Genomic DNA, 55,786 nt, shown 5'->3' on the forward strand with positions numbered 1-55,786 from the left:
GCTGCAGGCGATGGCGCAGCGCCACACGGATGCGGGCAGCAAGCTCGTTAACGCCGAAAGGCTTGGTGACATAATCGTCGGCGCCACTTTCGAGCGCCTTGACGATGCCGGCTTCATCGGTCCGGCTTGACAGGATGACCACCGGGATCTGCACCCCATCCTCGCGCCAACCGAGCAACAGATCCTGGCCTGATTTATCCGGCAGACCGAGATCAAGCACGATCAGATCGGGCTGGTCTTCATCGATCGACGCCTGGGCTGACGCGGCGCTCTGTGCCTCATTGACGACGTAGCCCTGGGCACCGAGGCCCACGCGCAGCAATTTGCGGATCGGCGGCTCGTCATCGACAACGAGAATCTTGACGGCAGTGGTGTTCATTTCAGTTCATCCAGCTTCGGGACATCTGTTGGTTTCGGCAGGCGGATGGTGAAAACTGCCCCCTGCCGATCCGTTCTGTTGCCGGCGGCGATCGTGCCGCCCATCGCCTCGATGAAACCGCGGCAGATGGACAAGCCAAGCCCGGTTCCGGCGCGCACCTGATCGCCCTTGCGTACCCGATAGAAGGTATCGAAGACGCGTTCGAGGTCGGCGGGCGGAATGCCCGGTCCCTCGTCCATCACGCGGAAGACGATATTGTCTATATCGGCCCAGGCCTCCAGGCGAATGGCCGATCCTTCCGGCGCATATTTGGCGGCGTTGTCGAGCAGATTGAACAGCACCTGCTCGAACAGGACCGGATCGACTTTCACCATCGGCAGATCGACCGGCATCTGCACGTCGACGCGGTGATGTGCCAGGATTTTTTCCGCCCGCCGCAGCGCACTGCCGACGATATCGCCGCCATAATGCAGGGCATAATTCGGCTCCATCGCGCCGGACTCGATCTTGGTCATGTCAAGCAGATTGGCGATGAAGCGGTTGAGGCGTTCGGATTCGTCGATGACGGTCGACAGAAGATCGACGCGATCTTCGTGTGGCAAGGTTTCCAGATAGTCGCGTAGGGTGCCCGCCGCCCCAAGGATGGCAGCGAGCGGCGTCTTCAAATCATGCGAAATCGAGGTCAACAGAGCCGACCGCAGCCGGTCGGCCTCCACCGCCAGCTTTGCGCGGTCGACATCGGCTACCAGCTGCACGCGCTCGATGGCAAGAGCTGCCTGATCGGCGAGAGCATCGAGCAGCCGCTGTTGCTCCGGCGTCAGAAGCGGGCCGTCGCGGCGGTCGCTATCGAGGCCGATGACGCCGACGGCGGTTCGACCTGTACGGAGCGGAACGTAAAGGCGCTTGGCGCCCGGTAGCGTATCTGCACCACGGCCGGCGGCATGATTATGCTCCCAGGCCCACCGCGCCGCCGCGATATCGGCGTCGTCGAGCGTGTCGTCAGGCGGATAGCCGGCCTTGACGGCGATCGTGCCATGTTCGGGAAGAAGCAGCACTACCCGCAGTTTCAGCATCGACGCCAGCTGGAAAGCGGTTGCCCATAGAACGTCGTCCAGCGTGCCTGTGCCGGCGAGCTTCTTGGAGAAGAGATAGAGATCTTCCGTCGTTCGCGCCCGTTGCCGCGCCGCCGCCGCCTGGCGCTGCACCGTCGCCGTCAGGTTACTCGCAATGACCGCGACACCAAGGAAGAAGAAAAAGGCAAGCACGCTTTCGGGATCGCTGATCGTCAGCGTATAGCGCGGCGGCAGGAAGAAGAAGTTGAAGGCAAGAGCACCGAGAAAGCAGGAATAAAGTGCCGGACGCAGACCCTGGGTCACGGCGCTTACCAGCACCGCCATCAGGAAGACGAGCGCCAGATTGCGGACATCCAGCACCTGATCGAGGATGACGCAGAAGCCCAGCGCGATGGCAACATAGAGCGTTGCCAGAACATAGCCGCGGAGTTGGAAAGGCGGCGATGAGGGCGCCACTTTGACGCCACGCCTTGCAGCCTCGCCATCCGCTTCGCTGCCGGAAATGACATGGACGCTGATGTCCCCGGCCTTGCGAATGAGATCATAAGAAACTGAGCGGCGAGACCAATCACGCCAGGAACCGATTTTCGGTGAACCGATGACGATGTGCGTCACGTTGTTGCTGGCAGAATGGCGCAGCAGCTCCTCCGCCACCTCCCGCCCCGGAAGTGTGATTGCTTCACCACCAAGCTGCTCAGCGAGCCGCAGCGTTGCGGCGATCGTGTCGCGCTGCGCCTCGCTCAAACTGATCGAGCGGTTGGTCTCGACATAGACGGCTGCCCAGGGCGCCCGCAAGCGCGCGGCCATGCGCGCGGCATAGCGCACAAGCGCGGCCGAGCGCGGGTGGTGATCGATGGAAACGAGCACGCGCTCGCCGGCAGCCCAAGGTCCCTGGATCGCATGCGCCTGCATATGGGTTAGCAGCTGGTCGTCGACGCGCTGGGCGGTGCGACGCAGCGCGAGCTCCCGCAAGGCCGTCAGGTTGCCTGGCGTGAAATAGTTGGTCAGCGCGCGCTCGGCCGTTTTCGACACGTAGACTTTGCCGTCATGCAGCCGCTTGATGAGATCATCAGGAGTCAGATCGATGATCTCGACATCATCGGCCATGTCGATGATCGAATCCGGCACCGTCTCACGCACACGGATGCGGGTAATCTGCGAAACGACGTCATTCAGGCTTTCGACATGCTGGATATTCAACGTCGTGTAGACGTCGATGCCGCGTTCAAGCAACTCCTTGACATCGAGGTAGCGCTTGGGATGCCGGCTGCCATGCGCATTGGTATGGGCGAGTTCGTCGACCAGCACCAGGTCGGGGCGGCGTTTCAGGATGGCATCGAGATCCATCTCCTCGAGCGCCCTGCCCTTATAGTCGACATTGATGCGCGGAACGATCTCGAACCCTTCGAGCAGGGCCTGTGTCTCACGGCGGCCATGGGTCTCGACGACACCGACCACGACATCAACGCCATCAGCGATCTTCGCCCTGCCCGACATCAGCATCTCATAGGTCTTGCCGACGCCGGGTGCCGCCCCCAGGAATATCTTCAACCGACCGCGCGTCTCGGCCCGCGCCTTTTCGAGAAGCGCATCGGGAGAAGGCCTGCTCAACATATCGCGGCTGTCGTCTGCCATTCGCTGGTTGTCTTTCCTGATAAGGTTGAGACGACACGAACCGTCTCAACCCCTTCAACTTATTGAGTCATAGAAGCATCGAGCGCCCGGTTCAATGCCAGCACATTGACCACAGGTTCCCCGAGAACGCCGAGCTCTCGCGGCTCTATGGCTGCCTCGACGAGCGACTTGACCTTGGCCTCATCCATGCCGCGGGCCTTGGCGACGCGCGGCACCTGGAAATAGGCGGCTTCGGGCGAGATGTCCGGGTCGAGACCGCTGCCCGAAGTGGTGGCCAGATCGATCGGAACCGGCGTATTCGGGTTCTGCGCCTGCAATGTCGCGGCATCCCCCTTGATACGCGTGATCAGGCTCGAATTGGTCGGGCCAAGATTGGAACCACCGGAATTGGCGGCATTATAGGGTACGGAAACCGATTTGGTCGGATCGTTTGGGTCGGCGCCGGTCGTGGCTGACGGACGCCCGTGGAAATACTTATCCGCCGTGAAATTCTGGCCGATAAGACTGGAGCCGATCACCTTGCCATCCTTCTCCACCAGGCTGCCATTGGCCTGGTGGGGGAAGAGCGCCTGGGCGACACCGGTCATGGCAAGCGGATAGGCAAGGCCGGTCAGGACGGTCGTGGCGACGATCATGACGATCGCTGGTCTGATTTGTTTCAACACGAGAGAAACTCCTTAGGCGAGGCCGATGGCGGTGATCGCCATATCGATGGCCTTGATGCCGATGAAGGGAACGATGATGCCGCCGAGGCCGTAGATCAGCAGGTTGCGGCTGAGCAGCGCACCGGCGCCGATCGGGCGATAGCGGACACCCTTCAGCGACAGCGGGATCAGTGCGACGATGATGAGCGCGTTGAAGATGATGGCCGAGAGAATGGCGCTTTGCGGCGTTGCCAGTCCCATGACGTTCAGCATTTTCAGCTGCGGGTAGAAGGCGATGAACATGGCCGGGATGATGGCGAAATACTTGGCGATATCGTTGGCGATGGAGAAGGTCGTCAGCGCACCGCGCGTCATCAGCAGCTGCTTGCCGATCTCGACGATCTCGATCAGCTTCGTCGGGTCGCTGTCGAGGTCGACCATGTTGCCGGCTTCGCGAGCGGCCACCGTACCGGTGTTCATGGCAACGCCGACATCGGCCTGGGCGAGTGCCGGCGCATCGTTCGTGCCGTCGCCGCACATGGCGACCAGCTTGCCCTGTGCCTGCTCCTGACGCATCAGCGCCAGCTTCATCTCAGGCGTCGCCTGTGCGAGGAAGTCGTCGACGCCGGCTTCGGCGGCAATGGCGGCAGCCGTCAGCGGATTGTCGCCCGTGATCATCACGGTGCGGATGCCCATGCGGCGCAGCTCCGCAAAACGCTCACGGATGCCGCCCTTGACGATATCCTTGAGATGGATGACGCCGAGCAGACGGCCGTCACGAGCAACGGCAAGCGGCGTACCACCGGCTTTGGCGATCTCGTCGGCGATCACCTGCAGCTCACGCAGCGTTTCACTGGTCGTGCGGGACATAACGGCAGTACCTTCGTGACTGCCGTTAGCAGCACCTTCGACATAGGCGACGACGGCATCGACGGCACCCTTGCGGATCGAGGAGCCATCGAGATCAACGCCGCTCATACGGGTCTGGGCGGTAAAGGGAACGAAGGTCGCCTTCAGGCTCGTCATGTCGCGGCCACGGATCGCATATTTTTCCTTGGCAAGCACCACGATCGAGCGTCCCTCCGGCGTCTCGTCGGCAAGGGAGGCAAGCTGTGCGGCATCGGCGAGGTCTTGCTCGCTGATACCACGGACGGGGCGGAAGGCGGTCGCCTGACGGTTGCCGAGGGTGATCGTGCCAGTCTTGTCGAGAAGCAGCGTATCGACGTCGCCGGCGGCTTCGACGGCGCGACCGGACATGGCAAGCACGTTGAAACGCACCAGGCGGTCCATGCCGGCAATGCCGATCGCCGAAAGCAATGCGCCGATGGTGGTCGGGATCAGCGTCACGAAGAGCGCAACGAGCACGACCGTCTGGATCGAGCCGCCAGCATAGGCGGCGAAGCTCGGGATGGTGACGGTCGCGAGCACGAAGATCAGCGTCATGCCGGCCAGCAGGATGTTGAGCGCGATTTCGTTGGGCGTCTTCTGTCGTTCGGCACCTTCGACCAGCGCGATCATCCGGTCGATGAAGGTCGAGCCCGCAGCAGCGGTGATGCGCACGCGTATCTCATCCGACAGAACCTGCGTACCGCCAGTCACAGCCGAGCGGTCGCCGCCCGATTCACGGATGACCGGCGCGGATTCGCCGGTGATCGCGGCTTCGTTGACGGAGGCGACGCCTTCGATGACCTCACCGTCCGAAGGGATGATATCGCCCGCTTCGACCAGAACGACATCGCCAACCTTGAGGCTGGTGCCGGGCACCATCTTGTAATCAGTGCGGCTGTTGCCGACGAGCAGCTTCGCCTGAGTTTCGGTGCGCGACTTGCGCAGCGAATCCGCCTGCGCCTTGCCGCGGCCTTCGGCAACAGCTTCGGCGAAATTGGCGAACAGCACCGTGAACCAGAGCCAGATATTGATCTGCAGCGAGAAGGCGAGATTGCCACCGCCGGTAACGAGGTCGCGCAGGAAGAGGACGGTCGTCAGCATCGAAACGACGGCGACCACGAACATGACGGGGTTCTTGGCGAGGGTACGCGGGTTCAGTTTCTTGAACGAAGCGCCGATCGCCGGAACGAGGATGCGAGAATCCAGAATACTCGCTGATTTTAACTGGCTCATAAGAGGCTCCAGCGTGAAGAGGAAAACGTCAGATCGGAACGCCGCCGATCAGCCGATTAGAAATCCGAAGACGACAAGGCCGAGAAACAGGGCAACCATCGCCAGCAAAATGGCGTCGGACGCGCAGGTCATTCCGGCCGGGCCACGCCCCCTGTCGAAGGGGCGTGGATCGATGACTTTTCTAAGCTTGCCTAGAAGCGGTTGGCTCATGGCCGTCATTCCTTAGAAGGTCTGGCCTGCAATCATCGACAAATGTTCGACGATCGGTCCGAGCGCCAGCGCCGGGAAGAAGGTCAAACCGCCGACGATCAGGATCGTACCAACAAGCAGGCCCACGAAGAGCGGACCATCCGTTGGGAAGGTGCCGGCCGAGGCAGGAACCGTCTTCTTGCTGATCAGGGAACCGGCAATCGCAAGGGCCGGAACGATGACCAGGAAACGGCCGATCAGCATGACGATACCGAGCGTGATATTATACCAGGAGGTATTGCCCGTCAGGCCGCCGAAGGCCGAGCCGTTGTTTGCCGCTGCCGAGCTATAGGCATAAAGGATTTCCGAGAAGCCGTGCGGACCGGCATTGGCGATCGAGGCAACGGCAGAGGGCAATACAACGGAGATCGACGTGAAGATCAGCATGCCGAAGGGCAGGCAAAGCACGGCAAGCATTGCCATCTTCACTTCCTTGGCCTCGATCTTCTTGCCGAGATATTCCGGCGTGCGCCCGACCATCAGGCCCGCAACGAAGATGGCGATGACGACGAACATCAGGATGCCGTAGAAGCCGGCGCCGACGCCGCCGACGATGACTTCGCCAAGCTGCAGGTTGATGAGCGGGATCAGGCCGCCGATCGCCGTGAAGCTGTCGAGCATGCCATTAACCGCGCCGCAGGATGCGGCGGTGGTAATGACCGCGAAGAGCGAGGAGGCAGCAATCCCGAAGCGGACCTCCTTGCCTTCCATATTGCCACCCTGGATGCCGAGTGCATGAATAAGCGGATTGCCTGCCGCTTCAGCCCAATAGGTGACGATCACGCCGGCGATGAACAGCGTGCCCATCGCAGCCAGGATCGCCCAGCCCTGACGCTGGCTGCCGACCATACGACCGAAGACATTGGTCAGCGCCGCGCCGATGGCGAAGATCGCCAGCATCTGCAGGAGGTTGGAGATGGCGTCGGGGTTTTCGAACGGATGCGCCGAGTTGGCATTGAAGAAGCCGCCGCCATTCGTGCCGAGCATCTTGATGGCAAGCTGCGAGGCAACGGGACCGACGGCGATCGTCTGCTGCGCGCCTTCGAGCGTCGTGGCATTGACATAGGGGCCGAGCGTCTGCGGCACACCGAGATAGACGAAAGCAATCGTCAGCACGATGCAGATCGGCAAGAGGACGTAGAGCGTCGCACGGACCATATCGACCCAGAAGTTGCCGATCGCCTTGCCCGAGGCACGTGCGAAAGCACGGATTAGCGCAATGGCAATGGCAATGCCGGTTGCCGCAGACACGAAGTTCTGCACCGTCAGGCCGGCCATCTGCACGAGGTAAGACATCGTGCTCTCGCCGCCGTAATTCTGCCAATTGGTATTGGTGACGAAGCTCGTTGCCGTGTTGAAGGACAGTTCCGGGCCGACTGCGGTCATGCCGGCCGGATTATACGGCAGGCTGCCTTGCAGTCGCTGCAGGGCGTAAAGAACGAGGAAACCCGCGAGGCTGAACAGCAGCATGGAGACAGAATAGGTCGTCCAGTGCTGCTCTTCGCGTTCATCCGTGCCGGCCAAACGATAAAGCCCCCGTTCCACAGGACGGAGGACGAAAGAGAGGAAGGTGCGCTCGCCGGTAAAGACACGCGTCATGTAACCGCCGAGCGGTTTGACGAGCAGGAGAAGGATCCCGATATAAATGAGGATCTGAAGCCATCCGTTGAAGGTCATGGAGGTAACTTTCCCTATCCAGCGCTGTCAGAAGCGCTCGGGGCGAATGAGAGCATAGACCAGGTAGACGGTGAGAAAGATCGTCACGCCGCCACCGAGAATGTAATCGAGAAGCATTGCCGTCTCTCCGACTAGAGGCTGTCGCAAGCCTTGGTATAAGCGACACAGAGGAGGAAGAATAAAACGCCGATCCCGACAAGAATAATGTCCATCATTGATCGCGATTCCTTGATTGTTATTGTTGAATGCAGAAATGATGGAGAGCGCCCTTGCTCAGAGCGCCTCTTTTTCCTGCCGACCTGGAAGATCACTTGGGGAGCATCTTCCAGACGCAATATGCGACCGAACCGCATTAAGGTTCGAGACGGCGGAAAAGCGGAAGATATAAAAATCTTATAAATGCCGGGGCGGATGATGACGGTCTAAAACTATGTTCATACGCGAAGCGGATGCCCGCCCGCATTGCCAAACTCGCTCGAAGAACGAGGCATATTCCATGGGCATGGGGCCGCTATTTTATTGAATTTCCGGAATGATCCGCACAGGACATTTAAGATGCTTCATCGATCTCAGCCACCCTCCATGATTGCATAACATCATATGCGAAAAGACTAATATAGAAGGATTTGGCATAGCCAGATATTAAGACTGCATGGATGGCGCTTGATGCGGCATTCTGGCGGTGATTAAGTCCGAAGCGAGTTGGCCTGCACTCCGACAGTCTTGCTCCCGACCATTCGACCGCAAGCCAAAGAAACGCGCGCAAGTGACGACCAGCATCAGACATATCGCCAAACTTGCGGGAACGTCCGTCTCGTCGGTCTCGCGCGTGCTGAACAACAGTGGCTATGCCTCTCCGGAACTCCGAGAGCGCGTGGAAGCAGCCATTCGCACGCTCAATTACACGCCAAGCAAGGGCGCGAGGATGCTTCGCGGCGCGCCGAGCCGCATGATCGGCCTTATGCTGCCTTCCATCGACGTACCCTTCTTTGGCATCCTTGCCCACGCCATCGAGCAGGAATTGTTCCGGCGCGGCTATCAGACGTTGATCTGCAGCACCGCCGAAAACATGGATCACGAGGCGCGCTATATTTCCATGCTGCTGTCTCAGCGCGTCGACGGCGTCATCGTTGCAAGCGCCTTCGGCAGCACGGAGCATTTCGAGGCGTTGCGTGAGGCCCATATCCCGATCGTCGCCATCGACCGCGAGCTTCCCGGAATAGCCGGCGAGGCCGTCATGGCCGATCACGAGGAGGGCGGGCGATTGATGGCCCGTCACCTGATCGAACTCGGTCATCGCGCAATCGGCATTGTCGGCGCTCCGGCCCATAGCCAGCCTGTCCAGCTTCGCCTTCTCGGCATCACGGCTGAAATGGCTGGAAACGGCATGGCTCCCGCCGCAATAGCCATGGCCGAGGAGCACAGCTTCGCGGCGACCTATCCACTCGCAAGGGAGTTGCTGGCATCTCGGCCCGAACTGACTGCTATCATCGGCACGACGGATATTTCGGCGATTGCCGCAATCCACGCCGTTCAAGATCACGGCTTTTCCGTGCCTCGCGACTATTCGGTGATCGGTTTCGACGATTTGCCGGAGGCGGCCTATGTCTTTCCGCGGCTGACGACCATCGCCCAACCGATCCGCGGCGTCGGCGAGCAGGCGGTCCGGCGATTGGAGGCCCTGATCGATGAAGACCAGGTCGATGGCGAGCCGCGTATGGACAGCCTCATCAAAGTGCCTGTCACCTTGATCCGGCGCGACTCCACCGGCCTCGTTCGCACATGAATGCAAGCAGCGCTCAGGGCCGGACGATGACCTTGATTTCGCCAGCCAACGGAGCGCTGCCGACCACGCTTGCAACATCCTCAAGGCCAATCGTCTTCGTTACAAGCGAATCCAGCTCAAGAATCCCGCTTGCCACCATGGCAGCGGCGCGAGCGTGGGTGAATGGATTGAGATAGGCTGGCCTGATCTCGACTTCATTGACGAGCAGATCGAACGGCAGAACGGGCACTTGGAGGCCAGCAGGCGTCACGCCGAACAGCACGAAGGCACCGCCGCGCCGCACCATCCGGACGCCGGTCTGCAGCGTTTCGGGAACGCCGGCGCATTCTATGACGACATCGACGCCGCCGCCGGTCGCATCCCGCACGGCAGCAACAGCGTCGGTCGCCGTCGGATCGAGGGCCTGTGTTGCACCCAGGCGCAAAGCTGCTTCCCGCCGTGACAGCTGCCTCGTGATCAGGATGATCTGGTCAGCGCCTGCGAGGCGCGCCAGTTGGACCATGAGCAAGCCAATGACACTACCGCCCAATATGGCGACGCTGTCGCCCGGACGGATTTGTGCCTTGTCGATGGCATGGATGCAGCAGGCCAGCGGCTCGCAGAAGGCGCCGTGAACGGGATCGAGATCCGCAGGCAGTATGAACGCCTGTTCGCAGGGAACTACGACATATTCGGCAAAGCCGCCATCGCGCGTCACGCCGATAGCCGTGAGGTTGGCGCAGAGATTTGGCCGCCCGCGCCGACAGGCGGGGCATGTGCCACAAGCGATATTCGGGTCTATGGTTACGAGTTCACCGCCCACGAATGAGGTAACGCCCTCGCCCACCTCCTCGACGAGGCCGCAGAACTCGTGGCCCAAGGTCACGGGGATCGCCGTCGGATATTCGCCCTTGTACATGTGCCGGTCTGACCCGCAGATGCCGGCGGCCAGCACCCGCACGACAATCTCTCCCGGACCGGCGCTCGGCTTCTCGACCATATGCATGGCCATATCGCCGATTGCTTCCAAACGGACTGCCCTCATTCGCCTCCTCCAAGCGTAAAAATTTGATTCGCTCGCTATCGCGCCGCTCCCATCGGCACTATAGCACTCAATGATGCGCGTTGCCGCTCCTCAGCGGTGCGCTAGACATCGGCGAGCTGCATCTCCTTTATATCCTCCAGAAGTGCCGCCATGTGGGGAATGCCATCCGTCGCGGTTGCCCCTCTCAGGCAACGCGCAGCGGCAGCATGTGCAGCAGCGCAGATGCGCTCGACGGGCCAGTCCTCATGCAGACCGTAAAGTACAGCGGCGCAGAAAGCATCACCAGCGCCGACGGTACTGACGATTTCAGCCGGATCAACTGGCCGGGAACGTGAGACAATTGGCTTCACGCCCGGTGGAAACCAGAAACAGATTTCCGGAGCGTGAATGATTGCGCCCTTGGCGACACCTCGCGCCAACAGCTGCTCACCCGCCGTCAACAGTGCGGCCTCGTTCAACTCCCCTTTCGTGTCCCGCACGGTCACGCCGGTTGCCCGCCCTGCTTCGATTTCATTGATGACAAGATAATCGCAATAGGGCAGCGCCGCGCCAACCTTTGCCGCGAATTCCGGATCCTCACTGGAGACGAAATCGACGCAAGTGATCAGGCCGGCATTGCGTGCGGCCTCCAGCAGGCGCGATGCTCCGGATCGGCCATCCGCATCGAGCATGTCGAGACCAGGCAGGAGCATGAGATAGCCGAGATAGAACAGCCGGTAACCGGCGTTGGCAAAGGTCGCGGGCGAGAGGAGCGCGTCCGTCACCGCATCATTGGCACCGCCGTGATAGAAGAAAGTGCGGTTCTGCCCCGGCACGTTCATGACATGCGTATGGGCTGTTGCGCGGTCGGGAAGCTCCCGCAGACCGCTTGCATCGATACCGGCGCTCTGAAGCCGCGCCTTGACGATCCCGCCATCGATATCCGCGCCGATACAGCCGGCGGCGGCAAGCTTCCCGGGAAAGCCGAGGGAGGCGAGATCGGTGACGACATTGGCGGCCCCGCCGCCAACGCCCACATCCTGATGCTGAATATAAGCAAGATTACCCTGCTCGGGCCAGTAGGACAGCGTATGCACACGGTCGACGATGAAGTTTCCCGCGCAGACGATACCTCCCTTGTCCTTCTTTTCGCCGTCGCGAACCTCCTCCCCGGTCCGCATCAGCCACCTGCCTCATTCCATAGAGGCCTGAGCGGCGGCTCGTCCTCCTCGATCGCGGCGAAGCGCCCGATCGGTTTCAGAAAGTAATTGTCGCTATTGTCGTCATTGACCTGGCTGACTTCGCCGAGGAAGACCGGACCGCCGCCTTTGCGGCCGTAAAAGCGATGATAGAGCCCGGTGGGGATCGTCACGCTCCGGCCAGGAGAAAGAACCAACGGCTCCCATGCCGCAAGTTTTTTCGGCAAGCCGTCGACCGGGACGGTCACGTCATCCTGCAGCACATTGCCCTCGGCATCGGTCGCAGCGAATTCAATGACGAGATCGCCGCCGGCCCTGTTGATGATGTCTTCCATCTTCGCCTGGTGACGATGGGTCGGCGTGACCTGCCCTTCCTCAACGAAAAGCAGCTTTTCGGCATAGGTGCGTTCGCCTTCGACACCGACGATGCCGTTGCGCAGGCAGAAGAGCACGAGGCCGCATTCGGCAAAACGGCCCGAGCCGAAATCAGTGACATCCCACCCCAGCTGATGACTACGCAGATAGCGCGCCGCCTCCGGATTTGCAGCGAAGTCCGCCGCGGTCCAATAACCCCACTCTGGCAGCGACCAGCGCCAATGGTCTACGGTTTTGCTTGCGCGCCGCAGCGCTTCGTTGATTTCGGAGCGCTTCATCGTGTGGACACCCCTTCATAGTCGACCGGTACCACGATATTTTCACGGCCGGATTTCAACGCCGCCGTCAGCACCGCATGATGCGCCCGCGCTTCTTCCGGCGTCGCACAGGCAAAGCCATTGGCGTTTCCACCTGCCAATTCATCGACGAAGGCCGCCCACATCTGCTGGATGGCATCGGCGAAGCCGAATTCGAAGATCTTGCCGGTGATAGCCGGGAACAATGAGCCGTATCCGAGGTCCTCGGTACTCCAGGCCTGGGCACCGCCGGTATAATCCATCCATTGCCACTGCCGCGGCGCTTTGGTGGTGAAGAAGGCGCTCTTTTTCATGCCGAGGATGCGAATATACCAGGTATTGGCTTCGCCCGGCGCGATGCGCCAGGTCTTCAGCACCATCGGAAAATCCTGATCTTTTGTCTGCACACGGCTGCTGATCGTCGCATTGTCCCAGGTCGTACACGGCACCATGCCGCCCTTGCCGTCCGGGCGCTCGATGATCTTCTTGACCAGTTGCGCGTGCAGGGTCTGCGGACGCCAGCCGAGCCGCAGGGGCACATGCAGCACATGCATGCCGAGATCGCCCATGCAGCCATAGTCGCCGTTGATGTCGGCCATGCGCTTCCAGTTGATCGGCTTTTGCCTGTCGATGTCGGAAGAATGCAGGAAACCGGCTTCGACTTCGAGGATATCGCCCATCTCGCCGCTTTCGGCGAGCGCGATGACTTTCTGCGCTCCAGGGAAGAAAGGCATTTCCGACGAGCAGCGAACCAGAAGCTTCGGGTTCTCGGCAAGCACCGCCATGATCTCGCGGTTCTGTGCCGCATCCATACCGAACGGCTTTTCGCCCAGTAGATGCTTGCCGGCCTTCAGGATATCGACGTAAAACTGTTTATGCAGCACATGCGGCACGGCGCAATAGACCGCGTCAACATCAGGATTGGCGAGCAGCTCCTTATAGTCGCTAGTGAATTGCCGAACCGACGGCACATTGTCCTTGAACCAGTCGAGCAGCGCCGCATTGGTGTCGCAGACGGCAACGATTTCCGGCCGTGCCCTCGTGTCGGCAAGATGCAGCCAGCGTGCGGCGGCGCTTGCGAATTCACGCCCCATCAGGCCGCAGCCGATGACGCCGAAGCGGAATACCTTCTTCATGTTTCCTCCTCCCAGGATGCGTCAGGCGAGATGCCGCGAGGCATCTTCGACGGAAGCCTCCTCATGGACGATCGCCATCAGGGCGCGCGTCATGCCGGCGGGATTACTGTGCTGGATGACGTTGCGGCCATAGACGATGCCGCGGGCGCCCTGCTCCATCAGCTGTTTCGTACGTGAAAGGATTTCCTGATCCGAGACGCGGCCGCCGCCACGCACCAGTACGGGCAAGCCCTGAGCGATCTCGATGACGCGGTGATATTCCTGCACGTCGTCACAGGGATCGGCCTTGATGATGTCGGCGCCAAGTTCGGCAGCCTGACGTACCAGCGGCAGGATCTTGTCGATCGCCCCATCGACCATGTAGGCGCCCTTGGAATTATCCTGCATGACCAGCGGCTCGACCATCAGAGGCATGCCGTAAATCTCACATTCGCGCTTCAGGCTGTTCACGTTGCGCACGCAGGCGCGATAAACTTCCGGCTGGTCCGGCAGCATCAAAAGATTGACGACCACACAGGCGGCATCGAGTGCGACGGCCTGCTCCACGCCTCGGTCGATCATTTCGGAAAACAGCGCCGATGGCAGCGGATTGCCGTAGATATTGGCGATATCGGTCCGCAGCACCAAAGCCGGACGACTTTTGCCGGGAATAGCCTGCAGAATGGGTGCAGTGCCCGGCGGAAGCTGGATGGCATCGGGCGCGGCATCGGCAATGACCTTGATCGCCGTTCGCATATCCTCGATGCCGGCGAGAAAGGTCCGTTCATTGAACATGCCATGGTCTATGGCGACGTCGAAACAATTTCCAGACACGCCGAACAGGCGGTTGAACCGCGCGGATTTCATCTATTTCCTCCCGATGTGGTAACGTTTCCACATCGGCACATTAGAGGACAGATTTGGCGAGTCAAGGCGGATGCAGCGTCGTCTTCGACAGCCGCTTGACGTCTTCAAGTTTAAAGGATGAGAACAATCAGTTTATGGACATGGCCAGCCGCCCGCGATCCCTCGCGAGGCGGGGCTCTGCGGAAACTGCGCAGATCAGTGCAGCTCCGTTCCCTGGATCGCTGAAAGCGTCCAGTCCGAACCCGGCTTGCGCACGAAGGTCCAGAGTTCCGTCGTTTCCGAAGGGTTACGATCGTCGCCGTCGACGAGTTTCCCGGTCGCGCGATCGACCATCGCGTCGATGCTCGAATAGCGCATGGCAAGCGTCGCATATTCGGCATTGTCCTCGCGCCACGCTTCGGCGATATCGCCTTGCAGCAGCCGGACGTCGGAAACGCTGTTGCGCACGCCGCTGGTCGCGTTTTCCCCAAGTTCTTCGGCGAGGTAGGACATCGCCTCCGGCGTGGTCAGCCGGCGCAGCGTGGCATAGTCTTCCTTACCATAGGCCGACTGGATTTCTGTCAGAAGGTGCTCGAAGCGATCGAGATCGGCCTGCTGCAACCCGATCTCGTCATTGGCTTGGCGCGCCTTCGGCGCGGCCGCCGCTCCACCGCCGATAGACGGGATGGAGAAGGAAGGGCGCGGGGAAACACCTGCGTTGTTCATCGGATTCATATTGTAGGACGTGCCCGATCCCGGTGCTGCATATTGTGTCCGCTGGCGGTTTGCGAAGAAACGCATGGCAAAACTGATCAGCAGCACGATCAGACCGATCTGCAGTAGCATGCCGAGGAAGCCGATGCCGCCGCCGAAACCGTGACCGAGCATCATGCCCAGAAGACCGCCGGCAATCAGGCCCGCGATCATCGACCCACCGAAGCCGCCGAAAAGACCTGGACGCTGCGGCGCGCCGAGCGGCGGCTGCGTCGTCGTTTGTTGCTGCGGCCGCTGCGTCATCGACCGGTCGATCGGGGCAGCCTGCGTAGGCGCCGTCCGTGTTATGGCCGGGGTATCAAAGGTGCGCGTTCCGCGGCTTCCGAAGCCGCTGGATCCAGCTCGGCGTGCATCGGCAGCGTCAAAGGTCGCTAAAGACGACGCGGCGGCAAGGACGACGATGGCTGCGATCTTGGCGAAACGCGGTACTGCACTGAACATTGGCTCTCCTGTCATAGGGCAGAAAGACTAACCCGCCCCTATATGGGGATGCCTGTTCGTGATTGTAAGGCTGTGATTTTAAGTTGGTGCAAGTTTCAGATTTCAATCCAGAGCAAGCCAGCCGCGCGAGCATGCGGATGACTGGCCACACCCTTCGAAGACGATCCTAATCTTCATCCGCTCCTTCGATCAAACCGTCATAGACTTCCATCATCGCATTGGTGATGGCCTGGCCAAGTGCGTTACCGGCCGCGCGGACATCATCCTCCGTGCCGTCCCGTGCGGCTCTTGCCAATTCAAAGCCCTCATCACTGATGATCTGCTTTGCGACCTCGATGGCCCAAAGCCCGAAATCACCGCGGTTGTCTATCTTGATCTCGTGTTCCATTGTCCGTTCCATCTATTGATCACAGCCAAGCCTCTATAGACCTGCCGGGCAAAAGGCCAGTTTCAATGACTCCGTTACCGCTCGCATCCGTATGGTGAAGGGGTGCCGGATCTCTGATTCCGGTCCTTCCGCAGATTCGCAGGCGTCTGCGGATAGCGCTGACCGCTCTCCTCTCGGCCGGCCTAACCGAGGCCTTGCCTGGAAAATCGCTTGCGGAAAGCGTTCGAAATGGCCTCGATGCGTCGGAACCTGTGGAAATACGGGCATTCTAAGCCTTTCCGGCCCGGACTCCAGGTGACAATGGACATCGGCAATGGAAATGATTCCACCGTCATCAATGCGGGGGAAGCCTCATGACCACCACCAATGAAATTGCAGACAAGATTGCTGCAGACCACAAGCTTACCAAAGTCCAGAGCAAGGCGATTGTCGAAGCCGTCTTTGCAGCCATTACCGGAGCCGCAACATCCGGCGCCGAAACCTCGATCCCGGGCTTTGGCAAGTTCAAAGTCAAGGATACGCCGGCGCGCGAAGCACGCAATCCGGGAACGGGCGCAACCATCAAGGTTGCAGCATCGAAGAAGCTCGCCTTCACGCCGGCCAAGGCGCTGAAGGATGCGCTCAACAAGTAATCCGGATCGTTAGGATCCCACAGTTCAACGGCCGGCTCTATTTGTTAGAGCCGGCCGTTTGCGTTTTCAAACGAAGGCGACCGCGCTTGCTGATCGCATCGAAGGGCTGGTCAACGCGAATCGAGATAGATCCTCAGCGCCTCAGCCTCATCCGTCTGGATGGCAGAGACGCCGGCATCGACAAGTCTGCCCCAAATCGCAGCAGGATCCTGCAGGGCGGCAGTATCCGTGAAGCCCGCGCAGGAAACGGAATCGAGGGTATTGACCCACAGGCGCATACCCGCATCCACAAAAAGCGCCTTGCGCGCCGCGAGCTGGTCAAGACTGTCGAAGTAGATTTCACAGAGCAGCGGCTTGAGCTGACGGAGAAGATCAAGCTGGCTCTCGGCATCCACAGAACCGAGGCGTGTTTTCGCCATGAGGAGTACCATCTCCGGCGACACGCTGCTCTGGATCCAGGCGAGATCGTCCGAGGTTTTCAGATCGCTCCAGAAGTCGACCTGCCGATCGACGCCCATCGCCCGGGCGCAGGCGATCACGCCGGGGATCATGTCTCTGCGCTTGACATCGAGATGCAGGAAAATGCGACCGCGCGTGAGATCGAAGACGTCCTTCAGGCTCGGCAGCTTTTCATCGGTCATCCGGTTCGTCTCGCCGCCATCACGATCGCGCAGGTTCAGGTTCGACAATTGCTGCAGCGTCAACCCCTCCGCCTCTCGGGCGAGGCCAGCCGTTCGCTCGAGCGTATCGTCATGCAGAAGAAAGAACTCGCCATCGCTGCTGCATCGCACATCGATCTCGACCACATCGTAGCCGGCTGAAATCGCCCGCTCGATCGCAAGCAGGCTGTTTTCCGGCGCGGCGCGCCAGATCCCACGATGAACGACGATCGCACAATCGCGCGAGGGGTCGGCGATATAGTCGGCATAGTCCATGATAGGCCCTTATCTCGCGGAAATACGCGCAAATCGCCCAGAATCGCACGTCTTCAACGAGGCGTATCATGGGATTTTGACAGATCTGCAAAGCGCGATGCCGATCGCTGCCACCGACATCTTAGAACAGCAATCGCAGCCTAATAGCTGCGATCGGAAACGATGGATAAATTATCCAGGCGGCGGAAGATGCAATCTTAGAAATTCCAGTCTTCATCCTCGGTGGCGACGGCCTTGCCGATGACATAGGACGAGCCGGAGCCTGAGAAAAAGTCGTGGTTCTCATCCGCATTCGGAGATAGTGCCGAGAGGATGGCCGGATTGACCTTGCAGGCTTCGACCGGAAAGAGCGCCTCATAACCAAGATTCATCAGCGCCTTGTTAGCGTTGTAATGCAGGAACTTCTTGACGTCCTCAGTCAGGCCGACGCCATCATAGAGCGCCTCGGTGTACTTGGCTTCGTTGTCATAAAGCTCCAGCAGAAGATCGAAGGCGAAATCCTTGATCTCTTGCCTGCGCTCTTCCGAAAGCCGCTCGAGCCCGCGCTGGAACTTGTAACCGATGTAATAGCCATGCACGGCTTCATCACGGATGATGAGACGGATCATGTCGGCCGTATTGGTAAGCTTGGCGCGGCTCGACCAGAACATCGGCAGATAGAAGCCGGAATAAAACAGGAAGCTTTCAAGGAAGACGCTTGCAACCTTCTTCTTCAAGGGATCGCCGGAGGCATACTGCTCCATGATCAGCGTCGATTTCTTCTGCAGGAACTCGTTCTCCTCCGACCAGCGATAGGCGTCATCGACGTCAGGCGTCAGGCAAAGCGTCGAAAAGATCGACGAATAGGAGCGTGCGTGCACGGCTTCCATGAAGGAGATGTTCGACAGCACCGCTTCTTCATGCGGCGTGGCGGCATCAGCCATCAGCTTGACGGCGCCGACACCATTCTGGATCGTGTCGAGCAGCGTCAGGCCGGTGAAGACGCGGATGGTGAGCTGCTGCTCCTCAGGTTTCAGCGTCGCCCAGGATTGAATATCGTTCGACAAGGGCACCTTTTCCGGCAGCCAGAAATTGCCGGTCAGGCGGTTCCAGACCTCAAGATCCTTGTCGTCCTCGATGCGGTTCCAGTTGATGGCGCGAACCCGGCTTGACGGCTTGAATTGCATGTTCATTTTCATCGTCCCTCAAAGGTTCAGAGCGTGCAGGAAACGCAGCCCTGAACCTGCGTGCCTTCGAGCGCCATCTGGCGAAGCCGGATGTAGTAGATAGTCTTGATGCCCTTCTTCCAGGCATAGATCTGCGCCTTGTTGATATCGCGCGTAGTTGCGGTGTCGCGGAAGAACAGCGTCAGCGACAGGCCCTGGTCGACATGCTGAGTGGCCGCGGCATAGGTATCGATGATCTTTTCCGGCCCGATCTCGTAGGCGTCCTGGTAATAGTCGAGATTGTCGTTCGTCATGAAGGCGGCTGGATAATAGACGCGGCCGATCTTGCCTTCCTTGCGAATCTCGATCTTGGAGACGATCGGGTGGATCGAGGAGGTCGAGTGGTTGATGTAGGAGATCGAGCCGGTCGGCGGCACGGCCTGCAGGTTCTGGTTATAGAGCCCGCCTTCCATGACGGCTTTCTTCAATGCGAGCCAATCTTCCTGCGTTGGGACGGCGATGCTGGCAGTTTCGAAGATTTCTGCGACGCGCTTGGTCGCCGGCTTCCATTCCCGGTTCGTATATTTATCGAAATATTCGCCGGAAGCATATTTCGAATTCTCAAAGCCCTTGAAGCTCTGGCCGCGCTCGACAGCGAGCAGGTTCGAGGCGCGAATGGCGTGGTAGGTCACCGTGTAGAAATAGATGTTGGTGAAGTCGACGCCTTCTTCCGAACCGTAGAAAATGCGCTCGCGGGCGAGATAGCCGTGCAGGTTCATCTGGCCGAGACCGATCGCATGGCTTTCGTCATTACCCTTTTCAATCGAGGGTACGGAGGAGATATGGCTCATGTCGGAGACGGCGGTCAGCGCCCGGATTGACATCTCGATCGTCTTGCCCAAATCCGGGCTGTCCATTGCGGCAGCAATATTCAGAGAACCGAGATTGCAGGAGATGTCCTTGCCCATACGCTTGTAGGAGAGGTCGTCGTTATACTCACTGGCTTCGCTGACCTGCAGAATTTCCGAGCAGAGATTGCTCATAGTGATGCGGCCGGCAACCGGATTGGCGCGGTTCACCGTGTCTTCGAACATGATGTAGGGATAGCCGCTCTCGAACTGGATCTCGGCGATCACCTGGAAAAATTCGCGCGCCTTGATCTTCTTCTTGCGGATGCGGCTGTCGGCGACCATCTCGCGATACTTCTCCGTCACCGAAATCTCGGTAAACGGCACGCCATAGACGCGCTCCACGTCATAGGGTGAAAAGAGGTACATATCCTCGTTGTTCTTCGCGAGCTCGAAGGTAATGTCCGGAATGACCACGCCGAGCGACAGCGTCTTGATGCGGATCTTCTCGTCGGCATTTTCGCGCTTGGTATCGAGGAAGCGCATGATGTCGGGATGGTGAGCGTTGAGATAGACAGCGCCCGCGCCCTGCCGCGCCCCAAGCTGGTTGGCGTAGGAGAAGGAGTCTTCCAGTAGCTTCATGACAGGAATGATGCCGGACGACTGGTTCTCGATATGCTTGATCGGCGCACCGGCCTCGCGGATATTGGTGAGCGACAGAGCGACGCCGCCGCCGCGCTTCGACAGCTGCAGCGCGGAATTGATGGCGCGGCCAATCGATTCCATGTTGTCTTCGACACGCAGCAGGAAACACGAAACCAGTTCGCCACGCTGCTTCTTGCCGGCATTGAGGAAGGTCGGCGTCGCCGGCTGAAACCGGCCTGAGATGATCTCGTCGACCAGATCGCGCGCAATCTGCTCGCTGCCCTGCGCCAGCGTCAGCGCGACCATGCAGATGCGGTCTTCATAGCGCTCCAGATAGCGCTTTCCGTCAAAAGTCTTCAGCGTGTAGCTGGTGTAATATTTGAAGGCGCCGAGGAAGGTCGGAAAACGGAACTTCTTCGCATAGGCGTGGTCGAAGAGATCGCGCACGAAATTGAAGGAATACTGATCCAGCACCTCCTGCTCGTAATAGCCCTCTGTCACCAGATAATCGAGCTTTTCCCTCAGGTTATGGAAGAAGACCGTGTTCTGGTTGACGTGCTGGAGAAAGTACTGCTTGGCCGCCATGCGGTCCTTGTCGAGCTGAATTTTTCCGTGCTCGTCATAGAGGTTCAGCATGGCGTTCAGGGCGTGATAGTCCAAAGCGGTTTCCGCGGCCTTGGCTTGCCGGTCATTCCCGGGATGAGAAAAAGTGTTATGCGGCTTTTCGCCCGCGTCCCGCGACAAAGAAGAGCTTAGCGTATCCAAAATCGTTCCAATCCATGTCTGACATTGGTGACATCCTCATCCGTGCCCAGAAGTTCGAACCGATAGAGATACGGCACCTGGCATTTGGCAGAGATGATGTCGCCGGCGATCCCGTAGGTCGCACCGAAGTTGCTGTTGCCCGCGGCGATGACCCCGCGGATGTTCGAACGGTTGCCCGCATCGTTGAGGAAGCGGATCACCTGCTTGGGCACGGCCCCCTTGCCGCCTTCGCCGCAATAGGTCGGAACGATCAGGACGTAGGGCGAGGCCGCACGAAACTCGTCTCCCACGGCAAGCGGGATACGAGCAGCCGGCAATGCGAGCTTGACAACGAAGCGATGGGTATTTTCCGACCGGCTGGAGAAATAGACGATCCCGCCCACCGCCCGGATCCTTAAGCGAGAGCGCTGATCATGTCGGGACGGAAGCCGGCCCAATGCTGTTCACCGGCAACAACGACGGGAACCTGGCGATAGCCGAGACCCTGCACCAGTTCATAGGCGGCGGCATCGGTCGACACGTCGACGATGGTGTAGTCGATGCCTTGGCGATCAAGCGCGCGGGTCGTTGCTGTGCACTGGACGCAGGCGGGCTTGCTGTAGACGGTGATGCTCATGAGATATCCTCGTATGGATGGGCATGGAAAATCGCTCGGGCATCGGGTGATGCCCGCTCGTCGGGTGAAAAGTGGAGGCAAACCTAGCGGGCGGCCGGACGCTTTTAAGCGTCCGTCACTCGCGCCGGCGACTATGGATACTCAGGAACATGCACTTCACCCCGAAGTTCTTCAGCGAGGTATTCGAGGAAGCGACGGCGGCCATCATGCCGCATGGATCATCGCTCGCCAGCCGGACACCCCGCCCGTGGACGTCAATGCTCAAGGCAGGTCTCCTGGCTCGCGGGTCATAACATTCGTCTCGCCTTCCCAAGACACGGGGGTCTCAGTGACGTCATCGAACGAATGCTCACCGCTCACAGTTGCGGGGGCAGCTCCGGCTTAGCGATCATCATGTTCGCCGACCGGATTCCCGTCTTAGCCTCCAATCCTTGCGAATCAGAAGAACCTCGAACACTATATATAGTATCTTCAGTTAAAATTGCGTCAACTGCTTCGATGGCCTCAAGCCCATTTCGATGTTGATGAATTCCGACAATCTCGCCTGATGCGTGCACAGGGGGGGCTGGACAGATACAGCGTTATTTCATTACGCTGCACACGTAATGTTATTACATAAAGGATCCTTCATGCCTAACACGAGCTCTGGTATCCTCCTGGCGGCCTCATCCCTGGCTTGCGCCCTCCTGCTTGCCTTTCCATCGTTTGCCGACGACGAAAAAGAGATGGAAAGCTGGCGCCTATTCGTCGCCGATCACAGCCTGCCGATCGTCCGCGCGATCGATGCCTCGAGTGGGAAGGAAATCGGCCGATTCGATCTTGACGGCCATGCCTCCCTGTCTCTCAGTCAATCCGGCCGCACCATATTTGCCGTGCAAGGCGAAAAGAATGTGGTCCACGCGATTGCGACCGGCATATCCCTCTCCGACCACGGCGAACATCGCGATATCGAGCTTTCCGATCCGAAATTGCTTCCAGCATCGGTCAAAGGCGAAAAGCCCGGGCACGTGGTGACACACGGCAACGATGTCGCGATCTTCTATGATCGCGACGACAAGTTCGATCTCCTGTCCGAAAGTGGCCTTGCCGAAGGCAAAGCAGATATTCGTTCATTCCGGACGATCGCCGCCCACCATGGCGTTGCCGTTCCGATGGGCAACCATCTTCTCGTGTCGGCGCCGAACATGGAGGCACCTCTCAAGGAAGGCGAATTGCCGCCGCGCTTCGGCTTGCGCGTGTTGGACCGAAAGGGAGAGCAGGTCGGCGATATCAAGCGCTGCACAGGGCTTCATGGGGAAGCGACCTCCGCCCGGCTGGTTGCCTTCGGCTGCGAGGAAGGTGTCCTGATCGCGCGCCCTGGCGGCATCGACGGCCCAAAGGTTGAGATGCTTGCCTATGCCCCCTCCCTGCCAAAGGGCAAGGTCTCGACATTGCTCGGCGGCACGTCCATGCAATACTTCCTCGGCAATTATGGTGAGCAGAACGTCGTATTGATCGATCCGGACAATTCTGACCAACCATACAAGCTGATCGAACTGCCGACACGACGGGTCGATTTCGTACTCGATCCGGCAAAGCCGCAGATCGCCTACATTCTCACGGAGGACGGCATTCTGCACCTTCTTGACGTCGTGAAAGGCGCGATCGTGAAATCCGAAACCGTTACCGAGCCTTACAGCAAGGACGGCCACTGGCGCGACCCGCGGCCTCGCCTGGCGATGGCCGGCAACCTCGTCGCCATTACCGATCCCCGCCACAGCCTCGTGCGCATGGTCGATAATCAATCGCTGAAGGAAGTCCGCACCATTCCCGTCGAGGGGCAACCCTTTGCAATCGTTGCGGCCGGCGGATCGGGAGCGGTGCATTGAGAGCCTGAGATGTAGAGATTGCGATCCGTCTCAGATCATTGATTGTTGGCAGCCAGTCTCTGACTGCCGCCGCCTATTTGGAGCGCCATGTTTTAAGCGCGATGCCATCGATCGCGACCTGTAGATCATCGCAACGGGAGCCGGTTGCGCGGCCAGCTCCCGACAATTGACGATCGATAAGAATCCGATTTGCCAAGCCCGCCCGTGATATCAGGCAGCGTGCGGGCGAAACATTGCGTTCGCGGCACTCTCCAAACGAAGCTTCAGTTCGTAAGCCACAGCGCAGATTGCCAAAGTCGCAACGGAAATCGGGATAAACGACACGGCGGACAAGAGCCCCATACGATCCAACCCATAGGCGATCAGCAGCATAACGGTCTGGTGGAGAACGTAGTAGGTGAGAACTGCCCTGTTGAGATAGCGGATCACGGCGTTTTCCGATCGGCACCAAATCCTCGCATAGCCGAGAACGGCGACGATCGCGCACCACTGGAACGTACCACCAAGCACCCTCCCTACAGACAGCCGCCACATTTCTGGATCACTGGAAGGCAGGCTGGGAAACAGGCATACCAAAGCCACCGCGCAAGCGACCGTCAGAATGAATGCCGGCCTCCGCATGTTGACAATAGCATCCCAGCAATTGTCACGCGTTGCCATCACAGCTCCCATAAGGAACGCGGCCATATAAACGGCATGACTGTACCAATCGGTCAAAAACTCCAGTGATGGGGGAAAAATTGGTCTCAAGACAAGCCGCAGTAAGATAAATAGCAAGGCGGGCGCTACCAGTACCCATTTGCCCGTAAGCTAGGGCGCAAGCTTCCATGAAGCTCGGCCGAGCAGGCCAGAGCGCCCTGAGGCGAACGCCCATATCGATAAACGGCACCTCTCCAAAGCACGGCAGCCTCTCCGCCAAAAGCATGGGCAGAGGCGATGACGACGCTTGACACTCAGCCTGCGAACTTTTATTGATACGTATAACTAATACGTATAAGCAAAGTGAGTGATGAAAAACGGACGAGCAACGCAAAAGGATGTCGCAAGGGCTGCGGGGGTTTCGCAGGCTACCGTTTCCATGGTGCTGAGCGGCGGCGGAGCATCCATCCCGGCGGAGACATGGGAGCGTATCACCAAGGCGGCAAAGGACCTTGGCTACGTGCCAAACCGTTTTGCACAAGCGCTCAAGACGAGCCGCACGATGACCATCGCCTGCATCGTGCCTGACATCACCAATCCGTTCTATCCGTCTTTGATCCGCGGCATTCAGTCGGTCGCTGACGGCCAGAACTACGATGTGATCACGGTCAACACCGACGGGACGCCCGAGCGGGAACGTCATTTTCTCGATTGGGCCCGACAGGGCCGTGTCGATGGCGTGGTCGGCGTCTTCTTCACGCTGAAGGCCAAGGATTTCAATCCATTGGTCGAAGCCGGCGTTCCCATAGTAAGAATTGAATCATCCAAGAAACGCGGCGGCGAAATCCCGATCGACGACATCTATGTCGACAGCAGGGCGGCGGCGCAGACGGTGACGGAATATCTGCTGGGCCTCGGTCATAAGCGCATCGCGCTCGTCGCCGGGCGCGGCGGTCCGCAGGCACACCGTATCGAGGGTTATCGTAAGGCGCTCGCAGAGTTCGGCCATCCCGACCATGTTGTCATCGATGACGAATTTTCCGAGATGGGCGGCGTCCGCGCGGCCGAGAGCATCCTCAACGGCGATTTCAGACCGACCGCTATCTTCGCCGCAAACGACCTGATGGCGATCGGGGTGATGCAGTCGCTGCGCGAGCGCGGCATCCGCATCCCCGAGGATATCGCTGTCGTCGGTTTCGACGATATTTCCGCCGCCAAGCTCGTCACCCCAACGCTGACGACGGTCGCGCAGTTTCAATGGAAAATGGGAGAACGTGCCGCGCAGACACTGATGGATCGCCTGCGCGGAGAGAAGACCGGTGCTGGAACCGCTGTTGAAATGCCTTTCGATCTCATCGTCAGGGGTTCGACGCGCAACGAATAAAATCAAATCGGGAGGAGAAAACCGATGCACAGACGTACAGTTTTGAAAGCCGGCTTCGGCCTGGCTGCCCTGCCGCTTATGTCCCGCTTCGCATTCGCGGCGGATCAAAAGCCCATATCCTTCTGGTACGAATCCGCTTCGCCGGAGAACCAAGATAACCTCAAGAACATTCTGATCGACCCGTTCAATGCGGCACATCCTGAAGACCTCCTGAGCATCGACTTCCGCGGCTCGGATCTCGACAAGCAGTTGCGCGTCGCGATGCTGGCCGGCACCGGCCCCGATATCGTCTTCACGGCCGGCCCGAGTTATGTCGCGGCAATGGCACAGGCCGGTCAGCTTATGCCGCTTGACGACTACGCCAAGAAATACGGATGGGACGAGCGTCTGCTGCCGCTCTTCCTCGATCTCGGCCGCTACAACGGCAAGCTCTACGCGCTCGCGAAGACATACGAAACGCTCGGCCTCTTCTACAACAAGACCTTGTTCGAACAGAACAAATGGAAGGTCCCAACGACGATATCAGATTTCGAGGCGCTTGCCGACGAGATGAAGGCCAAGGGCCTGACCCCATTCGGTGCCGGCAATGCCGACTGGCGCCCGGCCAACGAGCATTATGTCTCGATCGCCATCAATTCGATTGCCGGACCCGAGAATGTCTACAAGGCGCTGACAGGCGCCATTCCGTGGACCGATCCCGCCTTTGTCCACTCGATCGACAAGCTCGCGGAGTGGTGGGACAAGGGATATTTCGGCGACAACTATTTCTCGCTGACGCTTGAGCAAGCCTTTGCGCAGATCGCCAGCGGCCAGGCCGGCATGGCGCCGACCGGCACCTGGAACTTCACCAACGTCCAGACCTATTTCCCGCAGAACAACGCGGAACCCGGTTTCGTCGGCTTCCCGAGCGAGAAAGGCGATCCGATCTTCGCACTCGGCATCGGCTCGACGCTGTCGATCAACGCCAAGTCGGGCAATGCCGATGGCGCCGCAGCCGTTCTCGACTACATGTTCACGGACGACTACTACAGCAAGATGAACTCCGTCTGGCAGGGCGAATGGAACCTGCCGCTGGCCGATCTCTCCAAAGTCAAGCTTTCCGATAAGGTCTTGCCCCTCTACGAGGACGCCATGAAGGAGCTGGCAGGCGCAGTCGCCGCCGGCAAATACGGCTACACGACCTGGACCTTCCTGCCGCCGGCCACAGACACATACCTGGTCAGCGGCATGGAAGAGGTCTGGCTCAAGAAAACGAAGTCGGCCGACTTCCTGAAGAAGCTTGACGAGACCTTCAAGCAGGAACGTGACGCCGGCAAGGCGCCGGCGGTCCCGCCCCGCACCTGACAAGCCGCCGCAGGACGGCGCTGAAAGCGCCGTCCTCGTCCGGAGGATATTATGCACCGACTCTATCTCGTTCCGACGATGATCATTAATATCATCATCGTCCTCATCCCTGCTTTGCTGACGGTGGCACTTGCCTTTTGCAACTGGGACGGCATTTCCCCGCCCACCTTCGCGGGCCTCGACAATTTCCGCGCGCTTGCCGGCGACCGCGTCTTCTGGCTGGCGCTCGGCAACAACATCATCTGGACCATCGTCTTCCTGACGGTGCCAATCCTCATGGGGCTGCTTGCCGCCTCAATGCTGCTGATCGTGCGCCGCGGCAGCAATTTCTTTCAGGTCGTCTATTTCCTACCCGTCGTCATCGCGACCGCGATCACGTCCCGCATCTGGCAGGGGATGATCTATAGCCCCGTGACCGGCGTCTTCGGCCTCCTCAAGAAATACGGATTGCCGATCCCCAATCCGCTAACCCAGCCGTCGATCGCACTCTTCGGCGTCGCAACCGTCGACCTGTGGCACTGGTGGGGCTTTCTCTGCGTCATCTTCTTCGCCGCATTGCGGCAGGTGCCGCAGGAGCAGATCGAGGCGGCCCGCATCGAAGGCGCCACCTATTTCCAGATGATGCGCTATGTGCTGCTTCCCGGCATCCGGCCTACGATTACGCTGATGATGATCATGACCGTCATCTGGTCGTTCCTCGCCTTCGATTTCGTCTACATCCTCACCCAAGGCGGCCCCGCCTTCTCTAGCGAACTGTTGTCGACACTCGCCTATCGCAAGGCTTTCTATGATCTGAACGTCGGACAGGCGGCCGCGGCAGCCCTCATCATCAGCCTGTTCGGGCTGGTCGGCACCTTCTTCTACGTGCGCATCCAGACCAGGGAGGGCGAACAATGAGGCTCGTGGAAAGCCGCTTGACCCTCTGGGTCTGCTATATCCTTCTCGGCATATTCGCCTTCATTGCCCTCTTCCCGATCGCGCTTCTGGTGCTGAACTCGCTGAAGTCGGCGGCTCAGATCGTGCAGAATCCACTCGGCCTGCCGCAACTGATCCGTTGGCAGAATTTTGCCAATGCCTGGAATCACGCGAAATTCTCGAAGACTTTCGTCAATTCGCTGATCGTCTCCGGCACGACGATCGCGCTCGTCTGCACCACATCGTCGCTGACGGCCTATGTCATCGCGCGCCGCAAGATCAAAAGCTGGAAGATCTTCACCTTCTATCTGCTGGCGACCACGACCGCACCGATCCAGCTCTATATCTTCCCGCTCTATTTCGGCTTCGCCAAGCTCGGGCTCATCAACAACATCTTCGGCGTGGCGCTGATCTACACCGCGCTCTACAGCCCCTTTGCCGTGATGCTGCTCAGAACCTATTTCCTGGCGGTTCCAAAGGAGCTTGAGGAAGCAGCGATCGTCGACGGCGCTACGCATTGGCAGGTCTTCTGGCGGGTGATGCTGCCGATCGTCTCGCCGGGCATCCTCACCGTGGCGCTGATTATCGGATTGAACTCCTGGAACGAGTTCCTGGTCGCCACGACCTTCCTGCAGAAGCAGGAGAACATGACCGCCGTCATCGCCTTCTTCCTGCTGTCCGGCCAGTACAGCTCCGATTGGGGTGAGATCATGGCCGCAGCGCTCATTATCGTCGTGCCCGTCGTCGCGCTTTTTGTCTTCATGCAGAAGCGCTTCATCGAGGGCATGGCTGGCGGCTCCGTCAAGGGCTGAACGAATTTATCGATAAATGGAGTAAGCAATGCAGCTTCCGAACGACTATCTCGAACGTGTCTATGCTGGCGTGCTGGGCAAGCTCATCGGCGTCTATCTCGGCCGTCCTTTCGAGGGATGGACCTACCAGAAGATCATGGAAGAACTCGGCCCTATCGAATATTACGTGCATGAACGCCTGAACCAGCCGCTCGTCGTCACCGACGACGATGTCGCTGGCACCTTCACCTTCATCCGCGCGCTGGAAGATTACGGCATCAAATCGAACCTCTCGGCCGAGGAAATCGGCAAGGCCTGGCTCAACTACATCGTCGAGGAACGCGCGATCCTCTGGTGGGGCGGCAATGGCAACTCCACCGAACACACCGCCTGGCTCAATCTCAAGAAGGGCGTGCCGGCCCCGCAGTCCGGTTCGATCACGACCAATGGCCGGGGCGTTGCCGAGCAGATCGGCGCCCAGATCTTCATCGATGGATGGGCGATGGTCGCCCCTGGCCAGCCGGAACTCGCGGCCAAGCTTGCGGAACAGGCCGGCAAGGTCAGCCATGATGGCGAATCCGTTTATGCCGCCATGCTGTGGGCGGCGATGGAGGCCGAAGCTTTCATCGCCTCAGACATCGACCATCTGATCGACACGGGGCTGAAGCAGATCCCGAGCGACAGCCAGATCGCCAAGCTGATTGCCGACATCAGGGCCTGGCACAAGGCTCATCCCGATTGGCGCGACACGCGCCAGAAGATCCAGGACAATTACGGCTACGACAAATATCCCGGCAACTGCCATATCATGCCCAATCACGCGCTGATGATCATGACGGTGCTCTATGCGCCGCACGATTTCCAAAAGGCGCAGATGATCGTCAACACATCGGGCTGGGATACTGACTGCAACGCCGGCAATGTCGGCTGCCTGCTCGGCATCATGAACGGCCTCAATGGACTTGCCGAAGGGCCGGACTTCCGCGGCCCTATCGCCGATCGCATGCTGATCTCGTCTGCCGACGGCGGCAATTCCATCAACGATGCCGTGCGTCAGGCCTATTTCTTGACCAATCTCGGTCTCCAGCTTGCCGGGCAACAATCGCTCAAGGCCCCGAAAAACGGTGCGCAATTTCACTTCTCGCTTCCCGGCAGCCAGCAGGGCTTCCGCCCACTGACAGGTCTCGACGCGACAGGCGGCGTGCGTGTCGGCAATGCCGAATTCGAAAGCGGCCGCGCGCTGACGATCGATTACGAAGCCCTCGGACCGGCGCAAAGCGCCGTCGTGACGACGCCGACCTTCTCGCCACGCGAAATGCTCGACATGCGCACCTACGACCTGATGGCGACACCACTCGTCTATCCGGGCCAGACGGTGAAGGCCCGCGTCAAGGCCAACGGCCAGAACCGCGGCATAATCGAAGCGCGTTTGCGCATCCGGGTCTATGATGGACGCGATCAGTTGAGCGACATCGACTCGGCGCCGGTCGTCATAGAACCGGGCTCGGAAGCCATTCTCGAATGGACCCTTCCTGAGATCGACGGCCAGCCGATCGCCGAGATCGGCATCGTCGTAACCGGCACCGGCAGGCGCGCCGATGGCCGCCTGTTCGTCGATTATCTCCGCTGGGACGGCGTGCCCAAACTGACATTGAAGCGCCCGGCAGGCGATGGCGATTTCTGGCGCATGGCTTGGGTGAACGGCGCAAGCTTCTTCTCCAAGCGCTTCCCAGCCGCCTTCCGCATCGCGCAGAACCGAGGCGAAGGCATCATCATTCACGGCACGCGCCAATGGGCCGACTACCAGGCCTCGGGCCAGGTTATGATCCATCTCGGCAATTACGGTGGCCTTGCCATCCGCGCTCAGGGCCTACGCCGATACTACGGCGCCCGCGTGACACGCGACGGCAAGATGCAGATCGTCAAAGTGCGCGACGAGGAAACCAAGGTTCTTGCCGAAACCGCCTTCAAGACCGAGTTCGACAAGCTTATCGCCATGAAGGTCTCGGCGCAGGGTGCGCGCATCACCTTCGAAGCCGACGGTGTTTCGGTGACGGCGGAAGATACCGCCGCCGATGCCTTCCGTGACGGCGGCGTCGGCCTTCTCATCCATGAAGGCGCCTTGTCATCGAACGAGATCCGGATCGGAGGGGTATGATGGCAACGGTCACCATCGATAAGGCACGCAAGGCCTATGGCGCCGTGGAAGTTCTCCACGGCGTCTCCGCCGACATTGCCGACGGCGAATTCGTCGTGCTTGTGGGCCCCTCGGGCTGCGGCAAGTCAACCCTCCTCAGAATGATCGCCGGCCTTGAAGATATTACCGGCGGCACGATCAGCATCGGAGGGCGCGTCGTCAACAACCTGCCGCCCAAGGAGCGCGACATATCCATGGTCTTCCAGAATTATGCGCTCTACCCGCATATGACGGTTGCCGAAAACATGGCCTTCTCGCTGACACTTGCCGGAGCCGCGAAGGAAGAAAAGCAAAAGCGCGTGGCACATGCTGCGCAGATTCTCGGCCTCACCGATCTCCTCGGGCGCTATCCCCGCCAGCTCTCCGGCGGCCAGCGCCAGCGCGTCGCCATGGGCCGTTCGATCGTCCGCAATCCGCAAGTCTTTCTGTTCGACGAACCTCTGTCCAATCTGGACGCGAAGCTTCGCGTCGCCATGCGCGCCGAGATCAAGAGCCTGCACCGGCGCCTGGCAACGACGACCATCTACGTCACCCACGACCAGGTCGAAGCCATGACCATGGCCGACCGCATCGTCGTCATGAACGGCGGCCATATCGAGCAGATCGGCAAGCCGCTCGAGCTTTACGACAACCCGCAAAGCACCTTCGTTGCCGCGTTCATCGGCTCGCCGGCCATGAACCTCCTGAATGGACGCTTCGACACTGATGGCGGAAAGCCTGTCTTCAAGACCAATGAAGGCGTCCTGTTGCCCCTGCCCGACAACACTCCCAGGGTTTCCGGCGTGAAAGGCGTCTACGGCATCCGACCGGAATATCTCATCCTCGCGCCCGCAAATATCGGCATTCCCGCGCGCGTGGTGGTGGTAGAGCCGCTCGGTTCCGAAACGCATATAACGGCAATCGTGGGCGGGCAGACAATCGTCACCGTCTTCCATGACCGGCTCGATATCGAACCGGAAGAGACGATCTGGCTGCAGCCGCGGACGGAACGGATCTGCCTGTTCGATGCCGGCGGGCGCCGGCTGACCGATAAGGCCGTCGAGCGGGACCTGCAACATTCGTGACGCCAAAGCGCCGTCGTAAGGCGGCACTTCAACCCGCGCCATGTCGAATTTGCGGGATACCTGCTCGATCAGTTGATCGGCCCGGCGACACCGGTCCTGACAGCTATATCGGCAAGGCTGACATCGAGTGTTGCCGGATCGATCGACTGGCGCACCTTCAGCAACATATTGCCGAGGTCCTCCATCATCTCACGCACAAACTTCTCCGTGCGGTCTCGATCTCCCGAAACGATGAAGCGCAACAGCGATATATGGCTTTCGACAGTCGTCTCCATCGGCGCGCCAGGGCCGAGATAGGTGTGATAGATCCATCCGGTACGGCGATAGAGCGTCTGGAGTGGAATGAGCGTGTTCGCCAGGAGCGGCTCTCCGGATGCCGTCAGGATCGCTCTGTTCAATAGCCGGTCGGTGACATTGAATCGCTCAAGGCTGAGTTCCGCCTTGGAAGCCTCCAGATCGGTAATGAAGGTTCTGAGGATCTTGTGATCCTGAGGCGTCGCCCGCTCGGTCGCAAGCCCGCAGGCAATCGCCTCCATTTCCGTACGCAAGGGAAGCAAGGTCCGCTCCTGCGCCAGATTGACAGGCGCGATCCGTAGGCCCGAGCGCGGGCTGACATGGATGAGCTGATTTGCGGAAAGGCGCTTGACCGCATCATGAACGGGCGTGCGGCCGAGCCCCGCCTGCTGCTGCAACTGCTGGATCGTGTAGCGTGCGCCGGGCATCAGTTCTGTGGAAACGATCATGCTTTCAAGGCGATCATAGGCCTCCTCCGACAGGCTTCGAGACTGTTTTTCCTTCTTGACCATCGCGCTGTCGATCTTTTCCCGCTCCAACTCACCAACGTCCCTCCCGCCCGATTCACGAGGGTAGGCATTGACTTTTGGCTGCTTATATCAAAATCATTGCGTCATGTGAAATTTCAGATTAGTAGCGTGATATTTCTTAGAGGGAGGAATCTATGACAATCGAACACGCATCAGCTGTTGGCGCCATGCGCCGGCCATCCACCAATCGACGCTGGTGGATCGGCGCGCTTCTCGCGCTCGGCGTTCTCGTCAATTATTTCGACCGGGTGAACCTGACGGTCGCTTCGCCGCTCATTCAGGACGATTTTCACATCGGCCCTGCAGAAATGGGCATCCTGTTCAGCGCCTTCGGCTGGACCTACGGTTTCCTGCAAATTCCCGTCGGAATGCTGCTTGACCGTTTCGGCGTAATGCGGGTCATGCGTTGGAGCACATTCTCCTGGGGTGTCGCCTCCGTCATCACGGCCTTTTCGACGGGCATGCAGACGCTTTTTCTTTCCCGCATGCTTCTGGGCGTAGCGGAAACTCCGGGCTTCCCGGCCAATTCGAAGGCGACCGGCTATTGGTTCCCGCGCCATGAACGCGGTCTCGCAACCGCACTCTTCGATGCTGCCGCGAAATTCTCCAATGTCATCGCCATCCCGCTGGTCGCCTTCCTGATGCTGCATTTCGGCTGGCGCGGCGGCTTCCTGGCGACGGCTATCATCAGCTTCGTCTTCTTTGTCATGTTCTGGCTGTTCTACCGCGACCCCAGTGTCGACAGGAACCTTTCCGATGAGGAGCGGGCCTATCTGAAGGCCGGCGGCGCTGCCCAGGAAGGCGAAGCCTCGGCCAATGCCGTCGGCATGCTCGGCTACCTCCTGCGCAATCGCAAGGTCTGGGGCCTTTCGATCGGCTTTGCCGCCTATGGCTATGCTTTCGCCCTCTTCATCTTCTGGCTGCCGGATTATCTGGTCAAGGAGATGCATATGGACATCCTGAAATCGGCAAGCTTCACGACGATCCCATGGATCTTTGCGACGATCTCGGATCTCCTGATCGGCGGCTGGCTGATCGACCATCTCATCCGCAAGGGCCACGACGAATCCAAGGTTCGCAAGTCGATCATCGTTTTCGGCATGCTGATGGGTCTTGCCGTCGTCGGCGCCGGCCTCACGGCCGATCCCTATTGGGCCATTCTCTGGATCACGATTTCGCTGAGCGGCCTTGCCGCTGCCGCACCGGCCGGATGGTCGATCCCTGCGCTGATCGCTCCCAAAGGTGGCGCGGCCACGGTTGGCGGCATCATGAACTTCCTCAACAGCGTCACCGGCATCGCCGCGCCGATCATCACCGGCTTCATCGTCGGCGCTACGCAGTCCTTCAGCCGCGCCTTCCTTCTGGCCGGCGCGATGCTGGCGATCGGCATCGTCTCCTATGTCTTCGTCCTCGGCCGCATCGAACCGATCGCCGATCCGAAGGCATGATTTAGATCCTTAGACCATGAAAGGGTTCCCATGAAAATCACCAATGCGAAGGTCATCGTCTGCTCGCCCGGACGCAACTTTGTCACGCTCAAGATCGAGACGGACGAAGGGATTTACGGCATCGGCGACGCCACGGTGAACGGCCGCGAACTGGCCGTCGCCTCCTATTTGCAGGATCACCTCGTTCCCTGCCTCATCGGCCGCGATGCATCGCAGATCGAGGATATCTGGCAGTATTTCTACAAGGGTGCCTATTGGCGCCGCGGCCCGATCACTATGGCGGCAATCGCCGCCGTGGACGTAGCGCTGTGGGACATCAAAGCCAAGGCGGCCAACATGCCGCTCTATCAACTGCTCGGTGGCGCCAGCCGCACGCATATGCTGGCCTATACCCATGCCAACGGCGAGACGATCGAGGAAACAGGCGACAAGGTCGCCGCCTTCAAGGAACAGGGCTGGAAGGCAATCCGCGTGCAGAGCGCCGTTCCCGGCCTGCCCATCACCTATGGCGTCGAAAAGGTCGGTTCGCTGGCCCAGGCGGAAGACAAGCCACGGGAAACGCTATGGGATACGCCGACCTATCTGCGGTTCCTGCCGAAGCTCCTCGACCATCTGCGCGATCGCTTCGGTTATGATCTCCACCTGCTGCACGACGTCCACCATCGCCTGACGCCGCAGGAAGCGGCAGGGCTTGCGAAGGACGTGGAGCGCCACAGGCTCTTCTGGCTCGAAGACGCAGTTCCAGCCGAAAACCAAGAATCCTTCCGCCTCATCCGCCAGCACTCGACCACGCCGCTCGCACTCGGCGAGGTCTTCAACTCGATCCATGATTGCCGCCAGCTGATCCAGGAACAGCTGATCGACTATATCCGCACGACGCCGCTGCATGCCGGCGGCATCACCCATGTGCGGCGCATCGCCGATCTCGCCGGCCTCTATCACATCCGCACGGCCTGCCATGGCGCGGCCGACATGTCGCCGATCACGATGGGCGCTGCTCTGCACTTCGATCGCTGGGTGCCGAATTTCGGCATTCAGGAATATGCCTTCCATCCGGACGAAGCCAAAAACGTCTTCCCTCACGAATGGCATCTGAAGGACGGCCATCTCTACAGCGGCGAAAAGCCGGGCCACGGCGTCGACTTCGACGAGAAAGCGGCCGAGAAATATCCGTATCGGCAGGCCTATCTCGACGTCGCGCGGCTTTCCGATGGGACCATGTGGAGTTGGTGATTGTTTCAGGGCCGGCCGGCTTACCCGAGCCCGCCGGCCTTTTCATTGACATCGCTTTCGCGGATGCGGTCGGCAAGATCCAAAAAATTCTGCCGCATCCGGCGCAAGGTGAAATCAAGGCCGAATAGACGGCCGGTTTCGCTGAAGCCCATCGATTGGGCCTCTGTCGAATTCTGCAGAGCGCTGAAAGCGGCTTCGAAGGCCTCATCACCGGCGGAGAGCACCTTGGGATCGATCTCGCCGCCTGAACGAAGCGCCCGGCCACATGCTTCCGCGAAGCGGGCCTGTGCCTCGAGCACTTGCCCTGCTTGCGGCCCGATCGCTTCGACGATCGCCGGTGGGAAGGGCGTTTCCACGATATGGCTGACATAGGTCATGTCGTTGCGAATGCGCCAGAGAGAGCGAGGGATGGCCTCAGAAATCCCATGCCTCGTCAACCAGAAGGCGCGCTCGCGCTGGGCGTCGGTCAAAAGCGTTTCCGTTGCCATCAGCGATTGACGCAGCGCGATATTGGCTTCGGAAGCCGAGACCGGCTCTCCTTTTTCGACTGCGGTTGCCAGAGTGCGCAATATCTGCGCCATGACATCGAGGGCCGATCCGAAACGATCGAGCACCATGGTCCGCGAACGCGTCGGCAGGATGAAGAGGCTGGCGAGCACGCCCACGACACCGCCCAACGTGATCTCGGCGATGCGGTCGATGACGAAAATCTCGACGGGAACGGCGGCGGAATGCGTCAGCATGACGATCGCCGCCGTCAGCCCTGCATTGCGCAGGCGAGGCACGCGCGCCGACACAAAGCTAGAAAAGCCGACGACACAGATAAGTGCGATCCCGATAGCGAGCGGCTCGTGCGGTGTGACGAACACCGCTGCTCCTCCGAGCATAGCTCCGGCGACGGTCGCCACCAGACGGTCGACAGCCATGCCGGCGGTGGCGCCGACAGATGCCTGCATGACGATCAGCACCGTGAAGACGGCCCAATAGCCTTGCTGAAGTTGCAGAAGCTGGGAGACGGCATAGGTGATCGTGCAGGCGATCATGACACGCAACGCCTGCACCGCCGCGCGCTTGGTCTGGATCAGCGATATCCTGGGCTTTGGCGGGGGCTGGCTTTGAGGCGATACGGGTTCGGTCATCGCGCTACTTTTGGTCTGAAAACGTATGCTGACAATGGCCGTTAGGGTCTTGCCCCCTCCCCTGCTGCAACGCCGATCGCGGGATGAACCCGCGAATTACAATGGCAGTGTTCGGCCTGATATGGAAGGAGAGCGAATAATGGCAAATCATCCGATGGCTCGCCGTGTCCTCTGCGGAAGCACGGCTTTGACTGACCGCTACGGATCGGATTTTACGCTCAAACGGTGGCGGACGCCGCAGACGTCGGCGAGGTCTCCTCAACGAGAACTTGTCGCAGCCGTGCTTCCTGTTCCGGTGAAAGCGAGGTGCGCAACAGCCGCGCATGCTCGCCCTTGAATTCGGCGAGGACCTTCTCGGGCTGAACCTTGCGGATCAGCAGGAAGAGCGCGGAACTATGCACCGGAATGGTTTCGGCGAGCTTTTCGATGAGGCCGTCATCGATGCCGTAATCGGCCATCGATCCGGCGAGAGCACCGGAGCCGGCACCGATCGCACCGCCGACCACCAGGCCCGCAAGAGGATTGAGGAAGATCAGGCCAACGAGCGAGCCCCATAACGCACCCGAAAGACCGCCGCTTGCGGCACCGGCAGCGGTCAGATTGACACTCTGCTTGAGACGGACCTTACCGGATTCGTCGCGAATGGCGATAACGGCATCTTCCAGATCGATCAGATATTCCTTCTCGAGCTGAACGAGACGATTAAGGATAGCATCCGCCTTATCGGCATCATCGAAACCAAGCACTATGAGTTCTGACATCGAAATCCTCCGGGTGGTGTTGTCGAGACAAGAAGTAGGGCATCGGGCCGACTAGTGAACAGCCGTGCTGATCAACCGGTAAGGATGAGTAGCATTGAACTGCGAGATCATTGCGACAGCCTGCTGCAGCAATTCTTCCGCTTGTTCGGGATTGTCGCGCGCCAGTTCGTCGGCATGGATGCGGATCGCTTGCGCCATATTGGTGGAAAGCGCCGCAAATTGCTGATTGCCTTCGACGAGAGCCTCGCGTGCGTTGCCCTCCAGCGTCCGGGCGGCGTCGATGAGGATTTCCTCGCGCTCTTCGACGGTGAGGTCTTCGATGGTTCTGGTTCTATCTTCCATTTTGGTCACTCCTAACAGACGTGATTGCAGCCGAGCTCATAAAGCCTCGACTGCTACTCACGTAGGAAGACGTAAATTCGGGTTCAAGGTTCCCTTCTACTCATCCCGCCGGCCGCGAAACCTTGTCATTACGCCCCAGCCGATACGAAACAATGCGGCTGCCGTACGGTTTGATTGATATGGCCCGGCCGCCTTTTCACGCGGAAAAGCTCCCGGCCCTGCTGCATTCGACATGACGCGAGATCTTACGGATCAGACGAACAGGAAAATCGACATGACGGACACGCAACAAGACAAAGGCCATGCAAGGACCGAGCATGACGCTACGCATCATGGCATCGGATCCGTTCCGGCCGACCAGACCAAAGGCGAGATCGACGCGACGTCGGAGCACGTCAAGGAGCGCACTCCCGACGACCTGCCCAATATCGAAGCGGAGAAGGAGGCCGTGCGCCAGCACGACGATGCCTTTGTCGTAAAGAGCGATCTCGAAGATGCGGATGAGCGTGAGGCTGCACCAGGAACCCGCGAGCAGCCGTAGGCTTCATCGGGATGATTTCACCCGCTCCATCCTTTTGCAATCAAGAACAGGAGACAGCCATGACCGAGACCGACGAAAACGCCCGCGTTTGGGAGCTGGTCGACAAGATCGGCTTTTGCATGTTGACCACGCAAATATCCGGCAGCCTGCGCGCCCGGCCGATGGCGGCGCATCCGGAGCCAATTGAAAATGCAATCTATTTCCTGACGGATGTTGCGGGCCACAAGGATGAGGAGATCGCCCGCTGGCCGAATGTCTGCCTCGCCTTTGCCGACACCAGGGGTCAGAAATATGTTTCGATATCCGGAACGGCTGAAGTCAGCAACGACCGCGAACGCGTCAGGGATCTCTGGTCCACGGGCGCCAGGGCCTGGTGGGATAGTGCCGATGATCCTTCGATCCGTGTTTTGAAGGTAACACCTGTCTTCGCCGAATATTGGGATAGCCCCGGCAGCATCATCAGCTACATCAAGATGGCGGCCGCCGCAGTCTCGAATAGAAGACCCGACATGGGCGACAATGTAAAGGTCGAGCTTTAGCCTTTAGCTGGAGCCATGCCGCGCATAGATGGCGACATGGCTTGCCTCAAGCCCTGAGAAGGGCGCGAATTGCTATTCTTCCCATTCCTCGTCATCGGCGGAAAGCAGATCCACCAGCGCTGCCACCTTGCCGTCTGGCAGATGGCGGCCTTCGCCGATCAAAGCCTCATCGCTGTTGACCCAAGCCCATGCCTCGGACAGTTCCGTCGGCGTTGCACCTGTCGCAACGATATCAGCGATAAGGGTCTCGTCTACAGGGCCGAGTACGGAGGTGACGTCTTGTGAAGTCAATATCATGTCCTGCTCCTCTTCCTGTTTGTCAGACCATGAGCATCCCTCGAATATAGAAACTTAGGGATAAACTTCCACCCGTGACCAGGCCGCGTCAGTATGAAATATCTCCATCAATCAATTGAAATATCTGGGAAAAGATCCCGCTCGCCGGCAAAGGAAAATCTTGCCGGTGAGGGAGGTCGTTTGCATATCGCTGCCGCGGTTCGCCGAAATATGGGGCGCCAGCTTTGAAAAGCGCAGGAGATCAAAGCGGTGTTACGTGGGGAAAGCGCTTACTCCGCAGCCACAGCAACAGCATCCCGAGTTTCCTCAAGCGCACGCACCAGCGGAATGACGTGCTTGCCGAAATATTCGACCTCCTCCTGGAAATGCAGGAAGCCGAGAAGGATCAGATCGGCACCCGCCTGCTTCAGAGCGATAATGCGCTCGGCAACCTGCTGCGGCGTGCCGATCAGGTTAGAGCGGAAACCGTCATTATACTGCACCAGATCTTCGAAGCTGGATTTCGCCCAATTGCCCTCGCCTTCCGGTGAAGCCTTGCCGGCATTCTTCACCTCGTGCCCGAAGGCCTTGACGGCATCGGGATTGGCTTTCTCGACAATCTCGGCAAGAACCGCCTTGGCCTCCTCTTCCGTCTCGCGCACGATCGCGAAGGCGTTGACGCCGATGCGCACATGATGGCCGTTCGCTTTTGCCTTGGATTGGATATCGTCCACCTGCTTGGCAATCTCCTCGGGCGTGTTGCCATTGGTGAAATACCAGTCGGATACGCGCGAGGCCATGTCGCGGGCCGCACGCGACGAGCCACCCTGGAAAATTTCCGGCTGCGGATCGATCGGCTTCGGCTTCAGCGAATAATCGGTAAACCGATAGAAATCGCCACGGAAAGTGAAGCTGTCTTCGGTCCAGATGCCGCGCAGCGCCCGGATGAACTCCTCCGAGCGGCGGTAGCGCTCGTCATGATCGAGCCAGTGCTCGCCGATGGCCGCGAACTCGCCGCGAAACCAGCCGCTGACGATATTGACGGCGACGCGGCCGTTGGTCAGGTGGTTGATGGTGGCGATCTGCTTCGCTGCCAGCGCCGGCGTCCATGGCCCGGGCAGGATTGCCGCAATGACTTTCAATTTCGTCGTCGATTCCAGCAGGGCATGGCTGAAGGAAACGGATTCATGCTGAAACTCCGCGCCGTAGCCCGCCGTGAAGCGTATCTGGCTCAGCGCATAGTCGAAACCACTCGCCTCGGCGATCTGCGCAAGCTTTCTGTTGTAGTCGATCGTCCAGCTCGTGCGCTGCTCGATGTTCGAGATGACCAACCCGCCCGACACATTCGGCACCCAATAGGCGAATTTCAAAGCGTCTCTGTTCGCATCGCTCATTGATATCTCCCGGTTTGAATTGTCCTCTGCCGAGTACAAGGATGAAGATTCCAACCCATTGCGATTACATTCTATAGATTCTCTAGATTATCGAACAAACCTATCCCAAGTTTCAGCTGTTTTGCGAAAAAGCTGCGTTGCGAACCTCGCCCGATGGGGACGATGACGTGACAAGGAAGCTTGGGGCCCAAAGGTGGAACGGCCGTCGAAGGCCATAATGCAGCCGCAAAGCGCGCAAATCAAAGCGCCGCCGTCCCCATACCTGATCGGACAATCGACCCGAGATCGCATAGGTCTCGAGCTGTCAGAATGTTGGGCCGGCTCCGCCGTTCTTCAGCGTGAAATAAGCAAAGGCTGCTACGAAAAATGCAATGATGGCCAAAATCGCCAGCAAACGCTTGAGCCAGGGAGGCGTTTGTCTCGGCGGTTTCGGCTTCGGACGGCGTTCAAACTTGATGACATTATCGGACATGACAATCGATTAGCGAAGATCAAATGGTTTGCCAATCCTGTACGAACGCCAACGATGTGACGTTTCCGCCATCGGCCAGATTAAATGCTCCATTCATCCAAACTCTCAATCTTGTCCGCTACGCTTCGGGGTGGCGGATAGTCGATTGAAGCTCACACATCCCGAAGGTGCCTTCTTGAATATCCTCAATAAAATTCGCCCCTGGAGCCCGCAGCAGCGTGCATTGATCGTCCCCTTCCCGGCAGAACAGGATCTGGCCGAACGCAAATCCGCGGCAACCAGCGCCGACGGCCCGATTGTGGCGTTTTTTACCGAAGGCAGTTTTTACGAACAGGAAAAGGAGCGTATGGCCCATTCGGCGGAGCGGATCGGGCTGAAGGTACATGCAACGGCAGTGCCCAGCGCCGGCAGCTGGGTACTGAATGCCGGGCTGAAACCCGGCTTCCTTCTGCAGGAAAGGGCGAGGCTGCGCGGGCCTATTCTTTATGTCGACGTCGATGCAGTCTTCCACCGCAATCCCTGGCAAGAGCTTCGTAAACTCGAATGCGATATTGCAGTCTACTATGAGTTCGATGCCCGTCTTATCAGCGCGACGATTCTCATCAACGACACGCCCGGCGCGGCGGAGCTCATCGAGCGCTGGCGGGAAGGATGTCTTGCCAAGCCTGACGTGTGGGATCAGGTGGTTCTGGAGGAAATCATCGCCGAGGACGCAGCGAGCGCGAAGCCCCAATTCCGTGTAGCCAGACTGCCTGCGTCATTCTGCTGGATATTCGATCGGGTCGAGAATGGTGCCGTCAGCGAGGTCTTCATCGAACAGCTCCAGGCAAGCCGCGAGGCGACCAAGCGCAAACGCTGGTTTGGCCGCATCGGCAAACGGCTGAAGCGCCGTCGCGATCGTGTCGAGGAAATCGAGCGCGTCCTAAACGGTGACAATTAGGGCACGCTTCGAACGAGCCTGCCACACGATCAAACCTGAATCACAGCATGTCGCCCAGCGTCCAATGATTGTTCCATCGCGCATCGATCTCATCCTCGACATTCTGATAGCGAATATCGGTGGAAAGGCGCAGTCTGCGCTGGCCGTCCTGATTGGTGGTGGCGGCGTGGATCATGAACGGTGAATGGAGCATGACGTCGCCCGCCTCATAATCGGCGACCAGCCAGCGCGTGTCGAAGCGCTCAGCCATGCCAGGCAGATCTTTCGAAACCCAGCCACCCTCCGTCATATTGCGGTTGAACGCGCTGACACGCTCTTCGGGGCTGAGGTCCCTGTTCTTTTCGCCAAACTCCCGCTCCATCTCTAGGCCGATTGCGTGCGATCCCTCCAGATAGGTCAGTCCGCCCATTTCAACCGGGATATCGCCGATCGGTATCCATGCCGTGACGATCCGGCTGGTGCCGCCCCGAAGATAGACCAGATCATAATGCGCCGGCGTCGCCGTCGCCGTTCCCGGCCGCACATGGCGCATGATCTTGCGCTTATGCAGATAGGAGATGCCCGAGAGGAATGCATCCATGAAGCGCGAAAGACGCGGCTGCGCGCAGAAGCCCTCATAGGCGACCGAGCGCACGAGCGACATCAGGCAACGATCGACCTCTCTGCCTTCCGGCGCCGAAGCGGACGATATCCCATCCCTCGGATCCGTTCCCTTCTCGACCAGCCCCGTCTTCGCCATGTGACTGAAGACCCAGCCGCGAAAATCGATCACGTCCTTGCGCGGCAGAAATCCCTTGAGCCACACATAGCCGTTCTCCTCGTAGAGCGTGCGGATTGCCTCAACACCGATGCACGGATCGGTCGGGGTGAGATAACCGAGCCGATGGGGCGCGGTGGAGAGAACCTTTCCATTGGCAACAAGGTTAAGTGCACTTTTGTCGGAAAGGACGCTCTGCATGGGAATCGACATTTCACTCGCCTACGGTTTGATTTGATTGCCCATTGAATCTAGCAGCCAGCGATGCTTCACTACATGGACGAAAGTGATACTGGACTTTTCGCTCACCATGACATCGACAACACATGCCATCTACCGCTCGCCACTTGCCTCCACCGGAGGACTGGCCGTCACCGGCAGCGGCAGGCAGCATGCCATGCATGCCGTTAAAGCACGGAAGCTGCCGAGCTATGCGGTGGTGCTCGTCGAAAGCGGCCAAGGCTTTCTCGAAACGGATGCCGGCGGCCGCAGAAGCGTGAAAGGCCCGGCGCTCTTTTGGCTCTTCCCGAACCGCCAGCACTCTTATGGTCCCGATGCGCAAGGCTGGAGTGAGCGATGGGCGCTTTTCGAAGGCTCTCTCGTGCGCGACTTCCTGCGACTGCGCCTCATCAGCGAGCAGAATCCGCTTACCACCCTTCGTAATCTCGATAATGTGCAGCGTCTCTTCGGCTCCATCCACGACGACCTTATCGAAGACACCAACCTATCAAGAGCAGCTGCTTCATCCGCTCTTCATCAGATCGTCATTCTGGCTGCACGGCAGGCGAGCCAGATCGCTCCCTCTCCTCGGCAAGGCTCGGATATCGGCGAGATCATCGAGGCTCTTCGCCAAAGAGCAACAGAAGCTCTCGACATGGCGGCTTTTGCAGCTGAATGCGGCATGTCGCCCGCCACGCTGCGCCGAAAAATTTCGGCGGAAGTCGGGTTGCCGCCGAAGGGGTTTCAGCTTCGCGTGCGCATGGACCGTGCAAAGGAGTTGCTGACGATGACGGATGACAAGATCGAGATCATCGCCTCAAAAGTCGGATTCGATGATCCGTTCTACTTCTCCCGGCTGTTCCATGAGCGCGAAAACTGCACGCCGCGCGATTTTCGCGCCCGCTACCGGAGAAGCTGATCGATCAAGATAGGCCGAACACGTCGCAACGGCCCTTGTCAAGCCGCATCATTCCCCGACGGCGCTCGCTCCAAATTCCGGCGCCGCCAGGCCGCCGGTGCCTCCCCCACCCGCTTGCGAAAAAAGCGTGAGAAATAGGCGGGATCTTCAAAGCCTACTTCACGACCAATATCCTCGACGGAGCGGATGGTGAACATCAGCAGACGCTTGGCTTCCAGCAGCCGCCGGTCCAAAAGCATCTCCTTGACACTGTGCCCGAACACCTCGCGCGCCGCCTTATCGAGCAGATGCGGCGTCGTGGCGAGCAGGTCGACATAGGTGCCGACCGGCCAATCGCTCTTGTAATGGCGGTCTATGGCGCTGCGTAGCGCCAAGGCAAGCGTCACGGTCGGTGAAGCTGAAGGCAGCGCCGCGCTGCCGCCAAGCCGGTTCATCAGCGACAGCACGACGCCGATCAGCCCCAGCATGACTTTTTCGCTTTGGCCGCCGCGCTCGCGATATTCGGCGCTGACCATTTGCAGCAGCGTGTCGATCTTTTGCCAGGAAGGATCGCCCGGCCGTGCCGTCAGAAAGGTCGGCACGTCAAGGCTTAGATCCACCTGAGGTACCAAAGCCTTTAAAGTATCGTCCGATATCGAGACGACGATGGCATCGGACTGATCGTCGACATCGAATCCATGAATGATGTTACTCGGCACGAAGCTGATCGTCGGAGCGGAAAAATTCCAAGTCCGATCCTCGATCCGGTAGCGACCGTCGCCCTTGTACCAATAGGTGATCTGCCCCATCAACGGGTGTTTATGAGACGCGACATGCCCAAAATGCAGCGTTTTGCGGTCCATGACCGTTTCCACGTGCAGAAATCCGACGTCAAGCGCCCGGCTCGGCACGCCATAGACAAAGAAATTCGGGATTTCGTTCTTCTGCGACATGCCGGAAAAAGTACCAGCGAATTGCCCCCTTTGTCCATGGTCGCGCCGAGGGTTCGGACGTAGCATTGATCATGATCTCAAGGGAGGAATACGAGATGCGAGCTGAAGATCACCGCAGCGACAAGACCCGTCCGTTTACCGGCGCCGAATATCTGGAAAGCCTGCGCGATGGCCGCGAAGTCTATATCAATGGCGAGCGCATCGCTGATGTGACTGCGCATCCCGCCATGCGCAACTCCGTCCGCTCACTCGCCCGCATGTACGACGCGCTGCATGACGAAAAGACTAAGGAACGTCTGACCTCGCCGACGGATACGGGATCGGGCGGCTATACCCACAAATACTTCCGAGTGGCGAAATCTTCCGCCGAGCTTGTGGCACAGCAGGGCGCCATCGCCGATTGGGCGCGCATGTCCTATGGCTGGATGGGCCGCACCGCAGATTACAAGGCGGCCCTTATGAATACACTCGGCGCTAATGCCGACTGGTACGGCCCGTTCAAGGACAATGCGCTTTCCTGGCATAAGCGCGCGCAGGAATCCGTGCTCTTCATGAACCATGCGATCGTCAATCCGCCGATCGACCGCCACAAGCCCGCCGATGCCGTCAAGGATGTCTTCGTCCACATTACCAAGGAGACCGATGCTGGCATCTATGTCTCCGGTGCCAAGGTGGTGGCGACATCCTCCGCACTGACCCACTATAATTTCCTCGCCCAGAGTTCGGCGACGGTCACGGAAGACCCGTCGCTCTCTGTCATGTTCATCGTTCCGATGAATGCGCCTGGCATTAAGATGTTCTGCCGCGTCTCCTATGAGCAGACCGCCAATACTGTGGGACATCCCTTCGACTATCCGCTGTCGTCACGCTTCGATGAGAACGACGCCATTCTGGTGCTCGACAATGTCTTCGTGCCCTGGGAGGATGTGCTTGTGCTGCGCGACGCGGCAAAGATCCTCTCCTTCCACCCCGCTTCGGGCTTCATGCATGGCTATTGCTTCCAGGGCTGCACGCGTTTCGCCGTGAAGCTCGATTTCATCGCCGGATTGCTGGCTAAGGCGCTGCGCGCGACCGGCGGCGATGCCTTCCGCGGCAATCAGGCGGCACTTGGCGAGGTCATCGCACTTCGCCACATGTTCTGGTCCTTCTCTAATGCCATGGCCTACAATCCGCAGCCCTGGGCGAATGGCGCGGTGCTGCCAAACATGGAAGCGGCCCTCTCCTACCGCACCTTCATGTCAGAGGCCTATCCCCGCGTCATCGAAACGGTCCGCAAAGTCATCGCGTCCGGGCTGATCTATCTGCCTTCCTCGGCCAAGGATTTCGGTAATCCGGAGATCGACCGCTACCTCGCGCAATATGTACGCGGTTCCAACGACATGGGTCATATCGAGCGCATCAAGATCATGAAGCTGCTGTGGGACGCCACCGGCACCGAGTTCGGCGGACGCCATGCCCTTTACGAGCTCAACTATGCCGGCGCGCCGGAGGAAGTCCGCCTGCAGGTGCTGAAGGGTGCCGAGCGCGGCGGCCGGCTGAAGGAAATGGAAGCGCTCGTCGATCAGTGCATGAGCGATTACGACGAGAATGGCTGGACCGGAGATACGTGGTTGCCGCCTTTGGGTGACACCTCCCCCGTCCGCAACGCCGCCGAGTGAGGACGTTGCCATGGAGGAGCAACTCTCGAAAACAGAATTTCGCAACGCCATGGCCAGGGTTTGCGCACCGGTGAATGTCATCACCACCAACGGCCCCGCCGGCCGCGGCGGCTTTACCGCCACCGCCATGTGCAGCGTCACCGACGAACCGCCGACGCTGCTGGTCTGCATGAACAGCCGCTCGGCGCAAACTAGCCTCTTCCTCGATAATCGCCGCTTCTGCGTCAATGTTCTGACGCAGGAGCACAAGGAACTGGCCGGTTATTTCGCCGGCCAACGCGCCGACATGGAAGAGCGCTACGCCGCCGCGGAATGGATCAACTTCCGCTCTGGCAGCCAGGCGCTTTCCGATGCCATCGTCTCCTTCGATTGCCGGCTGACGGAAGCGCGCTTGGTCGGCACGCACCATATCTTTATCGGCGAAGTGATGGATATCCGCAGCCGCAAGGATGGGCATGCGCTGCTCTATTTCGACCGCAACTATGTGCATGTGCCGACCCAGACGGGGAGCTTCGGCGGCTAGGTGCCGCAGGAACAGCTATCGATCGTGGGAGCAAAAAAGGGGGCCGGCGATAACGCGGCACCCCTTCTTGCGTAATAAAACAATCTGTCAGAGCTGAATCCAGGCCGTCTTCAGATCGACATACTTGTCGAGCGCATGCAGCGATTTGTCGTGGCCATTGCCGGATTGTTTGACGCCACCAAGTGGTACGCTGTTATCGGCACCGCCATAGGTATTGACATGCACCACGCCGGCGCGGATGCCCCGGACCATTCGATGAGCCTGCGACAGGTTCGATGTCCAGACGGCCGAGGCAAGGCCATATTCCGTGGCATTGGCGATCCGCAGGGCCTCTGCTTCACCTTCAAAGGGAATGATCGACAGGATCGGCCCGAAGACCTCTTCCCGCGCCAGGGTCATCGACGGCTTCACGTCGAATACGGTCGGCCGCATGTAATAACCGCCCGTCTCCTCGAGAATACGCGAACCACCAGTGCGCAACGATGCACCCTCCGACAGCGCCTGCGAGACGTAGCCAAGATCCTTCTTCAGCTGGATCTCGCTGGAAATCGCCCCTGCCTCCGTCGTCAGCTGCAGGGGATCGCCGGCTTTCATGCTTTCGGCGATGCGAGCCACCTTCTCGGAGAAGGCTTCATGAATCGACTTCTCCACAAGCAACCGGGAGCCGGCGACACAGACCTGGCCGGAATTGCGGAAGATGCCATAGGCGGAAACCTTGGCCGCATGATCGAGATCGGGCGCATCGGCAAAGACGATGTTCGGCGACTTGCCGCCAAGCTCCAGATAGACGCGCTTCAGGTTAGAACGCGCCGAATATTCCAGGAGCCGCCGCCCGACAGGGCCGGAACCGGTGAAGGCAAGCACATCGACCTCCATGTGCAGCCCCAGCGCCTCGCCGCAGACCGCACCTCGGCCAGTCACGACGTTGAGCACGCCTTCGGGCAATCCCGCTTCGGCGCAAATTTCGGCGAGCCTGAGCAGCGTCAGCGACGCGCCCTCGGCCGGCTTCAGCACGACGGAATTGCCTGCGGCGAGCGCCGGTGCGATCTTCCAGGCGCCGATCATCATCGGAAAATTCCACGGTACGATAGCGGCAACGACACCGATGGCTTCGCGGTGGACCAGACCGAGAATATTCTCCGCCGTCGGCGCGATCTCCCCATAAACCTTGTCGATCGCCTCGGCATAGTAACGGAACGTGCCTGCGGCGCTGCCGGGCTCGGCCTTCAGCGCCATCGAGATTTCAGTGCCGTTGTCGCGCACGCCGAGGACGGCGAGCTCGAGCGCGTTCTTCTCAATCAGTTCGGCAATCTTCAGCAGCACTTTCTTGCGTTCGGCCGGTGCCGCCTTCGACCAGCTGCCCTTTTCGAACGCCTGCCGCGCGGCCTTGACCGCGAGATCGACATCCTCCGTGCCGGCGTCAGCAATCGTGGTCAGCTTTGTTCCATCGATCGGCGAAATGACGTCCATGGCGGCTCCGCTGATCGGCTGGCGCCAGGCACCTGCGATGAACAATGCCTGCGGCGAAACGGATAATGTCCGGAGCTGGTCGATCTTGTCCTGCATCTCATTCTCTCACAAAGAGGGTGGCGGGGTCCTCCGCCACCGCGATTGGAACTCAAGCTTCCTGGCCGGCGCCGAGGCGGGCATAGCCGGCCGCATCCGACGACTTCAGGCGAGCAGCCGCGATGAAGCCAATGATCCCTGCGATCAGCACGAGCGCCGGCAAGACCACGGCCAGCACACCATTGGCGCCGGCAATCGCCCCGAAATTCGCCGAGATATAATAGACGAGCGCCAAAAGGATCAGACCCGTCAAGATGGGCAGCACCTTGATCGCGAGCATATTGCGCTCAAGTCCCGGATTGCGGCTGAAGAACACCACGATCGAGAAGGCTGTAAACGCCATCAGCAGGATGATCGCCAGCGTCGCGACATTGGTGAGCCAGGAGAAGAGCGCCAGCACCGGATCCTGACCCGTCACCGCAAAGAGCGCGACGACGAGCACGGCAATAACGGTCTGGATGATCGAGCCGATATGCGGGCTCTGGAAGACTGGATGCGTGACGCCGACCGATTTCGGCAGCAAGCCTTCGCGGCCGGCAACATACATGTAGCGGGCAACGCCGTTGTGAAAGGCGAGAATGCCGGCAAACAGGCTGGTGATGAAGAGCACGCTCATGACAACGGTGATCCAGTGGCCGACATAGCGTTCGGCGAGGCCGAAGAGGAACGTCGTGGGATCGGCAAGACCCTGCAGGGTCGGGACGAGCTTGTCGACACCAGCGCCGGTCACCATCAGCCAGGACGTCAGCATATAGAAGAGGCCGATGATGAGAACGGAAATATAGGTCGCGCGCGGCACGGTCTTTTCCGGTTCGCGAGCTTCTTCGCTGTAGATAGTGGTCGCTTCGAAGCCGATGAAGGCGGCAAAGCAGAATAGGAGACCCACGGCCGGCGTTCCGCTCCAGAAGGCGGTCGGCGTGAACGGCGCGGCCGTCAAACCGGCATCGCCACCCTTGATGAAGATCGCAGCATCGATGACGAGCACGACGAGATATTCGAGAATAACGAGCACCGTCAGCACTTTCGCCGACAGATCCACACGGCGATAGCCGAAGACGGCGACGAAGGCGATGCCGATGAAGCTCCAGACCCACCAGGGAAGATCGAGACCGAGCTGCTCGGCAAAGAAGCCTTTGGTCGCCGCACCGAAAAGCCCGAGAACCCCGACCTGCATGGCATTATAGGCGAGGATCGCGATCAGTGCAGCGGCACCGCCCATCAAGCCGCCAAGGCCCTGGGCCGTATAGGCATAGAAGGCGCCGGCATTGCGAATGTGACGCGCCATGGCGACATAGCCGACCGCAAACAGCAGCAGAATACCCGTCACCAGCAGAAAGGTCAGCGGAATGCCTGGCCCGTTGCCGAGCATCATCGAAAGCGGCACGCCGCCGGCCACCGCCGTCAGCGGTGCGGCAGCCGACACCACGAGGAAGGTCACGGCACCGACGCCGAGACTGTTCTTGCGCAGCTGGTTGTCAGCCGCACCTTGCGAATTTTGCGTGTTCATCTGCGTTCGTTCCCCTTGTTTAAGAACATCCGATCATCGCCGCGATTGCACGCGTGCGACCTCCACCAAAAACCGGACTGACGATCGGGGCCCATGTTTTGTTGATCTTACCGCCGTCAGCGCTTATGGTTCATTATTTGAACCACAGCTTCAAATACAGACTTGCAAACATTGCCGGCCTCTGTCAAGTTATTTCGCATGTTAAGTATCTTGGGTCGCTGCTATCGTGCCGTGGCGCAGGGTCAGCAGGCTGATTTGACGGGAAGCCCCGGCTGGACGCCTAGAATCAGACCCAGACCAACCCAAGAGGAGGAATAATGAGCACGATCGGAAAGGCGCTGGCATTGCTGGATACCCTGTCACGGCTGGACAAGGAGGCGGGTCTGACCGACATCGCCCGCCTGTGCGCGCTGGACAAGGCGACGGCACGACGCTTTCTCGTAGAGCTGAAAAAACACGGCTTCGTCGAGCAGGATCCAGAGACGCGCCGCTACCGCATCGGCTCGGCACCGGTTCGCCTCGCCCGTATCCGGGAAGCGCGCTTTCCCTTCCTGCGGGTCGCAATCCCCTTCATCAGGACACTTGCCGAATCCTCGACCGAGACCGTGCATCTGTCCGAATTTTCGGGCGGGCAGCTTTCTACCATTCATGTTGAAGACTCACCGCGCGCCCACCGCATCATCGTCGATGTCGGAAGCCTCCTTCCCTTTCATGCGACGGCATCAGGCCTCGCCTTTCTGGCCTTCTGCCCACCCGTGGAAATCGACGAAGCGCTTAAAAAGCCGCTGGAAAAATTTACCGACCACACCGTCACCGACCCCCAATTGCTGCATAAAATGCTCGATGAAACCGCTGCACGGGGCTTTTCCGTCATTGACCAAGGTCTCGAGGCCGGCGTCATCAGCACGGCGGCACCGGTGCGCACGCCGAGCGGCCGCCCAATCGGTTGCGTGGCAATCGCCGCCCCGCTCTCTCGCACCACGAAGGCTACCATCCAGGAATTCGGCGCGCAGGCCGCCGCCACGGCCAGCACGATCTCAGAAAAATACTACGGGTCGGAAAGACCCACGGGAACCATTGCGAAACTCAGGAGGACGGATTGATGAGCCCGGAGGCTCCCTCACCACGGATACTCGTCATCGGAACCGGTGACACCAAATGCGACGAACTGCAATTCATGGCGTCCGTCATCAAGCAAGCCGGTGGCCAGCCGGTCATGATGGATGTGAGCATTCTCGGCGATCCACCGTACAGCCCCGATTATTCCAAACATGACATTGCGAAGGCTGCCGCAACGACAATCGAAGCCATTACCGAAAGCGGCGACGAAAACAGCGCCATGGCGGTTATGGCGAAGGGCGCATCGGCCCTGACCCTCCGCCTCTACGACGATGGACTGGTCGACGGCATTATCGTGCTCGGCGGCTCCATGGGCACGGATCTGGCGCTCGATGTCGCTGCCGTCCTGCCGCTCGGCGTGCCGAAATTCGTGGTTTCGACCATCGCCTACTCCCACCTCATACCGCCCGAACGCATCGCGCCCGATCTTATGATGATCCTGTGGGCTGGCGGTCTCTATGGTCTCAACAGCATCTGCCAGTCGGTTCTCTCCCAGGCCTGCGGCGCGGTCGTCGGCGCTGCAAAGCACGGCACCAAACCCGATCGCGAACGTCCCCTCGTCGGCATGACCTCCCTTGGCTCCTCCTGCCTGAAATATATGAAATATCTGCGGCCCGAGCTGGAAAAGCGCGGCTACGACGTCGCCGTATTCCATTCGACCGGCATGGGCGGACGGGCCTATGAAGCGATCGCCTCGAAGGGTGGCTTTGCCGCCGTCTTCGACTTCTGCATCCAGGAAGTCAGCAATCATCATTATAGCAGCGTCGTCACCTCTGGGCCCGACCGTCTCGAAAACGCCGGTCGCGCCGGCATTCCGCAGATCGTCGCACCCGGCGCGATCGACATGGTCGATCTTCAGGCATGGCAAGCCCTGCCAGAGATCTTTGTGGATCGCCCGTATCACGCCCATAACCGGCTGATCGGGTCGGTAACGACATCGCCGGAAGGGCGGCGTGCGGTAGCCCGTGTGATCGGAGAAAAACTGCGGCGCGCCGAAGCGAATGTCGCCTTCCTCCTGCCGACTGAAGGCTTGCAGGAATGGGACAAGCCGGATGAACCCTTGCATGATCCAGAGGGCCTCGACGCCTTCCTCGACGAAATGCGCCGAGCCGTTCCGCCCAGCGTTACGCTGCAGGAGGTCGATGCGCATATCAACGCGCCGGCCTTCTCGACCGCTGCCCTTGCCATCTTCGATCGATGGGTTGCCGAAGGCGTCATTCCGGAGGGGCGGCCATGAGCCAAGACCGCGCGCTTATCCTCGACTTTGGCGGCGTCGTTACCCGCACCCTGTTCGAAACCCATGACATCACCGAGCGCACGCTCGGCCTTCCCAAGGGATCGCTAACCTGGCTCGGCCCGTTCGACACGACGACGGACCCGCTTTGGGTCGAAATGCAGAACCGCGAGATCACCGAACGCGACTATTGGCTGAAGCGCACGAAGGAAGTTGGCAAGCTGGTCGGCGAAAACTGGACGGACATGCAGACCTTCGTGCGCCGGGCGCGCGGCGCCGAGCCGGAGCTGGTCCTGCGGCCAGAAGCCCGCGACGCCATCCTGCGCACCAAGGAGGCCGGCCTCAAGCTGGCAATTCTGTCGAACGAACTCGACCTTTTCTATGGCGTCGAATTCCGTCAGCGCTTTCCGCTGATCGAGCTTTTCGACGTCATCGTCGATGCCACCTACACGAAGATCCTGAAACCCGATCCCCGCGCCTACGAGCTCGTCCTTGCCGAGCTCAACCTCCCGCGCGAGGCCTGCGTCTTCGTCGACGACCAGAAGAAGAACATCGAGGGCGCCGAAGCCGTGAGCTTGCCTCACGTGCATTTCGACGTGACCCGCCCTGCCGAAAGCTATGCCCGCGCACTTGCGATGCTGGGGCTCTGAACCAAGAGGAATTTGACATGCGTGAGACCAATTTCATCATCGAAAACAACGCCCGTCACCTGTGGCATCCGATGGCTCACCCCGCTGAGATGCAGGCCAATCCGCCGCGCATCATCAACTCAGGCGAAGGCGTCGAGATCGTCGATATCCAGGGCAGGAAAGTGCTCGACGCGGTCGGGGGCCTCTGGAATGTCAATCTCGGCTACTCCTGCGAGCCGGTGAAGAAGGCGATCCGCGACCAGCTCGACGAACTGCCTTATTATTCGACCTTCCGCGGCACGACGAACTCACCCCTGATCGAACTGTCCTACGAGCTTGCCGAATGGTTCAAGCCGGACGGCCTCAGCCGTTCCTTCTTTACCTCAGGCGGCTCGGATTCGGTCGAGACCTGCCTGCGGCTGGCGCGCCAGTACCACAAGGTCAATGGTCAGCCCGAGCGCACCAAGTTCGTCGCGCTGAAGAAGGGCTATCACGGCACGCATTTCGGCGGCGCCTCGGTCAACGGCAACCAGAACTTCCGCCGCAACTACGAGCCGCTGCTTCCAGGCGTCTTCCACCTGCCGGCACCCTTCACCTACCGCAATCCCTTCAACACCACCGATGGTGCGGAGATTGCGGCTGCAATCGGCAGGCTCTTCGAGGATGAAATTGCCTTCCAGGGTGCCGACACCATTGCGGCCCTGATCGTCGAACCGGTGCTCGGCGCCGGCGGCGTCATCGTTCCGCACGAGACCTTCCTGCCGCTGATGCGCGAGATCTGCGATCGGCACGGCATCCTGCTGATCGCCGACGAAGTGATCACCGCCTTCGGCCGCACCGGCACCTGGACCGGATCGCGTCTCTGGGGCGTGCAGCCGGATATGATGTCGACGGCCAAAGCGATCACCAACGGCTACTTCCCCTTCGGTGCGGTGATGATCTCCGACAAGGTGGCGCAGGTCTTCGAAAGCAACAAGGGCGCTGTCGGCAGCATCGGCCATGGTTACACCTATTCCGGCCATCCGGTCGGTGCCGCCGCAGCCCTTGCGACCTTGAAGGAAACCAAGCGGCTCAACGTCGCCGCCAATGCCGCCGCCCGCGGCGAAGAGCTACTCGCCGGCCTCAAGGCGTTGCAGAACAAGCATGAATTGATCGGCGATGTGCGCGGCAAGGGTTTGATGTGCGCCCTCGAACTCGTCAGCGACCGCGCAAAGAAGAGCGGTGCTGCCAAGGATGTCGTGCAAAAGGTACAGGACGCGACCTATGACGCCGGCGTCTTGGTCCGCACCTCGGGCACCAATGTCATCATGTCGCCGCCGCTCATCGTGACGGCGGAGAATGTCCAGACCATCCTGACCGCGCTCGACGCAGGTCTCACCGCGGCGAAGGGCTGATCATGTCCGACACTGCAGCCCTCATCGCGCGTCGGGAACGGCTTCTCGGCCGGAACATGTCGCTCTTTTACGACGACCCCGTGCATCTGGTGCGCGGCGAAGGCGTCTGGCTCTGGGACGCCGATGGCCGCAAGTATCTAGATTGCTACAACAATGTGCCGCATGTCGGCCATTGCCACCCGCGCGTGGTGGAAGCGATCGCGCGGCAGGCCTCGACGCTGAACACGCATACGCGCTACCTGCACGAAGGCATACTTGATTATGTCGAGCGGCTGACGGCAACCTTCGATAAGAGCCTCAACGCGGCGATCCTGACCTGCACGGGCAGCGAAGCCAATGACGTGGCGCTGCGCGTGGCACAGGCCATGACCGGCAAAACCGGCGTTATCGCCACCAACCACACCTATCACGGCAACACGGCCGCCGTGTCGCAGCTGTCGACCCGCATGCCGCCGGTTGGCGGCTTCGGCGGCCATGTGCGCCACGTGCCGGCGCCGGACAGCTATCGCCCGCTCGGCGGCGAAGGCGGAGAGGCCTTTGCTATGACCTTTGCGGCCGAAGTGGAGAAAGCGATTGCCTCGCTTCAGGAGAGCCCGCACGGCTTTTCGGCCATCATCATCGATCCGTTCTTCGCCAATGAAGGCTTTCCCGATCTGCCGCCGGGTTTTCTCGACAAAACGGTTGCCGCCGTGCGCAAGGCGGGCGGCCTCGTGATTACCGACGAGGTACAGCCCGGTTTCGGCCGGACCGGCACGCATATGTGGGGTCACCAGCACGCTGGCATCGTTCCCGATATCGTCACGCTCGGCAAGCCGATGGCCAACGGCCATCCGGTCGGCGGCGTCATTGCCAATGTCGATACGATCAACACTTTTCGCAAAGCATTCCGCTATTTCAACACCTTCGGCGGCAATCCGGTCTCCTGCGCGGCAGCCATGGCGGTTCTCGATGTCATCGAGGATGAGAACCTTATCGAGAATGCCCGCAATGTCGGCGAATATACGCGCGACGCGTTCAAGCGGCTGGCCGAGAAGCACTCGATCATCGGCGACGTGCGCGGCAGTGGCCTCTTCATGGGCACTGAGTTTGTGCTGGACAGGCAGACGAAGGAGCCGGCTACCGCTGAGGCAACCCGGATCATCAACGCCATGCGCGAACGCGGCGTGCTGATGGGCAAGATCGGCATTCACCAATGCGCCACGAAGATCCGACCGCCCATGCCGTTTACCCGGAGCAATGCCGACTACATGTTGTCGATCTTCGACGATGTCCTATCCGGCCTGTGAGGCAATATGGCTGATCAATTGCCTCAGGCCATCCGCGATGCCCTGCAGAGACGTGCGCTGGAGGCCCTCGACCATTGGCCAGTGCAGGCCCATGAACCTCTCCTGATGAAATATCGAGAGAATGCCGTCTTCCGCATCACGCTGGAGGATGGTCAGTTCGCCGCACTGCGGCTCCATCGGCCGGGCTACCATGACGAGACGAGCCTGCGCTCGGAACTGCACTTCATGGCGGCGCTCAAGCTCGGCGGCCTTGATGTGCCGAGTCCCGTTGCGACAAGCAGAAAGCAGAGCCTCGTCCGACTGCCAGCCAACAGGCATTTTGCCGAACAGCATGCCGACGTGGTG

The 55,786-nt window shown here is 59.8% G+C and carries 55 protein-coding genes and 1 riboswitch (2 of these 56 running past the window's edge); of the genes, 23 read left to right on the forward strand and 32 right to left on the reverse strand.

The window, feature by feature from the left end; translation table 11 throughout:
- The 7 genes in view from JJQ51_RS12975 to kdpF are tightly spaced (at most 59 nt apart) and all read right to left on the reverse strand, a layout consistent with a single transcriptional unit that may run on beyond the window.
- On the reverse strand, window positions 1-379 hold the 5' portion of the coding sequence (locus JJQ51_RS12975) for a response regulator (RefSeq protein ID WP_069609971.1). It extends 314 nt beyond the left edge of the window; 379 of the gene's 693 nt are visible here — the first part of the coding sequence; the start codon lies at window positions 377-379; its stop codon lies beyond the left edge, outside the window.
- Window positions 376-3,087, reverse strand: coding sequence for a sensor histidine kinase (locus JJQ51_RS12980; protein WP_113329239.1), 2,712 nt, complete (start codon window positions 3,085-3,087; stop codon window positions 376-378). The genes JJQ51_RS12975 and JJQ51_RS12980 overlap by 4 nt, the downstream gene beginning before the upstream one ends.
- A 59-nt stretch (window positions 3,088-3,146) precedes the next feature.
- Window positions 3,147-3,752 (reverse strand): K(+)-transporting ATPase subunit C, encoded by a 606-nt coding sequence (locus JJQ51_RS12985; protein WP_113350941.1) that lies wholly within the window; start codon window positions 3,750-3,752, stop codon window positions 3,147-3,149.
- 12 nt (window positions 3,753-3,764) lie between these two features.
- Entirely contained in the window at window positions 3,765-5,852 is a 2,088-nt protein-coding gene (kdpB, locus tag JJQ51_RS12990; protein ID WP_113350940.1) for a potassium-transporting ATPase subunit KdpB, read from the reverse strand.
- 48 nt (window positions 5,853-5,900) lie between these two features.
- Window positions 5,901-6,062, reverse strand: a complete 162-nt coding sequence (locus JJQ51_RS12995) for a hypothetical protein (protein ID WP_162746286.1) — start codon at window positions 6,060-6,062, stop codon at window positions 5,901-5,903.
- Window positions 6,063-6,074: 12 nt separating this feature from the next.
- Complete coding sequence (gene kdpA, locus JJQ51_RS13000) at window positions 6,075-7,778, reverse strand: potassium-transporting ATPase subunit KdpA (RefSeq protein WP_113350939.1); 1,704 nt, start codon at window positions 7,776-7,778, stop codon at window positions 6,075-6,077.
- A 27-nt stretch (window positions 7,779-7,805) separates the two neighbouring features.
- Window positions 7,806-7,895 carry a K(+)-transporting ATPase subunit F gene (kdpF, locus tag JJQ51_RS13005; RefSeq protein ID WP_041678183.1) on the reverse strand — a complete coding sequence of 30 codons (90 nt, stop codon included), beginning with the start codon at window positions 7,893-7,895 and terminating at the stop codon, window positions 7,806-7,808.
- Window positions 7,896-8,544: 649 nt separating this feature from the next.
- Here kdpF and JJQ51_RS13010 point away from each other — a divergent pair.
- Window positions 8,545-9,564 carry a LacI family DNA-binding transcriptional regulator gene (locus JJQ51_RS13010; protein ID WP_113329244.1) on the forward strand — a complete coding sequence of 340 codons (1,020 nt, stop codon included), beginning with the start codon at window positions 8,545-8,547 and terminating at the stop codon, window positions 9,562-9,564.
- Window positions 9,565-9,577: 13 nt separating this feature from the next.
- Here the strand turns inward: JJQ51_RS13010 and JJQ51_RS13015 are convergent, their stop codons facing one another.
- From JJQ51_RS13015 to JJQ51_RS13045, 7 genes are all read right to left on the reverse strand, one after another.
- A complete protein-coding gene (locus JJQ51_RS13015; protein WP_152092956.1) occupies window positions 9,578-10,588 on the reverse strand; it encodes a zinc-dependent alcohol dehydrogenase family protein in 1,011 nt (336 codons plus the stop codon).
- A 101-nt stretch (window positions 10,589-10,689) separates the two neighbouring features.
- Window positions 10,690-11,748: a carbohydrate kinase family protein gene (locus tag JJQ51_RS13020; RefSeq protein WP_269244788.1), complete on the reverse strand. Its 1,059-nt coding sequence runs from the start codon at window positions 11,746-11,748 to the stop codon at window positions 10,690-10,692.
- Window positions 11,748-12,419 carry a D-lyxose/D-mannose family sugar isomerase gene (locus JJQ51_RS13025; RefSeq protein ID WP_152092958.1) on the reverse strand — a complete coding sequence of 224 codons (672 nt, stop codon included), beginning with the start codon at window positions 12,417-12,419 and terminating at the stop codon, window positions 11,748-11,750. Before JJQ51_RS13025 ends, JJQ51_RS13020 begins: the two co-directional genes overlap by 1 nt.
- Window positions 12,416-13,573, reverse strand: a complete 1,158-nt coding sequence (locus JJQ51_RS13030) for a Gfo/Idh/MocA family protein (protein ID WP_152092959.1) — start codon at window positions 13,571-13,573, stop codon at window positions 12,416-12,418. The genes JJQ51_RS13025 and JJQ51_RS13030 overlap by 4 nt, the downstream gene beginning before the upstream one ends.
- Before the next feature lie 21 nt (window positions 13,574-13,594).
- A complete protein-coding gene (locus tag JJQ51_RS13035) occupies window positions 13,595-14,419 on the reverse strand; it encodes a class I fructose-bisphosphate aldolase (RefSeq protein WP_069609982.1) in 825 nt (274 codons plus the stop codon).
- Window positions 14,420-14,614: 195 nt separating this feature from the next.
- Window positions 14,615-15,613, reverse strand: a complete 999-nt coding sequence (locus tag JJQ51_RS13040) for a Tim44 domain-containing protein (RefSeq protein ID WP_145635533.1) — start codon at window positions 15,611-15,613, stop codon at window positions 14,615-14,617.
- Between the two features lie 166 nt (window positions 15,614-15,779).
- Window positions 15,780-16,001 carry a hypothetical protein gene (locus JJQ51_RS13045; protein WP_095437446.1) on the reverse strand — a complete coding sequence of 74 codons (222 nt, stop codon included), beginning with the start codon at window positions 15,999-16,001 and terminating at the stop codon, window positions 15,780-15,782.
- 353 nt (window positions 16,002-16,354) lie between these two features.
- Here JJQ51_RS13045 and JJQ51_RS13050 point away from each other — a divergent pair, with 353 nt between their 5' ends.
- A complete protein-coding gene (locus JJQ51_RS13050; RefSeq protein ID WP_069609985.1) occupies window positions 16,355-16,633 on the forward strand; it encodes an HU family DNA-binding protein in 279 nt (92 codons plus the stop codon).
- 110 nt (window positions 16,634-16,743) lie between these two features.
- On the opposite strand, the gene JJQ51_RS13055 is transcribed toward JJQ51_RS13050, so the two are convergent.
- The 6 genes from JJQ51_RS13055 to JJQ51_RS13080 all read right to left on the reverse strand — a co-directional run bounded on the left by JJQ51_RS13055 (window position 16,744) and on the right by JJQ51_RS13080 (window position 21,852).
- On the reverse strand, window positions 16,744-17,568 hold the full coding sequence (locus JJQ51_RS13055; protein WP_113350932.1) for a glycerophosphodiester phosphodiesterase family protein: 825 nt from the start codon (window positions 17,566-17,568) through the stop codon (window positions 16,744-16,746).
- Between the two features lie 197 nt (window positions 17,569-17,765).
- Window positions 17,766-18,740, reverse strand: a complete 975-nt coding sequence (gene nrdF, locus JJQ51_RS13060; RefSeq protein WP_113351072.1) for a class 1b ribonucleoside-diphosphate reductase subunit beta — start codon at window positions 18,738-18,740, stop codon at window positions 17,766-17,768.
- Window positions 18,741-18,760: 20 nt separating this feature from the next.
- Window positions 18,761-20,866, reverse strand: a complete 2,106-nt coding sequence (gene nrdE / locus JJQ51_RS13065; protein ID WP_442967299.1) for a class 1b ribonucleoside-diphosphate reductase subunit alpha — start codon at window positions 20,864-20,866, stop codon at window positions 18,761-18,763.
- A 92-nt stretch (window positions 20,867-20,958) separates the two neighbouring features.
- Window positions 20,959-21,354, reverse strand: coding sequence for a class Ib ribonucleoside-diphosphate reductase assembly flavoprotein NrdI (gene nrdI, locus JJQ51_RS13070; protein ID WP_113350930.1), 396 nt, complete (start codon window positions 21,352-21,354; stop codon window positions 20,959-20,961).
- 11 nt (window positions 21,355-21,365) lie between these two features.
- A complete protein-coding gene (gene nrdH / locus JJQ51_RS13075; RefSeq protein ID WP_113350929.1) occupies window positions 21,366-21,587 on the reverse strand; it encodes a glutaredoxin-like protein NrdH in 222 nt (73 codons plus the stop codon).
- A gap of 115 nt (window positions 21,588-21,702) precedes the next feature.
- The gene (locus JJQ51_RS13080) at window positions 21,703-21,852 is read right to left on the reverse strand and encodes a hypothetical protein (RefSeq protein ID WP_156090755.1); all 150 of its coding nucleotides are present in this window, start codon (window positions 21,850-21,852) and stop codon (window positions 21,703-21,705) included.
- Window positions 21,836-22,054: riboswitch (cobalamin riboswitch) on the reverse strand. Its footprint overlaps the gene before it by 17 nt.
- Before the next feature lie 162 nt (window positions 22,055-22,216).
- Between JJQ51_RS13080 and JJQ51_RS13085 the strand changes: the two genes are divergently transcribed.
- Window positions 22,217-23,455: a metallochaperone AztD gene (locus tag JJQ51_RS13085; RefSeq protein ID WP_113350928.1), complete on the forward strand. Its 1,239-nt coding sequence runs from the start codon at window positions 22,217-22,219 to the stop codon at window positions 23,453-23,455.
- A 210-nt stretch (window positions 23,456-23,665) separates the two neighbouring features.
- On the opposite strand, the gene JJQ51_RS13090 is transcribed toward JJQ51_RS13085, so the two are convergent.
- On the reverse strand, window positions 23,666-24,232 hold the full coding sequence (locus JJQ51_RS13090) for a hypothetical protein (protein ID WP_331275826.1): 567 nt from the start codon (window positions 24,230-24,232) through the stop codon (window positions 23,666-23,668).
- Between the two features lie 232 nt (window positions 24,233-24,464).
- Between JJQ51_RS13090 and JJQ51_RS13095 the strand changes: the two genes are divergently transcribed.
- Genes JJQ51_RS13095 through JJQ51_RS13120 form a run of 6 tightly spaced genes read left to right on the forward strand, consistent with a single transcriptional unit; the run spans window position 24,465 to window position 31,789 of the window.
- A complete protein-coding gene (locus JJQ51_RS13095) occupies window positions 24,465-25,478 on the forward strand; it encodes a LacI family DNA-binding transcriptional regulator (protein ID WP_269244789.1) in 1,014 nt (337 codons plus the stop codon).
- Between the two features lie 24 nt (window positions 25,479-25,502).
- Window positions 25,503-26,822 carry an ABC transporter substrate-binding protein gene (locus tag JJQ51_RS13100; RefSeq protein WP_269244790.1) on the forward strand — a complete coding sequence of 440 codons (1,320 nt, stop codon included), beginning with the start codon at window positions 25,503-25,505 and terminating at the stop codon, window positions 26,820-26,822.
- 51 nt (window positions 26,823-26,873) lie between these two features.
- On the forward strand, window positions 26,874-27,719 hold the full coding sequence (locus tag JJQ51_RS13105; protein WP_269244791.1) for a carbohydrate ABC transporter permease: 846 nt from the start codon (window positions 26,874-26,876) through the stop codon (window positions 27,717-27,719).
- Window positions 27,716-28,549 carry a carbohydrate ABC transporter permease gene (locus JJQ51_RS13110; RefSeq protein ID WP_269244792.1) on the forward strand — a complete coding sequence of 278 codons (834 nt, stop codon included), beginning with the start codon at window positions 27,716-27,718 and terminating at the stop codon, window positions 28,547-28,549. The genes JJQ51_RS13105 and JJQ51_RS13110 overlap by 4 nt, the downstream gene beginning before the upstream one ends.
- 28 nt (window positions 28,550-28,577) lie before the next feature.
- Window positions 28,578-30,686: an ADP-ribosylglycohydrolase family protein gene (locus JJQ51_RS13115; protein ID WP_269244793.1), complete on the forward strand. Its 2,109-nt coding sequence runs from the start codon at window positions 28,578-28,580 to the stop codon at window positions 30,684-30,686.
- Window positions 30,686-31,789, forward strand: coding sequence for an ABC transporter ATP-binding protein (locus JJQ51_RS13120; RefSeq protein WP_269244794.1), 1,104 nt, complete (start codon window positions 30,686-30,688; stop codon window positions 31,787-31,789). Before JJQ51_RS13115 ends, JJQ51_RS13120 begins: the two co-directional genes overlap by 1 nt.
- A gap of 68 nt (window positions 31,790-31,857) precedes the next feature.
- Here the strand turns inward: JJQ51_RS13120 and JJQ51_RS13125 are convergent, their stop codons facing one another.
- Window positions 31,858-32,622, reverse strand: a complete 765-nt coding sequence (locus JJQ51_RS13125) for a GntR family transcriptional regulator (protein WP_113350921.1) — start codon at window positions 32,620-32,622, stop codon at window positions 31,858-31,860.
- A gap of 125 nt (window positions 32,623-32,747) precedes the next feature.
- Between JJQ51_RS13125 and JJQ51_RS13130 the strand changes: the two genes are divergently transcribed.
- A complete protein-coding gene (locus JJQ51_RS13130) occupies window positions 32,748-34,061 on the forward strand; it encodes an MFS transporter (protein ID WP_113350920.1) in 1,314 nt (437 codons plus the stop codon).
- A 30-nt stretch (window positions 34,062-34,091) separates the two neighbouring features.
- Window positions 34,092-35,294 carry a D-mannonate dehydratase ManD gene (gene manD, locus JJQ51_RS13135; RefSeq protein WP_113389521.1) on the forward strand — a complete coding sequence of 401 codons (1,203 nt, stop codon included), beginning with the start codon at window positions 34,092-34,094 and terminating at the stop codon, window positions 35,292-35,294.
- 20 nt (window positions 35,295-35,314) lie between these two features.
- On the opposite strand, the gene JJQ51_RS13140 is transcribed toward manD, so the two are convergent.
- The 3 genes from JJQ51_RS13140 to JJQ51_RS13150 all read right to left on the reverse strand — a co-directional run bounded on the left by JJQ51_RS13140 (window position 35,315) and on the right by JJQ51_RS13150 (window position 37,536).
- The gene (locus tag JJQ51_RS13140; protein WP_113329262.1) at window positions 35,315-36,433 is read right to left on the reverse strand and encodes an FUSC family protein; all 1,119 of its coding nucleotides are present in this window, start codon (window positions 36,431-36,433) and stop codon (window positions 35,315-35,317) included.
- 218 nt (window positions 36,434-36,651) lie between these two features.
- Window positions 36,652-37,194: a DUF1269 domain-containing protein gene (locus tag JJQ51_RS13145; protein ID WP_113350918.1), complete on the reverse strand. Its 543-nt coding sequence runs from the start codon at window positions 37,192-37,194 to the stop codon at window positions 36,652-36,654.
- Between the two features lie 51 nt (window positions 37,195-37,245).
- Entirely contained in the window at window positions 37,246-37,536 is a 291-nt protein-coding gene (locus JJQ51_RS13150; RefSeq protein WP_113350917.1) for a hypothetical protein, read from the reverse strand.
- Window positions 37,537-37,810: 274 nt separating this feature from the next.
- Here JJQ51_RS13150 and JJQ51_RS13155 point away from each other — a divergent pair, with 274 nt between their 5' ends.
- Both JJQ51_RS13155 and JJQ51_RS13160 read left to right on the forward strand, forming a co-directional pair.
- The gene (locus JJQ51_RS13155; RefSeq protein ID WP_233788653.1) at window positions 37,811-38,077 is read left to right on the forward strand and encodes a hypothetical protein; all 267 of its coding nucleotides are present in this window, start codon (window positions 37,811-37,813) and stop codon (window positions 38,075-38,077) included.
- A gap of 59 nt (window positions 38,078-38,136) precedes the next feature.
- Window positions 38,137-38,616, forward strand: a complete 480-nt coding sequence (locus tag JJQ51_RS13160; RefSeq protein WP_113350915.1) for a pyridoxamine 5'-phosphate oxidase family protein — start codon at window positions 38,137-38,139, stop codon at window positions 38,614-38,616.
- A 72-nt stretch (window positions 38,617-38,688) separates the two neighbouring features.
- Here the strand turns inward: JJQ51_RS13160 and JJQ51_RS13165 are convergent, their stop codons facing one another.
- The 3 genes from JJQ51_RS13165 to JJQ51_RS13175 form a co-directional block, all read right to left on the reverse strand.
- Window positions 38,689-38,913: a hypothetical protein gene (locus JJQ51_RS13165; protein WP_113329267.1), complete on the reverse strand. Its 225-nt coding sequence runs from the start codon at window positions 38,911-38,913 to the stop codon at window positions 38,689-38,691.
- A 269-nt stretch (window positions 38,914-39,182) separates the two neighbouring features.
- Window positions 39,183-40,286, reverse strand: coding sequence for a dimethylsulfone monooxygenase SfnG (gene sfnG / locus JJQ51_RS13170; RefSeq protein ID WP_113350914.1), 1,104 nt, complete (start codon window positions 40,284-40,286; stop codon window positions 39,183-39,185).
- A gap of 304 nt (window positions 40,287-40,590) precedes the next feature.
- The gene (locus JJQ51_RS13175; protein ID WP_173002466.1) at window positions 40,591-40,758 is read right to left on the reverse strand and encodes a hypothetical protein; all 168 of its coding nucleotides are present in this window, start codon (window positions 40,756-40,758) and stop codon (window positions 40,591-40,593) included.
- A 145-nt stretch (window positions 40,759-40,903) separates the two neighbouring features.
- On the opposite strand from JJQ51_RS13175, the gene JJQ51_RS13180 reads away from it, so the two are divergent.
- Complete coding sequence (locus JJQ51_RS13180) at window positions 40,904-41,698, forward strand: putative nucleotide-diphospho-sugar transferase (protein ID WP_113350913.1); 795 nt, start codon at window positions 40,904-40,906, stop codon at window positions 41,696-41,698.
- Between the two features lie 40 nt (window positions 41,699-41,738).
- On the opposite strand, the gene JJQ51_RS13185 is transcribed toward JJQ51_RS13180, so the two are convergent.
- On the reverse strand, window positions 41,739-42,668 hold the full coding sequence (locus JJQ51_RS13185; RefSeq protein WP_113350912.1) for a phytanoyl-CoA dioxygenase family protein: 930 nt from the start codon (window positions 42,666-42,668) through the stop codon (window positions 41,739-41,741).
- Window positions 42,669-42,765: 97 nt separating this feature from the next.
- Between JJQ51_RS13185 and JJQ51_RS13190 the strand changes: the two genes are divergently transcribed.
- A complete protein-coding gene (locus JJQ51_RS13190; protein WP_113389520.1) occupies window positions 42,766-43,593 on the forward strand; it encodes a helix-turn-helix domain-containing protein in 828 nt (275 codons plus the stop codon).
- Window positions 43,594-43,631: 38 nt separating this feature from the next.
- Here the strand turns inward: JJQ51_RS13190 and JJQ51_RS13195 are convergent, their stop codons facing one another.
- The gene (locus JJQ51_RS13195; protein ID WP_113329272.1) at window positions 43,632-44,525 is read right to left on the reverse strand and encodes a helix-turn-helix domain-containing protein; all 894 of its coding nucleotides are present in this window, start codon (window positions 44,523-44,525) and stop codon (window positions 43,632-43,634) included.
- 95 nt (window positions 44,526-44,620) lie between these two features.
- Here JJQ51_RS13195 and JJQ51_RS13200 point away from each other — a divergent pair, with 95 nt between their 5' ends.
- The gene (locus JJQ51_RS13200; protein ID WP_113329273.1) at window positions 44,621-46,183 is read left to right on the forward strand and encodes a 4-hydroxyphenylacetate 3-hydroxylase N-terminal domain-containing protein; all 1,563 of its coding nucleotides are present in this window, start codon (window positions 44,621-44,623) and stop codon (window positions 46,181-46,183) included.
- Window positions 46,184-46,193: 10 nt separating this feature from the next.
- Window positions 46,194-46,706, forward strand: coding sequence for a flavin reductase (locus JJQ51_RS13205; RefSeq protein WP_015342805.1), 513 nt, complete (start codon window positions 46,194-46,196; stop codon window positions 46,704-46,706).
- A gap of 87 nt (window positions 46,707-46,793) precedes the next feature.
- On the opposite strand, the gene JJQ51_RS13210 is transcribed toward JJQ51_RS13205, so the two are convergent.
- Window positions 46,794-48,272 carry an aldehyde dehydrogenase gene (locus JJQ51_RS13210; protein WP_113350910.1) on the reverse strand — a complete coding sequence of 493 codons (1,479 nt, stop codon included), beginning with the start codon at window positions 48,270-48,272 and terminating at the stop codon, window positions 46,794-46,796.
- 52 nt (window positions 48,273-48,324) lie between these two features.
- Window positions 48,325-49,779, reverse strand: a complete 1,455-nt coding sequence (locus JJQ51_RS13215; protein WP_269244795.1) for an APC family permease — start codon at window positions 49,777-49,779, stop codon at window positions 48,325-48,327.
- Between the two features lie 317 nt (window positions 49,780-50,096).
- Between JJQ51_RS13215 and JJQ51_RS13220 the strand changes: the two genes are divergently transcribed.
- The 6 genes in view from JJQ51_RS13220 to JJQ51_RS13245 are tightly spaced (at most 17 nt apart) and all read left to right on the forward strand, a layout consistent with a single transcriptional unit that may run on beyond the window.
- Entirely contained in the window at window positions 50,097-50,882 is a 786-nt protein-coding gene (locus tag JJQ51_RS13220) for an IclR family transcriptional regulator (RefSeq protein ID WP_269244796.1), read from the forward strand.
- Window positions 50,882-52,135, forward strand: coding sequence for a Tm-1-like ATP-binding domain-containing protein (locus JJQ51_RS13225; RefSeq protein ID WP_269244797.1), 1,254 nt, complete (start codon window positions 50,882-50,884; stop codon window positions 52,133-52,135). Before JJQ51_RS13220 ends, JJQ51_RS13225 begins: the two co-directional genes overlap by 1 nt.
- Window positions 52,132-52,782, forward strand: a complete 651-nt coding sequence (locus tag JJQ51_RS13230) for an HAD-IA family hydrolase (protein ID WP_269244798.1) — start codon at window positions 52,132-52,134, stop codon at window positions 52,780-52,782. Before JJQ51_RS13225 ends, JJQ51_RS13230 begins: the two co-directional genes overlap by 4 nt.
- Before the next feature lie 17 nt (window positions 52,783-52,799).
- Entirely contained in the window at window positions 52,800-54,155 is a 1,356-nt protein-coding gene (locus tag JJQ51_RS13235) for an aspartate aminotransferase family protein (protein ID WP_269244799.1), read from the forward strand.
- A 2-nt stretch (window positions 54,156-54,157) separates the two neighbouring features.
- Window positions 54,158-55,441 carry an aspartate aminotransferase family protein gene (locus JJQ51_RS13240; RefSeq protein ID WP_269244800.1) on the forward strand — a complete coding sequence of 428 codons (1,284 nt, stop codon included), beginning with the start codon at window positions 54,158-54,160 and terminating at the stop codon, window positions 55,439-55,441.
- Between the two features lie 6 nt (window positions 55,442-55,447).
- A protein-coding gene (locus JJQ51_RS13245; protein ID WP_152092975.1) for a homoserine kinase crosses the window boundary here: on the forward strand, window positions 55,448-55,786 show its 5' portion. 681 nt of this gene lie beyond the right edge of the window; the window shows 339 of its 1,020 coding nt (coding positions 1-339); its start codon is at window positions 55,448-55,450; its stop codon lies off the right edge, out of view.

This window comes from Rhizobium sp. AG207R (assembly GCF_027109195.1).
Lineage (GTDB): Bacteria > Pseudomonadota > Alphaproteobacteria > Rhizobiales > Rhizobiaceae > Rhizobium > Rhizobium dioscoreae.

What these genes read in the sequence shown, in the direction of transcription:
- JJQ51_RS13175 (WP_173002466.1), bottom strand. Translation starts at nt 40,758, where the DNA reads ATGTCCGATAATGTCATCAAGTTTGAACGCCGTCCGAAGCCGAAACCG.
- JJQ51_RS13040 (WP_145635533.1), bottom strand. Translation starts at nt 15,613, where the DNA reads ATGTTCAGTGCAGTACCGCGTTTCGCCAAGATCGCAGCCATCGTCGTC.
- JJQ51_RS13115 (WP_269244793.1), top strand. Translation starts at nt 28,578, where the DNA reads ATGCAGCTTCCGAACGACTATCTCGAACGTGTCTATGCTGGCGTGCTG.
- JJQ51_RS13025 (WP_152092958.1), bottom strand. Translation starts at nt 12,419, where the DNA reads ATGAAGCGCTCCGAAATCAACGAAGCGCTGCGGCGCGCAAGCAAAACC.
- JJQ51_RS13015 (WP_152092956.1), bottom strand. Translation starts at nt 10,588, where the DNA reads ATGAGGGCAGTCCGTTTGGAAGCAATCGGCGATATGGCCATGCATATG.
- manD (WP_113389521.1), top strand. Translation starts at nt 34,092, where the DNA reads ATGAAAATCACCAATGCGAAGGTCATCGTCTGCTCGCCCGGACGCAAC.
- JJQ51_RS12995 (WP_162746286.1), bottom strand. Translation starts at nt 6,062, where the DNA reads ATGAGCCAACCGCTTCTAGGCAAGCTTAGAAAAGTCATCGATCCACGC.
- JJQ51_RS13155 (WP_233788653.1), top strand. Translation starts at nt 37,811, where the DNA reads ATGACGGACACGCAACAAGACAAAGGCCATGCAAGGACCGAGCATGAC.
- JJQ51_RS13150 (WP_113350917.1), bottom strand. Translation starts at nt 37,536, where the DNA reads ATGGAAGATAGAACCAGAACCATCGAAGACCTCACCGTCGAAGAGCGC.
- JJQ51_RS13165 (WP_113329267.1), bottom strand. Translation starts at nt 38,913, where the DNA reads ATGATATTGACTTCACAAGACGTCACCTCCGTACTCGGCCCTGTAGAC.
- JJQ51_RS13045 (WP_095437446.1), bottom strand. Translation starts at nt 16,001, where the DNA reads ATGGAACACGAGATCAAGATAGACAACCGCGGTGATTTCGGGCTTTGG.
- nrdH (WP_113350929.1), bottom strand. Translation starts at nt 21,587, where the DNA reads ATGAGCATCACCGTCTACAGCAAGCCCGCCTGCGTCCAGTGCACAGCA.
- JJQ51_RS13210 (WP_113350910.1), bottom strand. Translation starts at nt 48,272, where the DNA reads ATGCAGGACAAGATCGACCAGCTCCGGACATTATCCGTTTCGCCGCAG.
- JJQ51_RS12980 (WP_113329239.1), bottom strand. Translation starts at nt 3,087, where the DNA reads ATGGCAGACGACAGCCGCGATATGTTGAGCAGGCCTTCTCCCGATGCG.
- JJQ51_RS13050 (WP_069609985.1), top strand. Translation starts at nt 16,355, where the DNA reads ATGACCACCACCAATGAAATTGCAGACAAGATTGCTGCAGACCACAAG.
- JJQ51_RS13030 (WP_152092959.1), bottom strand. Translation starts at nt 13,573, where the DNA reads ATGAAGAAGGTATTCCGCTTCGGCGTCATCGGCTGCGGCCTGATGGGG.
- JJQ51_RS13225 (WP_269244797.1), top strand. Translation starts at nt 50,882, where the DNA reads ATGAGCCCGGAGGCTCCCTCACCACGGATACTCGTCATCGGAACCGGT.
- JJQ51_RS13145 (WP_113350918.1), bottom strand. Translation starts at nt 37,194, where the DNA reads ATGTCAGAACTCATAGTGCTTGGTTTCGATGATGCCGATAAGGCGGAT.
- JJQ51_RS13140 (WP_113329262.1), bottom strand. Translation starts at nt 36,433, where the DNA reads ATGACCGAACCCGTATCGCCTCAAAGCCAGCCCCCGCCAAAGCCCAGG.
- JJQ51_RS13085 (WP_113350928.1), top strand. Translation starts at nt 22,217, where the DNA reads ATGCCTAACACGAGCTCTGGTATCCTCCTGGCGGCCTCATCCCTGGCT.
- kdpA (WP_113350939.1), bottom strand. Translation starts at nt 7,778, where the DNA reads ATGACCTTCAACGGATGGCTTCAGATCCTCATTTATATCGGGATCCTT.
- JJQ51_RS13130 (WP_113350920.1), top strand. Translation starts at nt 32,748, where the DNA reads ATGACAATCGAACACGCATCAGCTGTTGGCGCCATGCGCCGGCCATCC.
- JJQ51_RS13020 (WP_269244788.1), bottom strand. Translation starts at nt 11,748, where the DNA reads ATGCGGACCGGGGAGGAGGTTCGCGACGGCGAAAAGAAGGACAAGGGA.
- JJQ51_RS13100 (WP_269244790.1), top strand. Translation starts at nt 25,503, where the DNA reads ATGCACAGACGTACAGTTTTGAAAGCCGGCTTCGGCCTGGCTGCCCTG.
- sfnG (WP_113350914.1), bottom strand. Translation starts at nt 40,286, where the DNA reads ATGAGCGATGCGAACAGAGACGCTTTGAAATTCGCCTATTGGGTGCCG.
- JJQ51_RS13120 (WP_269244794.1), top strand. Translation starts at nt 30,686, where the DNA reads ATGGCAACGGTCACCATCGATAAGGCACGCAAGGCCTATGGCGCCGTG.
- JJQ51_RS13055 (WP_113350932.1), bottom strand. Translation starts at nt 17,568, where the DNA reads ATGGACTATGCCGACTATATCGCCGACCCCTCGCGCGATTGTGCGATC.
- JJQ51_RS13185 (WP_113350912.1), bottom strand. Translation starts at nt 42,668, where the DNA reads ATGTCGATTCCCATGCAGAGCGTCCTTTCCGACAAAAGTGCACTTAAC.
- JJQ51_RS13190 (WP_113389520.1), top strand. Translation starts at nt 42,766, where the DNA reads ATGACATCGACAACACATGCCATCTACCGCTCGCCACTTGCCTCCACC.
- JJQ51_RS13235 (WP_269244799.1), top strand. Translation starts at nt 52,800, where the DNA reads ATGCGTGAGACCAATTTCATCATCGAAAACAACGCCCGTCACCTGTGG.
- kdpF (WP_041678183.1), bottom strand. Translation starts at nt 7,895, where the DNA reads ATGCTTCTCGATTACATTCTCGGTGGCGGCGTGACGATCTTTCTCACC.
- JJQ51_RS13205 (WP_015342805.1), top strand. Translation starts at nt 46,194, where the DNA reads ATGGAGGAGCAACTCTCGAAAACAGAATTTCGCAACGCCATGGCCAGG.
- JJQ51_RS13200 (WP_113329273.1), top strand. Translation starts at nt 44,621, where the DNA reads ATGCGAGCTGAAGATCACCGCAGCGACAAGACCCGTCCGTTTACCGGC.
- JJQ51_RS13230 (WP_269244798.1), top strand. Translation starts at nt 52,132, where the DNA reads ATGAGCCAAGACCGCGCGCTTATCCTCGACTTTGGCGGCGTCGTTACC.
- kdpB (WP_113350940.1), bottom strand. Translation starts at nt 5,852, where the DNA reads ATGAGCCAGTTAAAATCAGCGAGTATTCTGGATTCTCGCATCCTCGTT.
- JJQ51_RS13110 (WP_269244792.1), top strand. Translation starts at nt 27,716, where the DNA reads ATGAGGCTCGTGGAAAGCCGCTTGACCCTCTGGGTCTGCTATATCCTT.
- JJQ51_RS13240 (WP_269244800.1), top strand. Translation starts at nt 54,158, where the DNA reads ATGTCCGACACTGCAGCCCTCATCGCGCGTCGGGAACGGCTTCTCGGC.
- JJQ51_RS13220 (WP_269244796.1), top strand. Translation starts at nt 50,097, where the DNA reads ATGAGCACGATCGGAAAGGCGCTGGCATTGCTGGATACCCTGTCACGG.
- nrdF (WP_113351072.1), bottom strand. Translation starts at nt 18,740, where the DNA reads ATGAACATGCAATTCAAGCCGTCAAGCCGGGTTCGCGCCATCAACTGG.
- JJQ51_RS13105 (WP_269244791.1), top strand. Translation starts at nt 26,874, where the DNA reads ATGCACCGACTCTATCTCGTTCCGACGATGATCATTAATATCATCATC.
- JJQ51_RS13035 (WP_069609982.1), bottom strand. Translation starts at nt 14,419, where the DNA reads ATGAAATCCGCGCGGTTCAACCGCCTGTTCGGCGTGTCTGGAAATTGT.
- JJQ51_RS13160 (WP_113350915.1), top strand. Translation starts at nt 38,137, where the DNA reads ATGACCGAGACCGACGAAAACGCCCGCGTTTGGGAGCTGGTCGACAAG.
- JJQ51_RS13095 (WP_269244789.1), top strand. Translation starts at nt 24,465, where the DNA reads ATGAAAAACGGACGAGCAACGCAAAAGGATGTCGCAAGGGCTGCGGGG.
- JJQ51_RS13195 (WP_113329272.1), bottom strand. Translation starts at nt 44,525, where the DNA reads ATGTCGCAGAAGAACGAAATCCCGAATTTCTTTGTCTATGGCGTGCCG.
- JJQ51_RS13215 (WP_269244795.1), bottom strand. Translation starts at nt 49,779, where the DNA reads ATGAACACGCAAAATTCGCAAGGTGCGGCTGACAACCAGCTGCGCAAG.